Source organism: Enterococcus sp. FDAARGOS_375 (assembly GCF_002393265.1).
Lineage (GTDB): Bacteria > Bacillota > Bacilli > Lactobacillales > Enterococcaceae > Enterococcus_D > Enterococcus_D innesii.
The window spans coordinates 980,417-1,037,004 of record NZ_CP023515.1 but is presented as its reverse complement, the minus strand read 5'-3'; the positions used below and the strand labels follow the sequence as shown (position 1 = coordinate 1,037,004).

General features: G+C 43.2%; 63 protein-coding genes and 1 tRNA gene (2 of these 64 running past the window's edge). 44 read left to right on the top strand and 20 right to left on the bottom strand.

What is annotated here, in order from left to right; genetic code table 11:
* The 10 genes from CO692_RS05920 to CO692_RS05875 form a co-directional block, all read left to right on the top strand.
* Window positions 1–687, top strand: the 3' portion of a protein-coding gene (locus CO692_RS05920; RefSeq protein WP_096741822.1) for a PASTA domain-containing protein. Its footprint begins 624 nt before the window's first position; only the last 687 of its 1,311 coding nucleotides appear in the window; the start codon falls outside the window, past its left edge; its stop codon occupies window positions 685–687.
* 41 nt (window positions 688–728) lie between these two features.
* Entirely contained in the window at window positions 729–887 is a 159-nt protein-coding gene (locus CO692_RS17670; RefSeq protein ID WP_170920075.1) for a hypothetical protein, read from the top strand.
* A gap of 74 nt (window positions 888–961) precedes the next feature.
* A complete protein-coding gene (locus CO692_RS05915; protein ID WP_096741821.1) occupies window positions 962–1,648 on the top strand; it encodes a response regulator transcription factor in 687 nt (228 codons plus the stop codon).
* Window positions 1,642–2,973 (top strand): sensor histidine kinase, encoded by a 1,332-nt coding sequence (locus tag CO692_RS05910; RefSeq protein WP_096741820.1) that lies wholly within the window; start codon window positions 1,642–1,644, stop codon window positions 2,971–2,973. The genes CO692_RS05915 and CO692_RS05910 overlap by 7 nt, the downstream gene beginning before the upstream one ends.
* A gap of 228 nt (window positions 2,974–3,201) precedes the next feature.
* Window positions 3,202–4,188 carry a LacI family DNA-binding transcriptional regulator gene (locus tag CO692_RS05900; RefSeq protein ID WP_060792557.1) on the top strand — a complete coding sequence of 329 codons (987 nt, stop codon included), beginning with the start codon at window positions 3,202–3,204 and terminating at the stop codon, window positions 4,186–4,188.
* Window positions 4,181–5,086, top strand: a complete 906-nt coding sequence (gene rbsK, locus CO692_RS05895; protein WP_192940726.1) for a ribokinase — start codon at window positions 4,181–4,183, stop codon at window positions 5,084–5,086. Before CO692_RS05900 ends, rbsK begins: the two co-directional genes overlap by 8 nt.
* On the top strand, window positions 5,061–5,456 hold the full coding sequence (gene rbsD, locus CO692_RS05890) for a D-ribose pyranase (RefSeq protein ID WP_060792556.1): 396 nt from the start codon (window positions 5,061–5,063) through the stop codon (window positions 5,454–5,456). The genes rbsK and rbsD overlap by 26 nt, the downstream gene beginning before the upstream one ends.
* A gap of 19 nt (window positions 5,457–5,475) precedes the next feature.
* A complete protein-coding gene (locus CO692_RS05885; RefSeq protein ID WP_096741817.1) occupies window positions 5,476–6,960 on the top strand; it encodes a sugar ABC transporter ATP-binding protein in 1,485 nt (494 codons plus the stop codon).
* 1 nt (window position 6,961) lies between these two features.
* Window positions 6,962–7,915 (top strand): ABC transporter permease, encoded by a 954-nt coding sequence (locus CO692_RS05880; protein WP_096741816.1) that lies wholly within the window; start codon window positions 6,962–6,964, stop codon window positions 7,913–7,915.
* A gap of 18 nt (window positions 7,916–7,933) precedes the next feature.
* Entirely contained in the window at window positions 7,934–8,851 is a 918-nt protein-coding gene (locus CO692_RS05875; RefSeq protein ID WP_192940725.1) for a D-ribose ABC transporter substrate-binding protein, read from the top strand.
* 102 nt (window positions 8,852–8,953) lie between these two features.
* Here CO692_RS05875 and CO692_RS05870 read toward each other — a convergent pair whose 3' ends face one another.
* Together CO692_RS05870 and CO692_RS05865 are read right to left on the bottom strand one after the other, a co-directional pair.
* The gene (locus CO692_RS05870) at window positions 8,954–10,147 is read right to left on the bottom strand and encodes a toxic anion resistance protein (RefSeq protein ID WP_060792554.1); all 1,194 of its coding nucleotides are present in this window, start codon (window positions 10,145–10,147) and stop codon (window positions 8,954–8,956) included.
* Between the two features lie 98 nt (window positions 10,148–10,245).
* Complete coding sequence (locus CO692_RS05865) at window positions 10,246–10,887, bottom strand: 5-bromo-4-chloroindolyl phosphate hydrolysis family protein (protein WP_081117808.1); 642 nt, start codon at window positions 10,885–10,887, stop codon at window positions 10,246–10,248.
* 218 nt (window positions 10,888–11,105) lie between these two features.
* Here CO692_RS05865 and CO692_RS05860 point away from each other — a divergent pair, with 218 nt between their 5' ends.
* On the top strand, window positions 11,106–11,684 hold the full coding sequence (locus CO692_RS05860) for an NUDIX hydrolase (protein ID WP_081117807.1): 579 nt from the start codon (window positions 11,106–11,108) through the stop codon (window positions 11,682–11,684).
* Entirely contained in the window at window positions 11,677–11,973 is a 297-nt protein-coding gene (gene macP, locus CO692_RS05855; protein WP_005227820.1) for a cell wall synthase accessory phosphoprotein MacP, read from the top strand. The genes CO692_RS05860 and macP overlap by 8 nt, the downstream gene beginning before the upstream one ends.
* A gap of 57 nt (window positions 11,974–12,030) precedes the next feature.
* Here the strand turns inward: macP and CO692_RS05850 are convergent, their stop codons facing one another.
* A complete protein-coding gene (locus tag CO692_RS05850) occupies window positions 12,031–12,633 on the bottom strand; it encodes a class I SAM-dependent methyltransferase (protein WP_086291616.1) in 603 nt (200 codons plus the stop codon).
* A gap of 151 nt (window positions 12,634–12,784) precedes the next feature.
* On the opposite strand from CO692_RS05850, the gene CO692_RS05845 reads away from it, so the two are divergent.
* Genes CO692_RS05845 through CO692_RS05835 form a run of 3 tightly spaced genes read left to right on the top strand, consistent with a single transcriptional unit; the run spans window position 12,785 to window position 14,387 of the window.
* A complete protein-coding gene (locus tag CO692_RS05845) occupies window positions 12,785–13,480 on the top strand; it encodes a 5'-methylthioadenosine/adenosylhomocysteine nucleosidase (protein ID WP_096741814.1) in 696 nt (231 codons plus the stop codon).
* A 43-nt stretch (window positions 13,481–13,523) separates the two neighbouring features.
* Entirely contained in the window at window positions 13,524–14,087 is a 564-nt protein-coding gene (locus CO692_RS05840; RefSeq protein ID WP_005227824.1) for a cysteine hydrolase family protein, read from the top strand.
* Window positions 14,088–14,387: a hypothetical protein gene (locus CO692_RS05835; protein ID WP_005227832.1), complete on the top strand. Its 300-nt coding sequence runs from the start codon at window positions 14,088–14,090 to the stop codon at window positions 14,385–14,387.
* Window positions 14,388–14,437: 50 nt separating this feature from the next.
* Here CO692_RS05835 and CO692_RS05830 read toward each other — a convergent pair whose 3' ends face one another.
* Complete coding sequence (locus CO692_RS05830) at window positions 14,438–16,330, bottom strand: M13 family metallopeptidase (protein ID WP_096741813.1); 1,893 nt, start codon at window positions 16,328–16,330, stop codon at window positions 14,438–14,440.
* A 140-nt stretch (window positions 16,331–16,470) separates the two neighbouring features.
* Between CO692_RS05830 and CO692_RS05820 the strand changes: the two genes are divergently transcribed.
* The gene (locus tag CO692_RS05820; RefSeq protein WP_005233534.1) at window positions 16,471–17,010 is read left to right on the top strand and encodes a C39 family peptidase; all 540 of its coding nucleotides are present in this window, start codon (window positions 16,471–16,473) and stop codon (window positions 17,008–17,010) included.
* A gap of 71 nt (window positions 17,011–17,081) precedes the next feature.
* Window positions 17,082–18,047, top strand: coding sequence for a ribose-phosphate diphosphokinase (locus tag CO692_RS05815; RefSeq protein ID WP_005233536.1), 966 nt, complete (start codon window positions 17,082–17,084; stop codon window positions 18,045–18,047).
* Window positions 18,048–18,124: 77 nt separating this feature from the next.
* On the opposite strand, the gene CO692_RS05810 is transcribed toward CO692_RS05815, so the two are convergent.
* Both CO692_RS05810 and CO692_RS05805 read right to left on the bottom strand, forming a co-directional pair.
* Window positions 18,125–19,144 carry a LacI family DNA-binding transcriptional regulator gene (locus tag CO692_RS05810; protein ID WP_005227844.1) on the bottom strand — a complete coding sequence of 340 codons (1,020 nt, stop codon included), beginning with the start codon at window positions 19,142–19,144 and terminating at the stop codon, window positions 18,125–18,127.
* Between the two features lie 107 nt (window positions 19,145–19,251).
* Window positions 19,252–21,516 (bottom strand): glycoside hydrolase family 65 protein, encoded by a 2,265-nt coding sequence (locus CO692_RS05805; protein ID WP_096741812.1) that lies wholly within the window; start codon window positions 21,514–21,516, stop codon window positions 19,252–19,254.
* Window positions 21,517–21,767: 251 nt separating this feature from the next.
* Between CO692_RS05805 and CO692_RS05800 the strand changes: the two genes are divergently transcribed.
* Window positions 21,768–23,942 (top strand): PTS transporter subunit IIBC, encoded by a 2,175-nt coding sequence (locus tag CO692_RS05800; protein WP_096741811.1) that lies wholly within the window; start codon window positions 21,768–21,770, stop codon window positions 23,940–23,942.
* Between the two features lie 93 nt (window positions 23,943–24,035).
* On the top strand, window positions 24,036–24,866 hold the full coding sequence (locus tag CO692_RS05795) for an endonuclease/exonuclease/phosphatase family protein (RefSeq protein WP_096741810.1): 831 nt from the start codon (window positions 24,036–24,038) through the stop codon (window positions 24,864–24,866).
* Between the two features lie 55 nt (window positions 24,867–24,921).
* Here CO692_RS05795 and CO692_RS05790 read toward each other — a convergent pair whose 3' ends face one another.
* The 7 genes from CO692_RS05790 to CO692_RS05760 all read right to left on the bottom strand — a co-directional run bounded on the left by CO692_RS05790 (window position 24,922) and on the right by CO692_RS05760 (window position 32,935).
* The gene (locus CO692_RS05790) at window positions 24,922–25,362 is read right to left on the bottom strand and encodes a hypothetical protein (RefSeq protein ID WP_096741809.1); all 441 of its coding nucleotides are present in this window, start codon (window positions 25,360–25,362) and stop codon (window positions 24,922–24,924) included.
* Complete coding sequence (locus CO692_RS05785) at window positions 25,355–26,128, bottom strand: MurR/RpiR family transcriptional regulator (protein ID WP_077452306.1); 774 nt, start codon at window positions 26,126–26,128, stop codon at window positions 25,355–25,357. The genes CO692_RS05790 and CO692_RS05785 overlap by 8 nt, the downstream gene beginning before the upstream one ends.
* Before the next feature lie 63 nt (window positions 26,129–26,191).
* Complete coding sequence (locus CO692_RS05780; protein ID WP_008379332.1) at window positions 26,192–27,523, bottom strand: 6-phospho-alpha-glucosidase; 1,332 nt, start codon at window positions 27,521–27,523, stop codon at window positions 26,192–26,194.
* Window positions 27,524–27,536: 13 nt separating this feature from the next.
* Window positions 27,537–29,129 (bottom strand): alpha-glucoside-specific PTS transporter subunit IIBC, encoded by a 1,593-nt coding sequence (locus CO692_RS05775; RefSeq protein ID WP_016609922.1) that lies wholly within the window; start codon window positions 29,127–29,129, stop codon window positions 27,537–27,539.
* A 187-nt stretch (window positions 29,130–29,316) separates the two neighbouring features.
* Complete coding sequence (locus CO692_RS05770; protein ID WP_081117799.1) at window positions 29,317–29,988, bottom strand: type 1 glutamine amidotransferase; 672 nt, start codon at window positions 29,986–29,988, stop codon at window positions 29,317–29,319.
* On the bottom strand, window positions 29,981–31,330 hold the full coding sequence (locus CO692_RS05765) for a Mur ligase family protein (RefSeq protein ID WP_077452305.1): 1,350 nt from the start codon (window positions 31,328–31,330) through the stop codon (window positions 29,981–29,983). The genes CO692_RS05770 and CO692_RS05765 overlap by 8 nt, the downstream gene beginning before the upstream one ends.
* A 198-nt stretch (window positions 31,331–31,528) precedes the next feature.
* Window positions 31,529–32,935, bottom strand: a complete 1,407-nt coding sequence (locus tag CO692_RS05760; protein ID WP_008379338.1) for a TrkH family potassium uptake protein — start codon at window positions 32,933–32,935, stop codon at window positions 31,529–31,531.
* A 359-nt stretch (window positions 32,936–33,294) separates the two neighbouring features.
* Here CO692_RS05760 and CO692_RS05755 point away from each other — a divergent pair, with 359 nt between their 5' ends.
* On the top strand, window positions 33,295–34,089 hold the full coding sequence (locus CO692_RS05755) for an HAD family hydrolase (RefSeq protein WP_325811312.1): 795 nt from the start codon (window positions 33,295–33,297) through the stop codon (window positions 34,087–34,089).
* A 150-nt stretch (window positions 34,090–34,239) separates the two neighbouring features.
* Here CO692_RS05755 and CO692_RS05750 read toward each other — a convergent pair whose 3' ends face one another.
* Together CO692_RS05750 and msrA are read right to left on the bottom strand one after the other, a co-directional pair.
* Window positions 34,240–35,304, bottom strand: coding sequence for an iron-containing alcohol dehydrogenase family protein (locus tag CO692_RS05750; protein WP_096741808.1), 1,065 nt, complete (start codon window positions 35,302–35,304; stop codon window positions 34,240–34,242).
* Window positions 35,305–35,464: 160 nt separating this feature from the next.
* Entirely contained in the window at window positions 35,465–35,983 is a 519-nt protein-coding gene (msrA, locus tag CO692_RS05745) for a peptide-methionine (S)-S-oxide reductase MsrA (protein ID WP_096741807.1), read from the bottom strand.
* 92 nt (window positions 35,984–36,075) lie between these two features.
* Between msrA and CO692_RS05740 the strand changes: the two genes are divergently transcribed.
* From CO692_RS05740 to upp, 10 genes are all read left to right on the top strand, one after another.
* Window positions 36,076–36,426, top strand: coding sequence for an AAA family ATPase (locus CO692_RS05740; protein ID WP_226818250.1), 351 nt, complete (start codon window positions 36,076–36,078; stop codon window positions 36,424–36,426).
* A gap of 30 nt (window positions 36,427–36,456) precedes the next feature.
* The gene (locus tag CO692_RS17875) at window positions 36,457–36,597 is read left to right on the top strand and encodes a hypothetical protein (RefSeq protein WP_226818248.1); all 141 of its coding nucleotides are present in this window, start codon (window positions 36,457–36,459) and stop codon (window positions 36,595–36,597) included.
* Between the two features lie 2 nt (window positions 36,598–36,599).
* Complete coding sequence (locus tag CO692_RS05735) at window positions 36,600–37,025, top strand: GNAT family N-acetyltransferase (RefSeq protein ID WP_005233566.1); 426 nt, start codon at window positions 36,600–36,602, stop codon at window positions 37,023–37,025.
* A gap of 65 nt (window positions 37,026–37,090) precedes the next feature.
* Window positions 37,091–37,672 carry a GNAT family N-acetyltransferase gene (locus CO692_RS05730; RefSeq protein WP_096741806.1) on the top strand — a complete coding sequence of 194 codons (582 nt, stop codon included), beginning with the start codon at window positions 37,091–37,093 and terminating at the stop codon, window positions 37,670–37,672.
* A gap of 136 nt (window positions 37,673–37,808) precedes the next feature.
* On the top strand, window positions 37,809–38,393 hold the full coding sequence (locus CO692_RS05725) for a thymidine kinase (RefSeq protein WP_005227882.1): 585 nt from the start codon (window positions 37,809–37,811) through the stop codon (window positions 38,391–38,393).
* A 3-nt stretch (window positions 38,394–38,396) separates the two neighbouring features.
* Entirely contained in the window at window positions 38,397–39,470 is a 1,074-nt protein-coding gene (gene prfA, locus CO692_RS05720; protein ID WP_005227884.1) for a peptide chain release factor 1, read from the top strand.
* On the top strand, window positions 39,463–40,320 hold the full coding sequence (prmC, locus tag CO692_RS05715) for a peptide chain release factor N(5)-glutamine methyltransferase (protein ID WP_096741805.1): 858 nt from the start codon (window positions 39,463–39,465) through the stop codon (window positions 40,318–40,320). The genes prfA and prmC overlap by 8 nt, the downstream gene beginning before the upstream one ends.
* Window positions 40,321–40,496: 176 nt before the next feature.
* Window positions 40,497–41,525, top strand: coding sequence for an L-threonylcarbamoyladenylate synthase (locus CO692_RS05710; RefSeq protein ID WP_096741804.1), 1,029 nt, complete (start codon window positions 40,497–40,499; stop codon window positions 41,523–41,525).
* Between the two features lie 81 nt (window positions 41,526–41,606).
* Window positions 41,607–42,851 (top strand): serine hydroxymethyltransferase, encoded by a 1,245-nt coding sequence (glyA, locus tag CO692_RS05705; RefSeq protein ID WP_008379359.1) that lies wholly within the window; start codon window positions 41,607–41,609, stop codon window positions 42,849–42,851.
* 248 nt (window positions 42,852–43,099) lie between these two features.
* Complete coding sequence (gene upp / locus CO692_RS05695; RefSeq protein ID WP_005227894.1) at window positions 43,100–43,729, top strand: uracil phosphoribosyltransferase; 630 nt, start codon at window positions 43,100–43,102, stop codon at window positions 43,727–43,729.
* 179 nt (window positions 43,730–43,908) lie between these two features.
* On the opposite strand, the gene CO692_RS05690 is transcribed toward upp, so the two are convergent.
* Complete coding sequence (locus tag CO692_RS05690; protein WP_005227896.1) at window positions 43,909–44,145, bottom strand: hypothetical protein; 237 nt, start codon at window positions 44,143–44,145, stop codon at window positions 43,909–43,911.
* A 126-nt stretch (window positions 44,146–44,271) separates the two neighbouring features.
* Between CO692_RS05690 and CO692_RS05685 the strand changes: the two genes are divergently transcribed.
* Window positions 44,272–44,344: transfer RNA gene (locus CO692_RS05685), tRNA-Thr, on the top strand.
* A 124-nt stretch (window positions 44,345–44,468) separates the two neighbouring features.
* Here the strand turns inward: CO692_RS05685 and CO692_RS05680 are convergent.
* From CO692_RS05680 to CO692_RS05665, 4 genes are all read right to left on the bottom strand, one after another.
* Window positions 44,469–45,638, bottom strand: coding sequence for a tyrosine-type recombinase/integrase (locus tag CO692_RS05680; RefSeq protein ID WP_096741803.1), 1,170 nt, complete (start codon window positions 45,636–45,638; stop codon window positions 44,469–44,471).
* A gap of 167 nt (window positions 45,639–45,805) precedes the next feature.
* Window positions 45,806–46,210: a hypothetical protein gene (locus CO692_RS05675; RefSeq protein ID WP_096741802.1), complete on the bottom strand. Its 405-nt coding sequence runs from the start codon at window positions 46,208–46,210 to the stop codon at window positions 45,806–45,808.
* Between the two features lie 79 nt (window positions 46,211–46,289).
* Window positions 46,290–46,757, bottom strand: a complete 468-nt coding sequence (locus tag CO692_RS05670; protein WP_096741801.1) for an ImmA/IrrE family metallo-endopeptidase — start codon at window positions 46,755–46,757, stop codon at window positions 46,290–46,292.
* Between the two features lie 18 nt (window positions 46,758–46,775).
* Complete coding sequence (locus CO692_RS05665; RefSeq protein ID WP_096741800.1) at window positions 46,776–47,093, bottom strand: helix-turn-helix domain-containing protein; 318 nt, start codon at window positions 47,091–47,093, stop codon at window positions 46,776–46,778.
* Window positions 47,094–47,324: 231 nt separating this feature from the next.
* Between CO692_RS05665 and CO692_RS05660 the strand changes: the two genes are divergently transcribed.
* The 13 genes from CO692_RS05660 to CO692_RS05605 all read left to right on the top strand — a co-directional run.
* The gene (locus CO692_RS05660; protein ID WP_096741799.1) at window positions 47,325–47,564 is read left to right on the top strand and encodes a helix-turn-helix domain-containing protein; all 240 of its coding nucleotides are present in this window, start codon (window positions 47,325–47,327) and stop codon (window positions 47,562–47,564) included.
* Window positions 47,542–47,799 (top strand): helix-turn-helix domain-containing protein, encoded by a 258-nt coding sequence (locus tag CO692_RS05655; RefSeq protein WP_096741798.1) that lies wholly within the window; start codon window positions 47,542–47,544, stop codon window positions 47,797–47,799. The genes CO692_RS05660 and CO692_RS05655 overlap by 23 nt, the downstream gene beginning before the upstream one ends.
* Window positions 47,774–48,679, top strand: coding sequence for a hypothetical protein (locus CO692_RS17870; protein WP_226818246.1), 906 nt, complete (start codon window positions 47,774–47,776; stop codon window positions 48,677–48,679). Before CO692_RS05655 ends, CO692_RS17870 begins: the two co-directional genes overlap by 26 nt.
* The gene (locus CO692_RS05645; RefSeq protein WP_096741797.1) at window positions 48,664–49,179 is read left to right on the top strand and encodes an ORF6C domain-containing protein; all 516 of its coding nucleotides are present in this window, start codon (window positions 48,664–48,666) and stop codon (window positions 49,177–49,179) included. The genes CO692_RS17870 and CO692_RS05645 overlap by 16 nt, the downstream gene beginning before the upstream one ends.
* Window positions 49,179–49,334 (top strand): hypothetical protein, encoded by a 156-nt coding sequence (locus CO692_RS17665; RefSeq protein ID WP_192940724.1) that lies wholly within the window; start codon window positions 49,179–49,181, stop codon window positions 49,332–49,334. Before CO692_RS05645 ends, CO692_RS17665 begins: the two co-directional genes overlap by 1 nt.
* Before the next feature lie 121 nt (window positions 49,335–49,455).
* Window positions 49,456–49,767 carry a hypothetical protein gene (locus CO692_RS05640; RefSeq protein ID WP_226818244.1) on the top strand — a complete coding sequence of 104 codons (312 nt, stop codon included), beginning with the start codon at window positions 49,456–49,458 and terminating at the stop codon, window positions 49,765–49,767.
* Between the two features lie 280 nt (window positions 49,768–50,047).
* Complete coding sequence (locus CO692_RS05630) at window positions 50,048–52,018, top strand: metallophosphoesterase (RefSeq protein WP_096741794.1); 1,971 nt, start codon at window positions 50,048–50,050, stop codon at window positions 52,016–52,018.
* 11 nt (window positions 52,019–52,029) lie between these two features.
* Window positions 52,030–55,236 (top strand): collagen-like protein, encoded by a 3,207-nt coding sequence (locus tag CO692_RS05625; protein WP_096741793.1) that lies wholly within the window; start codon window positions 52,030–52,032, stop codon window positions 55,234–55,236.
* Between the two features lie 17 nt (window positions 55,237–55,253).
* Window positions 55,254–55,538, top strand: a complete 285-nt coding sequence (locus tag CO692_RS05620; protein WP_096741792.1) for a hypothetical protein — start codon at window positions 55,254–55,256, stop codon at window positions 55,536–55,538.
* A 13-nt stretch (window positions 55,539–55,551) separates the two neighbouring features.
* Window positions 55,552–55,692, top strand: a complete 141-nt coding sequence (locus tag CO692_RS17660; protein WP_192940723.1) for a CD1375 family protein — start codon at window positions 55,552–55,554, stop codon at window positions 55,690–55,692.
* 72 nt (window positions 55,693–55,764) lie between these two features.
* Window positions 55,765–56,058, top strand: coding sequence for a hypothetical protein (locus CO692_RS05615; protein ID WP_010749285.1), 294 nt, complete (start codon window positions 55,765–55,767; stop codon window positions 56,056–56,058).
* Window position 56,059: 1 nt separating this feature from the next.
* Window positions 56,060–56,305 (top strand): phage holin, encoded by a 246-nt coding sequence (locus CO692_RS05610; protein ID WP_096741791.1) that lies wholly within the window; start codon window positions 56,060–56,062, stop codon window positions 56,303–56,305.
* 39 nt (window positions 56,306–56,344) lie between these two features.
* Window positions 56,345–56,588, top strand: the start of a protein-coding gene (locus CO692_RS05605) for an N-acetylmuramoyl-L-alanine amidase (protein WP_096741790.1). 701 nt of this gene lie beyond the right edge of the window; the window shows 244 of its 945 coding nt (coding positions 1–244); its start codon is at window positions 56,345–56,347; the stop codon falls past the right edge of the window.

Genomic DNA, 56,588 nt, shown 5'->3' with positions numbered 1-56,588 from the left:
GTCGGACGAGTCTTTTATTCAAAAGGCGAAGAAACCTTTGAAAAAGATATTGAGGTACCTGACTTTAAGGATAAAACACGTTCAGAGGTAGAAACATGGGGGAAAGTCCATGAGCTGGACCTAGAAGTCAAAGAACAGGCTTCAGATACTGTGGAAGAAGGCAAAGTCATTGAACAAAGCGTGGCACCAAAAGAAAAAATCGCGAAACGGGATGCGTTTCAAGTAACGATTTCCCTAGGAAAAGGAGTCACCGTACCGGACTTTTCAACGATTTTACCAGATGATGCCCAAGACGCTGTTGAGGGCGTCAATGTACGGGTGCGGATGCAGTTTACTCAGAGTCTGGCTTACGGACAGCTGATCTCCCAAAGCGAGTCCGCCGGGACAGTCCTGACTAGCAAAGATGACCAAGGGATTGACGTCGTCTACTCCGCAGGTCAACCGTATATCAGAGATTATCGTCGAGGAGAATACCTTGAAGGAGATCTGCAAAAGCTTTTCTTTGATGAATTCCGTTCAAAAGGGGCGAACATCAGCTATCAAGTCCGTTACGTCAACTCAGCAGAACCCTACGGAACGATCGTGGGGATGAGCAAGTTCAATCAGTTTCTGCCGTTAGAAGATACGATCACCTTTGATATCAGTTTAGGCAATCAGACAGCCCCAGCGGCACCTGATCCTGAATAGTCGCTTTCTTTTTTTAGTCAACCTGCAAAAGGAGGAAACCCATGCGTCATCAAGAGAATTTTCAAGAACTTAGGAAAAAGCTGTTTGTCTTTTTACTAAGCGGTATGGTAGCATTGTTGCTACACATGTGGATTCATCAATCAAGTGTACACATGCGGATCGTTTCAACAGAACGTTTTATTGGAGAACAATTAGAATGATCCTACAGGAATGATTGTGCTTACCGAAAAGTGATTGAAAAAAGAAATGATGAGTGTAAAAGGGGGACTGACCGATGCGGATCTTATTCGTAGAAGATGAGCCATCGATCGCAGAAGCGGTTGCCAGCTTATTGAAGAAACACCATTATTCCGTTGATGTGGCCTTTGACGGCGAAACCGGATTAGATTATGCTACGAGTGGTGTATATGACATTCTTGTTTTGGATATCATGCTGCCTAAAATCGATGGAATCACATTGCTAAAGACGTTACGCAAGCAAAACATCCGGACGCCGATCATTATGTTGACGGCCAAAAGCGAAGTCGATGACAAGGTGCTTGGCTTAGATGCAGGAGCCGATGATTATTTGACGAAGCCTTTTCAAATGAAAGAGCTGCTGGCTCGGATCCGTTCGCTAGGCAGAAGAAAAGACTTGGATTACCAAGAAGACCAGTTAGCATTTGGCAATGTGGTCTTGGCGCGTAATGAGCTGCAGTTGGCTACGAAGACCAATCAAGTGGTGCTGTCACCAAAAGAAATGAAACTGATGGAGCTATTTTTAGCCAGACCTAAAGTGATTTTATCAAAAGGAACCATCATCAATAAGATTTGGGGCTTTGATCCCGATGTGGAAGAAAACCGTGTTGAGATCTATGTATCTTTGCTGCGAAAAAAACTGACGCTCCTAGAAGCGGATATCGGTATTCGCACGATCCGCAATGCCGGGTACATTTTGCAGAGCAAGGAGCCGCCATGTTAAAAAAATTGCGAAATAAAATGCTATGGTTCAATATGGCATTGACCTCGATTATTGTCTTAGGTGCCTTTACCTTTATCTATATTTTGAATGCCACGCAAATCGAAAATGAGATTCAATCACTAATCTCGCAAGAAGCAAACACCTTAGCTGCGGTACCTATGGATGAGGAGGAAGTACGGAAATCACTGACAGAACCTGAGTATCCAATGATGTTGACCATCACGAATAGTACCAGTGAGTTCAGAGAAATCGCTCTAGTCGACGTGGATCAAATGGATGTCGTGATTCAAAGTATTGATGAGAGCGTCGATCAAAACGAGCTTTATGAAGCATTGGTCGATGCAGCGACGAAACAAGGGGAGATCCCTAACGAAGTGAAGGTGAATGGCCGAAATTGGCGGTATGCGCTCTTTTTGGTGACTTCCTTTAATCATTATTCGATTAATCATGATTCGACGGGGGAATATTCCACCAGTATCAATAATTACGAGCCATTTTATCAAGTGCTGTTCTTTGACGTCACCGACTACAAAACCAGTCTAAGCAACTTAAGAAACACGCTTTTGCTCATCGGCGTTTTAGCTTTAGCCAGTATCTATATCGCTAGTTTTTACGTCGCCAATCGGGCATTGCGTCCAGTTGAGCTGGCTTGGCGCAAACAAAAAGAGTTTGTTTCTAACGCTTCCCATGAGTTGAAAACACCACTGGCAATCATTCAAGTTAATGCCGAAGTATTAGCTGGCAGTCCAGAAGAAACCTTGGAAAGCCAAATGAAATGGCTGGAAAACATTCAGTTAGGTTCCGAACGGATGGATGAGCTAGTGAATAGCTTACTGCTATTGACCAAATTCGAAAGTGCCGAGCAAGAAGTCGTGCGTTCGGTGATTGATGCCACTCAAGTCGTGCAAAGTGTTTATCAAAGCATGGAGGCCATTGCGCTGGAAAAAGGGATCCACTATCAGGAACAGATCGCTAAACAGGTTAGCCTTGAAAGCAATGAGCAAGCCTTGCGGCAATTGACCATGATATTGGTAGACAATGCCTTGAAATACACGCCCGCTGGAGAAACCGTCACAGTGGCACTCGTTGAACGCCAACGAAAAACGGTGCTGCAAGTCTCCAACAGTGGTTGTCCGATCCCAGAAGAAACAAATCCCTATGTCTTTGACCGCTTCTACCGCGGGGATCCTTCTCGCAACCATCAAGACGGTGGCTATGGGTTAGGTTTAGCCATCGCCAAAGCCATCACAGAAATGTTGCAGGCACAAATCAGTTTGACGGTAGACCAAGAAGGCGTCAATCACTTTGAAGTTTCATTTCATTGAAAAATTAGCTTTACCGGTAGGAAATAAAAGATATGTCGCTGCGCTCATCAAACCTTTTGCCGCATTTCGAGAAAGTTTCGCTTCCTCGAAATGCGGCTATTTATGCAGCAAAACGCATTTTTTAGGAGAAGGGGATACCAAGGGAAAAAAGTTTTTTTATTTCTCCTTGCAATTTTCACAAAGGTCGGCTATGATAGGTGTGTAATCGGTTACACAGGAGGGAGCAACATGCCAACAATTAAAGATGTCGCTAATTTAGCTGGACTTTCCGTAGCGACAGTTTCAAGAGCCATGAATGGGACTGGCTATGTGAGCGAAAAAGCCCGCGAGAAAATCCATCAGGCGATCAATGAACTGAATTATTCTCCCAATGAAGTCGCACGTTCGCTGTATCAGAAAAAGTCAAAATTGATTGGTTTGCTACTTCCTGATATATCCAACCCGTTTTTTCCGCTAGTAGCCAAAGGCGTTGAAGACTTTCTACAAAAAAAAGGCTATCAAGTCATCCTTGGCAACATTCAAGAAGACAATGAGAAAGCCAATGAATATTTACGTGCGTTTGAGCAAAACAATGTGGCGGGGATTCTTTCCGCTGTCGAAAATAAAAATCGTACCCAAAGCAATATTCCGACGGTCGTCTTGGATCGGATCGATCAAGATGTCGAATATGGGGTTTATTCGGATGACCTTCAAGGGGGCGAACTGGCTGCTGAAGCGATCTTAAAAGGTGACCCCAAAAAGGTAGTCGTGATTGCTGGGCCTGAATCTGTCACCCGTGCTCGGGATCGTTTATTAAGTGTTGAATACACATTGAAAAAAGCACAAGTTCCTTATGCACTAGTGAAATCCACATCCTTTCTCTTAGAGGATGCGACGTTGACAGCGAAGCAAGTTTTTTTAGAACATCCCACTGTCGATAGTGTGATTGCACCAAGTGATACCCATGCGATTGCCATCATGCAAGAGGCTTATCATCATGGTGTAAAGATCCCAGAACAACTTCAAGTGATCGGCTATGACGATATTCCCATCAGTAAATTGGTGGTACCACGCTTGACGACGATCCATCAGCCTGCTTATCAAGTAGGTTACAAAGGAGCCGAAATGCTCTTTGCATTGATCAACGATCAATTTATTGAACAGAAAAAAATCATCCTTCCTGTTCATTTAGAAGAAAGAGAAACAGTAAGAAATGGAGGAACGCCAATTGAATAAGATCATCGTGATTGGTAGTATGGCAACAGATTTTGTAGTCACTACGAAGGTGAAACCCAATCAAGGAGAAACGGTTTTTGGGGAAAAATTTGACACGAACTTTGGCGGCAAAGGAGCAAACCAAGCCATCGCCGCTAGCCGTTTAGGTGCAGAAGTAGCAATGCTAGGCCATGTAGGAACCGATCGTTTCGGAAATGAAATCGTCGAAAACTTAAACGTGAACGGCGTTTCTACGGAGAATGTGGAACCCGTTACACATTCTCCGTCTGGTGCCGCGCATATCATTTTGCATGAAAATGACAATAGCATCATTGTCATACCCGGTGCCAATAATGCGCTTGATTTAGCTCGCTTTTCCGAAATAAAAGGAAACATCACAGAGGCTGATTTAGTGATTTTGCAAAACGAGATTCCCCAAGAAGCCAATGAAGCCATCATCGACTGGTGTTGGGAAGCAAAAATCCCTGTTTTATATAATCCAGCACCTGCGAGAAAGCTCAATCCGCGTATGTTATCTAAGGTGGGGTATCTGACCCCTAATGAACATGAGTTTAAGTTACTTTTTCCCAATCAAAAGCTTGCTGACGTTTTAGCAGCCTACCCTAATCGATTGATCGTTACCCTAGGTGCCAAAGGAGCGATTTTTCACAACGGGAAGTCGGAGGTCTTAGTTCCTGCCTTTCCAGTTGCTGCGGTCGATACTACGGGAGCTGGGGATACCTTCAATGGTGCATTAGCAGTAGGGATTTTAGCAGGTGTTCCCTTAGAAAACGCCATTGCCTTTGCCAACTTAGCATCAGCGATCTCCGTCAAAGGATATGGTGCTCAAGGCGGAATGCCTACATTAAAGGAAATGAAGGAGAGTCCATTGTATGAAGAAGCATGGGGCATTAAATAGTGAAATCGATAAATTATTGGCGGATTTAGGCCACACCGATCAGCTTACGATCGGGGACTTGGGGTTGCCAGTACCCACAGGGGTGAAAAAAATCGATCTGGCATTAAAACTAGGTAGTCCGAGTTTTGAAGAGGTGTTATCGGTAATGCAACAAGAGATGGCAGTCGAGGCGATCGTTTTAGCAGAGGAAATAAAGACGGAGAATGCGGAGCAGTGGCAATTGATTCAAAAAACGTTCCCGAATGTTCCGATTCGTTTTGTTCCACATGAGGCATTCAAAGAAGAAACAAAGGAAAGCAAAGCCATTATTCGAACAGGGGAAGCGACACCCTATTCGAACATTATTTTACAAGCAGCCGTTATCTTCTAAAGAGACAGGAGGAAATCATGTGCAAGTCGAGATGAGCAATATTGAGAAATCCTTTGGGAAGAATCAAGTGTTAAGAGATGTCTCATTAACATTGTACCCTGGAGAAATCCATGCCCTAATGGGAGAAAATGGGGCAGGCAAGTCAACGTTGATGAACATTTTAACTGGGTTACATGCCAAAGATGCAGGGACGATTTTGATCGATGGCAAAGAAACGAACTACGCCGATCCGAAGGAAGCCGAACAAGCCGGTGTTAGCTTTATCCATCAAGAAATGAATAACTGGGAACAGATGACTGTATTGGATAACTTATTCTTGAATCGGGAATTGAAAACCACCTTTGGGCTACTAGATACGAAGAAAATGGCAAACAAGGCGCAGGCAGTCTTTGAACAGTTGGGGATTCAGATCCCCCTTCAAAAAGAAGTGGATGAACTTTCAGTCGGGCAACAGCAAATGATCGAGATCACGAAAGCGCTGATGACTGATGCCAAGGTGTTGATCATGGATGAACCGACTGCTGCCTTGTCGGATAAGGAAATCAATAATTTGTTTCAAATCATTCGTCGCTTGAAAGAAAACGGTGTAGCGATCGTTTATATCTCTCATCGAATGGAGGAGATTTTCAAAATAAGTGACAAGATCACTGTGATGCGGGATGGTCTATCGATCGATACGAAAAAGACGGAGGATACGACGATGGAAGAGGTCGTGAAGAAAATGGTCGGTAGAGAGTTAGCTGATTATTATCCAGAAAAGCAAGCGCAGATCGGTGAAGTCGTTTTTGAAGTGAAAAATTTAACAGCAGCTTCTAAAGTTTACCAAGGCATCAATTTTCAAGTAAGAGCAGGCGAGATCCTTGGGTTCTCAGGTTTAATGGGTGCTGGACGCACAGAAGTCATGCGAGGAATATTTGGTTTAGATGAAATTGAAAGCGGTACCTTAATCGTTGAAGGGCAAGAAGTGAAAAATTCTTCACCTTCAAAGGCGATCGCCAATGGCTTTGGCTTTCTAACAGAAAATCGGAAAACGGAAGGCTTGGTCTTAGACTTTTCCCTGACCGATAATATCAGTTTGCCCAGCATTGATAATTTTGTCAAAACAGGCATGGTCGATAGCAAGACTGAAGCCAGTTTCGTCGCGTTAATGATCGAGCGCTTACGCATCAAAACTATGAGTGCCCAGAATTTAGCCAGCGAGCTTTCTGGTGGAAATCAGCAAAAAGTGGTTTTGGCGAAGTGGATCGGTGTCGGACCAAAAGTATTGATTTTAGATGAACCGACACGCGGAGTAGACGTAGGTGCCAAACGAGAGATTTATCAGCTGATGAATGAGTTAGCGGAACGTGGTATTGCGATTTTGATGGTTTCTAGTGATCTACCAGAAGTGTTAGGTGTCAGCGATCGCATCATTGTTTTACACGAAGGAAAAATATCAGGGGAACTCTCTCGGCAAGAAGCCACACAAGAGAAGATCATGACGTATGCGACAGGAGGAAACTAATATGGAAAAAAGTGGTATGAAAACAAAACAACTCTCGGAATCAATTAGTAAATTGGGACCTTTACTCGCTTTGATTGCTCTAGTGGCTGCTGTCACTGCCTTAAATCCAAGCTTTTTATCACCCAGTAATTTGTTGAATCTTTTGCGGCAAGTCGCAGCGAATGGCTTTATTGCATTCGGAATGACCTTTGTCATTTTGACCGGGGGCATTGATTTGTCTGTAGGGTCCACCTTGGCACTTTCCAGTGCCTTGACAGCAGGAATGATGGCCAATGGGGTGGCACCTTTAGTCGCTATTTTGATTGGGTTACTAAGTGGAGCGATCCTTGGTGCGTTGAATGGACTACTGATCTCAAAAGGAAAAATGGCGCCGTTTATCGCAACCTTAGCAACGATGACGATCTATCGGGGTGCTACCTTAGTGTACACCAATGGAAATCCAATCACTGGACTAGGTGACAGCTTTCTATTCAGCTTTATTGGTCGTGGGTATCTTTTCGGGATTCCTTTTCCAGTCGTATTGATGTTTCTCGTGTTCTTTCTTTTGTTCTTGTTGCTTCATCGCATAGCCTTCGGACGAAAAACCTATGCCATCGGTGGCAATGAAAAGGCCGCTTTTATTGCCGGTGTGAAAATCGATAAGATAAAACTGATCATTTATTCGATCTCCGGATTGATGGCTTCAATCAGTGGCATGATCATCACTTCTAGGCTGAATTCTGCGCAACCAACAGCAGGCCAAGCCTATGAAATGGATGCGATTGCAGCAGTCGTTTTAGGTGGTACGAGCTTATCTGGTGGAAGAGGCAGAATTTTTGGTACGTTAATCGGGGCATTGATCATTGGTACGTTGAACAATGGTTTAAATCTATTGGGTGTCTCAAGTTTTTATCAACAAATCGTTAAAGGGATCGTGATCGTAATTGCAGTGTTACTGGATCGGAAAAGGAAATAAAAAATAGGAGGATCTATTATGAAAAAAATGTTTTTATTGGCAGCAGGCTTATTGGTACTTTCTGGATGTGGAGCGGCAACATTGGACAATGGTGGCAGTAGTGAGACACAAAGTGAGGAAAAAGCAGCTTCAGAATTGACAGTTGGTGTATCGATCTCCACCCTCAATAACCCGTTTTTTGTTTCCATGCAAGAGGGGATCAATCAATTGGCTGAGGAAAATGACACCGATGTACGCTTTGTTGATGCCCAAGATGATACTGCCAAGCAAAGCAATGATATTGATGATTTGATCCAACAAGGCGTGGATGTGCTTTTGATCAATCCCGTTGATTCTGCTGCTATCGTCCCAGCTGTTGAAGCCGCTAATAATGCCAACATCCCAGTTATTGCCATCGACCGTAGTAGCGATGGAGGAACGCTTTTGACGACTGTTGCCTCCAATAATGAAGAAGGCGGGAAAATGGCAGCAGAATTTATCCTCGAACAATTAGGGGAAAACGCAAAAGTGGTAGAACTTGAAGGCGTCCCTGGCGCTTCTGCAACCAGAGAGCGGGGAAAAGGCTTTGATGATTATGCCAAAGACAAACTGGATGTTGTTGAAAAGCAATCCGCAAACTTCAATCGAGCAGAAGGATTAACGGTTATGGAAAATATCCTCCAAGCCAACAATGACATTCAAGGCGTCTTTGCACAAAACGATGAAATGGCTTTAGGGGCAGCCGAAGCGATTGGAAACCGAGAAGGCGTAGTGATTGTCGGGTTTGACGGTACTGAAGACGGTCTCAAAGCCATCGAAGAAGGTAGAATGACGGCAACGATCGCTCAAAAACCAGAAGAAATGGGCCGCCTTGCTTTGCAGGCAGCGTTTGACCATTTCCAAGGGAAAACAGTCGCTGAACAAATCGATTCACCATTAGAGTTGGTGAAAAAATAATTTGGCGCTCAATGCATTTCCTACTTTTAACATCGAAAGCCCCTCTTTGGCTGACCATTCAGGTCACCAAAGAGGGGCTTTCTTTAATGCGTGATGTTTCGTTTACTTGTTGCTAGTTAAATCCAATAAGCGGTCTTTCAAGTCTTCTTCTAGATGACCCAATTCCACTTCGGCAGCCCGACGTTTTTCTTTTCCTTCTTTTTGGATCCGTAATGTTTCTTGGATCGTTTCCACAAGGTCGTTTTGTGTTTTTTGCAATGTTTCGATGTCGACGATGCCGCGTTCGTTTTCTTTCGCTGTTTCAATAGCAGAAACTTTCAACATTTCTGAGTTTTTCTTCAATAGATCATTGGTGGTCTCAGAAACTTGACGCTGTGCCGTAACTGCATCTTTTTGACGCAATAAAGTCAAGGCAATCACCACTTGATTTTTCCATAGTGGGATCGCTGTATTGACAGAAGCTTGGATTTTTTCTGCTAGCGCTTGGTTCGTGTTTTGGATCAGGCGAATTTGCGGTGCCTGTTGGATCGTGATTTGACGTGCCAAGCGCAAGTCATGAGTCCGTTTGTCTAAACGATCTAGGAATTGCGTGTAATCGTTGGCAATCTGTACGTCCATTTGATCATTCGTTTCTTCTGCTTTTTTCATAGCTTCAGGAATGATTTTGGTTTGCAATTCTTGCATCTTCAACTCGCCAGCGGCAATGTAGATGTTCAATGCATCAAAGTAATCTTTGTTCTTTTGATACAACTGTTCCAACATCATGTTGTCTTTTAGTAAACCGTCTTTTTCTTTATCCAATTTGACGGCGATCTTGTCGATTTGGGCACCGATTTTTTGGTATTTAGCGGTGATTTCAAAAATGGATTGTTTTACTTTACCAAACATCCGCTTGAATAAGTTGCCTTCACCTGCACGCAGTTCGTCTGGATTGGCTTCTTGCAAGCGATACATCAACTCAGTCAATGAGTCGCCCACAGGGCCGATATCAGCTGCTTGGACATGGTTCAACATGGATTGGGAAAACTCTCCAAGTTTGGTTTGGGCAGCTGCACCATAGGTGATGACCGCTTGTTGGTCAGTTGCATCGATCTTGCTGGCTAATTCTTGGGCCTGTGCTTGACGCTCTGGCGGTAATTTATCAATCAAACGCGGTGCCGTTTGCTGTTCTTTCAGCTGACTGATCTCCGCTTGTTGAGTGGTGGTCAAAGTGTCGACAGGGGTTGAAAATGGGTTGTTCAATAAATCGTCAAGCGTATCCGTTACGGGTTTTGCTTGATTTGGTGTTTCACTCATAATAACTCCTCCTAATAAGTGTCTGCTTTCGAAAAAAATCTAGCCTGGGCTAGATTTTTTTTTTAGATTCTTTTCTTGTTGCCAATCAGAATCTATCCCTATTCATTATCTCGTTTTATGCTTTGTTTGGCAATGGATAACTCAACATCCATGTCATCAAGATCGTCTGCTACAAATTGGGAGTAGTCTTTGGCGATCAAGGAAGCCATTTGCTCGATGATTTGGGTGCTTTCTTCGATTTTATCATAGGTCTCACGACTTTTGATCTCATGGCTATTGATTTCAATGAACTTATCGGTCAAATCGACCATATTGGGCAAGTGGGTATAAAGGAAATGACTTGCCAAAGGCAGCTTGGTTGGTTCTTTTACGAGTTCTTTGAAAAGAGCTTTTGAGGCACGCAAAGCATCGTGACGCAAGTCAATGGCTTTTAACTTGTTATTGCTAGTGATATTTTTTTGGTATTTATCGATTTGGTGTTTCGTCTGATTCATCGTTTCCCGGAACAATTCGATCTCACGAGTAGTCATCCCGCTTTTCAAGTAATGGGCTTCTCTTTCTCTCGTTAAAGAAGGCAAAACTTGTGGATCGGTTGCTGGAACTTTACGTCCTCTGATACCGACGTAGACTAAAATCGCACCGACGATTAATAATAGGCTCGCAAATGAATCGCCTACTACGTTAAAAATAATACTGATGAGGACGATCGCACCAACGATCAGCCAGATGTTTTTTTTCATTTTTCCTCCTCCTAAAAATCTCTTGGACAAGTAGATTGGGTTATTCGACATCTTTATTTTAGCATGTTCACTAAAAGAAAAATATCAGACTTGGGGTGGATTTTCCGATATTTAGTAAATTCATAAGCTTTCTTGCTATTTCTTAAGAAGATATTTTTTCTAAATTATGCTAAAGTGTTTGATAGATAAGACGTATGAGGAAAGTTAGGTGTCGATAGATGTTAGAATTTAAAGATTTTGAAGAAAAAACGATCCAACGAAATGAAATTTTCCATGGCAAAATCATTGATGTAGTGGTTGATGATGTCTCCTTGCCAAATGGCGGGACCAGCAAACGAGAACTCGTCTTTCACCCAGGCGGTGTGGCCGTGATCGCCTTGACGAGTGAGAACAAGATGCTGTTCGTTCGCCAATTCAGAAAACCATTAGAGCGAGTGATTTTAGAGATACCAGCAGGAAAAATCGATCCAGGAGAAGGTGCTCGTCCGGATTTGACTGGTGCCCGGGAATTAGAAGAAGAGACCGGCTATCGTGCAAAAACGCTGGAGCACGTTTCTTCTATGTACCTTTCACCAGGCTTTGCGAATGAAATCTTGCACGTCTATTATGCGAAAGAGCTGGAAAAAGTGACCAATCCATTACCGCAAGACGAAGACGAAGTGCTGGAAGTCTATGAATTGAACTTAGAGCAGGCACAAGCCGCTATCGCTGATGGAACGATCTGTGATGCGAAGACCGTGTTTGCGATCCAATTTTGGGAGTTGCTGGAATTGAAACGGAGGAACGGACTTGCCTAAAGAACCATTGATCACCCGCAGTGAGCTTCGACGCCGACGCGAAGAAGAACAAGCGGCAGCTGAACGCAATCAGCAAATCGTAGAAAAACAAAGCAAGAAAGAATGGAAACAAAAAGAAAAACAAATCGATAACCACTACCGAAAAGTCCGCAAGAAAAACAAAGAAATCACGAAGACCCGTGCGGGCGAGAACCAAAAATCTCGGGATCTGAATCGCTTTTTAATGAAAGCCATCGTGATCGTCACTTTATTGTTAGTCGTCGTCGGTTTAGCGATCTTTTTGTTGTGATTCATCTAGTACTAAGAAAAAGCCGTCTCTGCATCTTCTGCAAGTGCGGCTTTTTTGTTATTCGGTCGGCTTTTTCAAAATAGCTAAAAACATGGCAGCTGGCTGATTCATGAACAAATGATCCGCTTCATGAAAAACGGTAAAGGAAGTAACTGCAAAACCAGTCGTCTCAGCCAGTTGAGTCAATGCGGCAGGATCGAACCCATTATGAACCAGCGGGTGAGACACGGCGGGATTTTTGAGGAAATCCACTAGATAAAGGGTTCCTCCCAGCTGCAGCAAGGCGTATAGTTTTTCCATCATAGGGGCTGTGTCAGGAATATGCAGCAAGACGAGGGATAGCAGCACCGCGTCTGCTTTTGCTTGTAAGGATTCTTGCAGCAGATCGTGGACAGTTGCAGAAGCATTGGCCAGCTGCAGTTGGTTGATTTTTTTTTCAGAAACCTCGATCATGTTAGGGGCAGTATCCCAGATAGCTAAGTGCTGGACATAAGCTGCTAAGGGCAGACTTACTAGGCCGGTACCGCCGCCGATATCGATCAGAGTTTGGTGCTGGTTGTCTTTAAAATAAGGTTCAAGAGTTTGGGTGACCAAGTGTGCTAACGCGATCCGTTCAGGGGTATCGTATTTTGCTGCCATGGCGTTGAAAATTTCAGACATAAGTGCCTCCTTTTATAATGACAAAAAACTGTTCGTTTCGTCAAAACTAGTTTATCATGAAAGGAGAAAAACACGTCAGTAGATACGTGGGAATTTCTGTTGTTTTTCATTTTAAAGGGTGAAAAATAAACGAGAAGCAGGAGGCAAACACATGAAAATTGGTATTATTGGTGCAATGGAGGAAGAAATCAAGGCGTTGCGGGAACAGTTGATTTCACCGCTTTCTTGGGAACGCGGCGGCGCACTATTTATTTCAGGAAGTATCGGCAATCATGAAGTGATCGTCGTTCGTTCAGGTATCGGCAAAGTTCTGGCATCGATCACCACTAGTTTATTGATCCAACAATACGGGGTCAATATGGTGATCAATACTGGATCAGCTGGTGGGATCGGTGCCGGTTTACAAGTAGGGGATTTAGTGATCTCAGATAAAGTGGCCTATTTTGATGTCGATGTGACGGGCTTTGGTTATGAATATGGCCAGTTGCCTGGTGGGATGCCTTTGTATTATGAAGCCAGCCGCTATTTGATCAGTGAGATGACGAAAGCCGCAGAAGCGACCCATCATACCGTGAAAAAGGGACTGATCGTTACCGGTGACAGCTTCATTCATGACCCGCAAAAAGTACAGGAGATTTTAGGACATTTTCCAGATGCCTTGGCTTGTGAGATGGAAGGCGCCGCGATCGCACAGACCGCGAAGCAATTCAATATTCCTTTCTTGATCGTGCGCGCGATCAGCGACACCGCCGACCACGCAGCAACCGTCTCTTTTGATGAGTTTATCTTAGAAGCTGGCAAGCGTTCCGCTGAAATGGTCTTGGCATTCGTTGAAACATTAAAGTAACTTAAAAAACAGGAGAGCCGATCCGTACGAGGAGGAAGGAAGCATGAGAGCATTACTATCCATTGATTATACGTTTGATTTTGTTGCAGATGAGGGACGATTGACCACGGGTGCTGCTGGGCAAGCGATTGAAGCTGCCTTAGTAGCTCGGACGCAAGCCTTTATCGAAGCCGGTGAGTATGTCGTTTTTGCCATTGATCGTCATGAGGAAACGGACAACTATCATCCTGAAAACCGCTTGTTCCCACCCCACAATCTTGCGGGCAGTACGGGGCGACATCTCTACGGCCGTCTAGCACCGCTTTATGAAAACTATCAGGAAGCGCCAAATGTCTATTGGATCGACAAGCGTCATTACTCCGCGTTTAGCGGTACCGACTTAGACATCCGTCTGCGGGAAAGAGGGATTACGGAATTGTACCTGACCGGCGTTTGTACCGACATCTGTGTCTTGCATACAGCAGTGGATGCCTATAATTTAGGCTACCAACTGGTGATCGATGCAGATACCGTTGCCAGCTTTGACGCGGTCGGACATGAATGGGCACTACGCCATTTTGAAAATACCCTAGGCGCGAAAATCATTTCTGCGAAGGAGGAAGCATAAATGGGATGGATGGATCAATTAAAAGCAAATTTCAGTTTCAGTGAACTGACTAGCCTTTATCAAGCGTATCAAAAAGGGGATCTTGATGTGAAGGCGTTGTTGAACAATGACTTCTTACAAAAGTATACGGATTTTCAGAACTTGGATGAGTTTATGGCTAAATTAGGCATCCAGAATGAAAACCAAATCTTCGACTTTCTAAAAGACCGCCCCAATCGGCAAAAAGCCGATCAAGTCGTCAATGAGCATTCCCAATTCGATTCTGTGATCAGTATGATGAAAAAAGCTTTGCAGAAATAAACAATTGGCGAAGAAAAAGCGCAAGCAGAAAAATCTGCTTGCGCTTTTGTTTACCAAATCTGCACACGATCTTCTGGTGCACGATACATCGGGTCACCAGGTTTGATATCAAAGGTTGTATAGAATTCATCGATATTTTGAACTTGGATATTGGCCCGTAGTTTAGCTGGTCCGTGGACATCGATCGACAGTAAGAGCTGTTGGTATTGTTCTTTGGCTTTTGTACGCCAGATCTTTGCCCAATTGGTGAAGAAGTCTGCTAAAGAAACATCGCTTTCTTTTTGCGCTGCTTCTAGCGCACAGCTTAGTCCGCCTGCATCGGCGATGTTTTCAGAAACAGTCAACGTTCCATTTACGGTACCGCCGGCAAAGGGCAGGCCATCAAACTCGTCGATCATCGCTTGAGCTAAGCGTTCAAAGTGTGCCAAATCTTCCTCTGTCCACCAATTGTTTAAATTACCATATTCATCAAATTTTGCCCCGTTGTTGTCAAAGGCGTGGGAGATCTCATGAGCAATGACCGCGCCGATCCCCCCATAATTTGCGCTGGTGGATTGCTCCAAACTATAAAAGGGTGCTTGTAAGATTGCCGCTGGGAAAACGATCACGTTTTTAAATGGGTGATAGTAGGCATTCACGGTAGCGGCGGACATTTCCCATTCCTCGCGATCCACGGGCTGCTGCCATTTTTTGAAGGCATCTTCTCGGAACAAACGATTGAAATGCAAGGCATTTGCCAGCAGACTTTTCTCTTCATCGGTATGCAACTGGTCATAAATGACAGGAACTTGATCAGGGTACCCGACATGGATACCTAAACGATTCAATTTGATAATCGCTTTTTGGCGGGTTTCTTCACTTAACCACGTGTTGTTGCGCAAACGCTCTTGGTAGACAGCAATCATTGTTTCCACCATATGTTTGACGTCTTTTTTCGCTGTTTCCCCAAAGTACTTGCGTCCATAATAATCACCGATCACTTGACTGAAATGACCCATCGTTAAGTAATAAGCCGCTTTTTGTTGGGGAGCCGCTTCATCGATCCCTGATAAGTAGCGGCTGTAGGTTCCGCCTAACTGACGCAATTCTTCACTCAGATAGCTAGTATAGCGCAAGCTTTGGTTGACGATCATCCAGCCTTTCAAGAGTTCAAAATGGCTATCAGAAACAATAATGTCAAAGGCTTCAAAGTAAGCGGGTTCCGTTACGATCAGCTCTTCTGGTGTCCCTGGTAAAAGGGCCGTCAAGAGTTGTCTAAAATCGATCTTGCTGGCTTGCTTTGCAAATTCTTCCAAGGAGCGAGGATTGTAATTTTTGCTATAATCCGCACTTTCTTCCGCACTGCGGACGTGAGGGGCGATCAATTTATCAAATGCGATCGCTTGCTCTACCAACGATTCCGCTTCTGCTTGGTCTTTTCCGTAAGCAACTAAAACGTTGACAGCCATCTCAAAGTAGACTTGCAGCATTTCGCCTGCTTGGGGATTATCTGTGTAATAGGTTTTATCCGGCAAAATAGTAGCAGGCGGATAGACCGACAAAGTATTCATTTGCGCATTTTTCATGTCTGCATCGACATCTAGTTGGAAAGGCAAGGCAATGCCCTCTAAAACGAAACTTGCCAGTTGCTGATTCAATTCCTCGTAAGAAGGCAACGCTTCGATTTTTGCTAATAGTGCACTTGCTTCAGTAGCACCAGCTGCCTCTCGTTGGGCAAAATCGCTGGCTAAGCGGTAAAAAGCCACAGCATCCTTCATACGGCCTTTTGGCGTAGCATGGGGATCGTGTGCCATATTTCCAAATTCTGCGATCATTAAGGAATCGATTCCGTCAACGAGATCTTGGAATCCACCCGTAGCGGGTTTATCTGCTGGAATAACAGCGGTCTCCAGCCACTCGCCATTTACATAGTCATAAAAATCATCTTTTAACAAGGTTGTCATGTCTTTCGCTCCTCTCGCTTTCTACTATTATGAAACAAAATCTTTAAGGACGCAAAGAAAAGTTTTCTAGACGAAAAAGGGTTTTGATCCAAGTAGGAGGAGAATCTAAGGTATAATAAGAAAAAAGGCAGGTGAACGAGATGGAACAAGTAGAGTGGAAAGGGATCGCCGAAGAGCGGTTTCGTCCGTATAAGCAGTGGGTCACTCCTTCAGGGTATTTATGCGGCACCTATGCGGCCGCCGTCTTTTTGGCCTACTATCAAGATTACATCGATGAAACGATCATCCCGAAAGCGTTTCGCAGAAAAAAACAGCGGGATCTGACAGTAGTGACGGAAATGCTGCGTGTGCTGATTCAGCCTCATGGGTTGCCGACGATCGCTTGGCAAGTCAGTCATGGATTGACTCGGTTTTTCGATCAATTCCAATTGCCTTACCGCGGACGTGCGACCGTTGTTGGCGGTTGGCATCGAGCGTGCAAACGAATCGACGAAGGCAAACCGGTGATCATCGGTATTTTGAAGCCTTTAGGTAGCACATATGGCAATCATTGGGTCGTGGCTTACGCCTACGCTGAAACCGCCAGCGGAGAACGCTATTTTAAAGTTCATGACAACTGGGGCAACTACAAAAAAGTGATTCCCGCCAGTTGGGTAAACGGTACCGTCACACTTCCTTGAACGAGACGGTTAAAAAAACAGTCACTTTGTGCTAGAATAGAAGAAAACAACCACATTCATTGGAGGCAATCATGGGCGAAAGTTATAAAGATAGTTCGTTGAAAATTTTTAGTTTAAATGGAAATTTACCATTAGCAGAAAACATTGCGAAAGTTTTCGGTACAGAACTAGGGAAGTCAAAAGTGACACAGTTTAGTGATGGAGAGATTGCCATCAATATTGAAGAAAGTGTGCGGGGCGACCATATTTATATCATTCAATCGACGAATGAACCCGTCAATGATCATTATTTAGAGTTGCTGATCATGATCGATGCCATGAAACGGGCTAGTGCGAAGACCATCAATGTCGTTTTGCCTTATTACGCATATGCACGGCAAGACCGAACTGCCAACCCGCATGAGCCGATCACTGCAAAATTGATTGCCAATATGCTGGTGGAAGCAGGAGCTTCTCGGATCTTGACGCTTGATCTGCATGCCGTCCAAGTTCAAGGCTTTTTCGACATCCCAGTGGATAATCTCTTTACGATTCCATTGTTTGCCCATTATTATCGCGAACAAAAAATGACGGGTGACGACTATGTCGTGGTTTCACCAAAAAACAGCGGTGTTCAACGGACCCGTAGTTTGGCAGAATACCTAGATACAGCGATCGCGATCGTCGATCAAGATGAAGCCGATGGCGGCTATGTGATTGGTGATGTTGTTGGGAAAAAATGTATTTTGGTTGATGACATTTTAAATACCGGCCATACATTGGCAAAAGCGGCAGACTTGTTGAAGGAAGCTGGTGCCAGCGAAGTGTATGCTTGTGTCTCTCACGCCTTGCTTTCACCGCCAGCTAAAGAAATTTTGGATCAATCAGCGATTGAAAGGATTTGTGTCACCGATTCTTGCTGGACTAGCGAAGAACGCCATCCAGAAAAACTGCACTACATTTCTTGTGCTGAATTGATGGGGGAAGCCGTTCGCCGCATTCACGAAAATACACCAATGAGTCCATTGTTCCGCTTGGAAAGCAAAGAGTATAAATAAAAATATGAAAAGCACCCGCTATCCCTAGGGACAGCGGGTGCTTTTGCGTGTGGGGGAAGTGGACCAGACCCAGCGGATCAGTTCAACTGGTTGCGGTTCAAGACTGTTTCTCGTTTGATCAACTTATGTGGTACGACCAGCTGTACGCCGTTTGAATCTTCATGATTCAATTGCGCCATCAGCCGTTCGGTAGCGATTTTTCCTAAGGACAACACGTTGATATCGATACTAGTCAAATACGGATGGGTCAAAGTAGCAAAGATCGAATTGTTGAAACTGATGATGGATAAATCGTCGGGAACTTTGTAGCCATACATCGTCGCTAATTGAATAATCCGCACAGCAAACAGATCATCGATCACGACGATGGCCGTTGCTTGGGATTCTTTGATCGTTTCTTCAAACGTGACGTAATCTTCTGCTTTTTCAAAGGTCAATGCTGGATAAAAGGGAAGATTTGCCAGCATCATGGCTTTTTGGTAGCCGAAGAAACGCTCGAAATACAGATTTTCATGGGTCGTATTAGTAGCAAATAAAATCTTCGTATGCCCTTGGGCGATCAGATGCTCGGTTGCTTGCTTGCCTAACAACTGGTTGTCATTATCGACAAAAACGATTTTGTCTTCATTGCTGTATGGTTGACCAATCAAGGTAAAGGGGACTTCTTTTTCGACCAGATAATCGATGATGGGGTCTTTTTCATCGGAATAGACCAAAATAAAGCCATCTACTTGTTTTTGCAGGTGCATCCGTTCCACGTTTTTTAGTAATGTAGCAAAGTCACGGGCGGAGGCAACGGCAACCGTCATTTGATGATGGCGGGCCTCTTCATTGATGGCTTCGATCGTTTCTAAATAAAAGGGGTTTCCTAGTCGTTCTTTCGAATCAAGAGGCGGCAAGATCACGCCGATGGCACTGGATATCTGTTTGCCGAGATTTCGAGCTGCAAGATTGGGGACATAGCCCATTTCTGCCATTACTTTGCGCACTTTCTTCTTGGTATCTTCAGAAATGCTGGGATGATCGTTTACGACACGAGAAACCGTGGATGTAGCGACGCCAGCCTTTTTGGCGACATCTTTGACCGTAATGCTCACTGATTTCCCTCCTTTTTTAGCTTATAGTATCACAAAGTGTCGGCACAAGGGTAGAGCCAATCAAAAGAAAGAAGAAATGCAGACATTTCTTCTTTCAGAAGGCTTGTTTAGTTGATCGCTGTACTGATTTCGTCTTCTAAAACATAGTCTTTGCCATACACCTTGATTGGCAATGCCTCACCGCTGATTTTTTTCAAAGTCACCGTCGACTCATTGACGGAAACGAAGAGCAGACGTCCACGATAGTTGATGTGGAAGGCATAGCGGCTCCACGTTTTAGGTAAGAATGGCGCAAACCCTAAGTGGTCGTGATCGGTTTTCATTTGAGCAAAGCCTTGAACGATCGCTAACCAGCTGCCGGTCATAGAAGTGATGTGCAAGCCATCATCGGTATCATTGTTGTAATTGTCCAAATCAAGACGAGCAGTCCGCTCATACATTTCCAACGCTTTTTCTTCCATACCTAATTCCGCTGCCAAAATCGCATGAATACTTGGGGAAAGGGAAGATTCATGCACTGTCATCGGCTCATAGAAATCAAAGTTCCGTTGTTTTTCTTCTTTGCTGAATTGATCGCCGAAGAAGTAGATCCCTTGCAAAACATCGGCTTGCTTGATAAAGCAAGAGCGCAAGATATGATCCCACGACCAATTTTGGTTTAACGGCAAGTGTTTTGGATCAAGATCGGAAACGGGCATCAAGTCTTTGTCTAAGAAGGTATCATGCTGGACGAACACACCAAGCTCTTGGTCTTCTGGGAAGTACATATTGTCGATGATGTCTTGCCATTTAGCTTGTTCTTCGTCTGAGATCGTGACAGTCGCTTCGTCTTTGAAGGCTTCATAGCTGGCTAAGGTATAAGCTAAGACCCAAGTAGCCATTTTATTGGTGTACCAGTTGTTATTGATATTGTTTTCGTATTCGTTTGGTCCTGTAACGCCATGGATCATGTATTTTTGCTGGCGTTTTGAATAGTGGACACGATCTGCCCAGAAACGTGAGATCGCGCTTAACACTTCTAATCCTTCTTTTTTCAGGTAACTTGTATCGCCAGTATAATTCGTATAGTTGTAGATGGCATAAGCGATGGCACCATTTCGGTGGATTTCTTCGAAAGTGATCTCCCACTCATTGTGGCATTCGATCCCAGTGAAGGTCACCATTGGGTAAAGGGCACCTGCTAAGCCTTGTTTTTGCGCATTGATATGGGCTTGCGGCAATTGGTTGTGACGGTATTTCAACAAGTTGCGGGTCACTTCTGGTTTTGCTAATGCCAAATACAATGGGACTGCATAGGCTTCGGTATCCCAGTAAGTCGCACCGCCATATTTTTCACCAGTAAAGCCTTTCGGTCCAATGTTCAGACGCTCGTCTTCACCATAATAGGTTGAGAACAATTGGAACAGGTTGAAACGAATCCCTTGTTGCGCCGCAGCATCGCCTTCAATGATCACATCAGCTAAATCCCAGCGGGCTTTCCAAGCAGCGACTTGTTCTGCACGCAACGCATCATAATCTGCTTTGTATAAAGTGCCTAATTCGGTGACTTTTGCTGGATGATCATGAGCGGGAACATCACGACTCGTAACGATCAAGACTTCTTTGATCAATGAGAAGGTGTCACCGGCTGCCCCAGAAAAAGCAAAGGTATCAGCGACGCAAAGTTCGCTTTTCACGGAATCGATCGGTGTTTGGCTATGACGCATAGCAGAAGTGACAGTGAAGCGTTCAATGTCAAAATTATTTTCTACAGTCCGAGTGGTCAAGTAATGGAAGGTTTCGGTTTGGCCATGATCTAATTCTTCCCAGAAACGTTCGTCGTAGTTGCTGTCTTCGTTATGGACGTTGTTATCTAGTTTAGAAACGACTTTGATCTCAGCGTCGCCTTCAATGATCTCAGCATCCATCTTAATGAGGGCAAGTTCACGTTTTACGATGCTCAAGAAGCGTTCAAATGAGAATTTAACCGTTGCACCTGCCGAAGACACAGTGTAGTTACGGCGCAAAATCCCAGTTTCCATGTCTAGTTCTAAATAGAAATCACTTGGGCTGATTTTTGCTAAGTCGACTAACTGGTCGTTGACAAATAGGTCCATCGCAATAAAGTTGACCGCGTTGATCACTTTGCCAAAATAATCAGGATAGCCGTTTTTCCACCAGCCAACACGGGTTTTGTCTGGGTACCAGACACCTGCGATATAAGTACCTAAGTGATGGTCGCCGCTATATTGTTCCTCAAAGTTGCCGCGCATTCCCATGTAGCCATTCCCGATGCTTGTTAGCGACTCTTGCAGTCGACGATTTTCTTTATCTAAGGTAGATGTCGCGATTTTCCATGGATCGATCTCGAACAATCGTTGGATTTTTTTCATGAAAGTCCCTCCAGAATCTTTTTGATATCTCTATCATAAGCGCAAACGATTGCATCGTCAAGTGAAAGTTGTTGCGTTTGTAGATTTTCCTGTTGGGAAACATAAAGAAGGAGAGATTCAGTTAGATAAAGGCGAAAAAGCGAATAGAATACCTTTTGATATTTCTGGGTTTACAAAATCTTTTTTCTCCGTTAGAATGAAATCATTAAGAAACCGATTGCGTAAATCGATTCAGGGAAGGAAGAAGGAAGATGAAAAAATTATTGAGCTTCGAATTTTGGCAAAAATTCGGAAAAGCGCTAATGGTGGTTGTCGCTGTTATGCCAGCCGCTGGTTTGATGATCAGTATTGGGAAAACGATCCCAATGATCAATGCCGACTGGGCATTTTTGATCACTACAGGAGGCGTCATTGAAAACATTGGTTGGGCAATTATTGGTAACCTGCACTTATTATTTGCATTAGCTATTGGTGGTAGTTGGGCAAAAGAGCGAGCTGGTGGGGCATTTGCTGCTGGGATCGCCTTTATTTTGATCAACCGGATCACTGGTTCGATCTTTGGCGTGACAAGCGCGATGTTAACCGAAGAAGGCGCCTTCACCCATACGTTGTTTGGGACAAAGATCATGATCGACGGCTTCTTTACTAGTGTACTAGAAGCACCGGCTTTGAACATGGGCGTCTTTGTCGGGATCATCGCTGGTTTTGTGGGGGCAACAGCTTACAACAAATACTATAATTTCCGCAAATTACCGGATGCGCTTTCCTTCTTTAACGGCAAACGCTTCGTCCCTTTCGTGGTGATTGCCCGTTCAGTGGTCGTCGCATTAGTATTATCGATCGTTTGGCCTTACATTCAAGCCGGCATCAATAATTTCGGTTTATGGATCGCGCAATCACAAGAAAGTGCGCCCGTTTTAGCACCGTTCTTGTTTGGAACCTTGGAGCGGCTGCTCTTACCATTCGGGCTGCATCACATGTTGACGATCCCGATCAATTACACCGAATTAGGTGGAACCTACACGATTCTTTCTGGGGCACAAGCCGGCACACAAGTCTTTGGACAAGACCCCTTATGGCTTGCTTGGGCAACGGATCTAGTGAACATGCGCAATGCTGGCGATACGTCACAATACCAATTTTTATTGGACAACTTTGTTCCTGCCCGCTTTAAAGTTGGACAAATGATTGGTTCCTCTGGGATCTTGATGGGCTTGTCTTATGCCATGTATCGCAATGTCGATGCGGACAAACGGCACAAATATACCTCTATGTATTTATCAGCTGCTATCGCTGTCTTCTTGACAGGGGTAACGGAACCGTTGGAGTTCATGTTTATGTTTGCTGCCGTACCGCTTTACATCGTTTATGCAGTCGTACAAGGGGCGGCGTTTGCGATGGCGGATATCGTCAACTTACGGGTCCATTCTTTTGGGAATATCGAGTTGTTGACCCGTACCCCAATGGCGATCAATGCCGGTTTAGGACAAGATTTGATCAACTTTGTGTTAGTGACCATCGTCTTTGGTGTCGGGATGTATTTCTTGGCAAACTTCTTGATCAAAAAATTCAACTTTGCAACACCAGGTAGAAACGGCAACTATGAAACAGAAGGGGCCAGCGATGCGCCAGCAACTGCTTCGGCGGATGGCCATTTGAACCCAGATTCGCAAGTCGTGAAAATCATTCATTTATTAGGTGGACGTGAAAATATCGCCGACGTTGATGCATGTATGACTCGTTTACGGGTCTCTGTGAAAAATCGAGAAGCGGTCGGCGATGAAAAAGCGTGGAAAGCCGCAGGGGCGTTAGGCTTGATCGTAAAAGACAATGGCGTGCAAGCAGTCTATGGACCGAAAGCAGATGTCTTAAAATCAGACATTCAAGATATCTTAGATTCTGGTGTCACGATTCCCGAACCGACTGCTAGTCAAGCACCAGTAGAAACGACTACCCATCAAAGCCAAGGCGTGACCGCTGAACTAGCTGCTGTTGCCACTGGAGAAGTGATGCCGATCACCTCTGTCAAAGACCAAGTGTTTGCGGAAAAAATGATGGGTGACGGTTATGGTATACGTCCAGAGCAGACGCCAGTTGTCGCACCAATCAGCGGGAAAGTCACCAACATCTTCCCTACGAAACATGCGATCGGCTTGCTTTCTGATGAAGGCATCGAAGTATTGGTTCACATGGGATTAGATACCGTTGACTTAAACGGTGCACCCTTTACGGTAGCTGTCACTGAAGGACAACAAGTGGCGGTCGGTGACAAGTTAGCGGAGATGGATCTCGCTGCAGTAAGTGCTGCTGGCAAAGACACCACCATCGTTGTAGTGTTGACCAACAGCGATCAAATCGATTCCTTTGAATTGACCCAAATCGGCAAGCAACAAGCAGCCGCAGTTGTTGGAATCGTAAAACTATAATAAAATGACAAGCGGGTCGACTCTTTTGTTGACCCGCTCTCTTTTATTTTCAAATGGAATCGTACAAGCAAACCGAGAGAAGGAGCCTTATTCATGAAGGTATTAACATTGAACACCCATAGCTGGTTAGAAGAAAATCAGCTAGAAAAATGCAAAATGATCGCCAAAGAGATTGCAACAGGCGACTATGACATCATCGCCTTGCAAGAAGTCAACCAAACGATCGCTGCTCAAACCATCGTTCCCGATGGGCTTTATTGCCCAACAGATACGCTGGTGGAAATCAAGGAGGACAATTTTGCTTTACGCCTAGTGGAAGAACTGCAACTGTTAGACTGTGATTACTATTGGTCATGGACTTACAGTCATGTAGGCTATGACATTTACCACGAAGGCAATGCCTTATTGTCCAAACAGCCCATCATTGCCAAAGAATACCTTGCTTCACAAGCCACGGATGTCTGGGATCATACCACACGCAAAAACCTGAGCGGCGTGACTGAAGCCGATGGACAGATCGTACAAGTCATTAGCTGTCATTTTTCTTGGTGGCAAGACGGTAAATTTGCCTACGAGTGGCAACAGACAGAAGCATTTTTAGCAGAACGGGCTGATACCTTATTGATCCTAGGTGATTTCAACAACGATGCCGCCAGTTCTGGGCATCAACTGGTCCTTGACAGCTCTTTGCAGCTGCAAGACAGCTTTTTAACGGCTGCTGAAACGATCGGGGAAGCCTCTGTCGTTAAAGCCATTGATGGTTGGCAAGACAATCGAGAAGCGTTGCGAATCGATTATGTTTTTGCTTCAAATGACCTGCAAGCAACGGAATATGAAGTCGTTTTTGACGGAACGCGTACTCCGATCGTCAGCGATCACTTTGGAATCAAAGTGGTTTTTGCTTCAAAAACAGAGCCAAACTAGCAGAAACGACAGCAAAAAGCAGTGCCAACCGGCACTGCTTTTCTTTTTGGGGAAGTTAAATCGCTGATCGAACAAGGAGGAAAAATAATAAACTCAATAAAAGAATGAATGCTAATGCCCCATAGGTAAAACTCTTTTCGCCCCAAGTTGCGTTTTCCTCCTGACTCGAAAGACTTCTTCTTGTAAAAAAGACGAGTCCTGCGCCGATGACATTCGCTGTCAGTAACTGCTGGAAGAAGATCAGGAATAAATACTGTCCCAAAAGGCCTTTTTTACTCATGGAAAACCGTTGAATAAAGTACAGGCAAGCCCCTTGCAGCAAAAGGAGACTACTTAACAAGACCCCTAAAGCGGCTAACGGTTGCGAGTTGAGGTACTGGGCAAAGGTCATCCCATGGTTGAAGGCAGTCAAGGAAAGATAAAGATAGTAAGCACCGGCGATCAAAAGCCAATAACTCAGTAAAATCAATGGAAACGCCCATTTTCGTTTAGTCATGGTTGCCCTCCTGTAAAGTGAATAGTCCGTAGGAACGGATCAAATAATCAATTAAGCAGCTCAGTCCGATCAAAGACTGGCTAGGGATTTTCTTGCGACCGATTTGAAAAAAATCGCAATAATAGGTCAGGTGAAACGTTGAATGGCGAGCAAAATAATTATCTCCTGGCGCACTCAATGTCAAAACGGGAATCTGACGAATCGCAAAAGTCGTCAGATTCTCTTTGACGTTTTCTGTTTCGCCGCTGAGTGAGGCGATGATCACACAATCTTCGGCAGTGATCATCGGCATGACCATATCAAATTCCGTTTTGTTCGGCAATACGATCACTCGTTTTTCCATAGAAAGCATCATTTTGGAAAACTCCTCCAGTGCTTTCTTTTGGGAAAACCCAGTTGGGTAGCAGTAGATGGTTTTGCTGCGGTCAAACAAGCGGTTGAGGGCAGCTAAGTCTACCGTTTTTAAATAGTTGAGGGTGGCGAAAATATCCTCTTGTTGTTTTTCAAAAATCGTTTTTTGCTGCGAAATCGTTGTTATCTGTTCTTGCTGATGCCGTAAAAAATATTTGAACTCGGAATAGCCAGAAAAACCAAGTTTTTTCGTCAACCGTAAAATAGATGACTTTGAGACGTGAACCTGCTCGGATAGCTCGACGATCCCCATAGATAGAACGGTATCGCCGTTGGAAAGAATATAGTTCAGAATGCCACGATCAAGTTCACTTAACTCTGATTGGTGCTGTTGAATCAAATACTGTAATTTCACAAAAACCCCTCCTTATGGATTAAGTATAGCTGAAAAGCCAGGAGGGGAGGCGAAGAACGCTGGCTAGTGTAATTCTGGCCAAAAGGCTTGATTTGCTTCAATCAATTCATCGAGTAATTCTTTGGCTACACGGGCATTTGGTACCACTTTTGAAAGAATCAGTGCTTGCCATAGCTTCTGATAAGAACCCTCTGCCCAAGCTTCCACGACTAATTTTTCTACGGCTACTTGTTGTTCCATCAATCCTTTTTGGAAGCGAGGGATCTTGCCTTGTGTGATTGGTTCTGCTCCGTTACTGCCGACGATACAAGGCACTTCCACCATTGCCTGCTCATCAAAGTTGACGATCGCTCCTTCGTTAGGCACGATCAACAGCATTCGTTCTTGCGTGTTATAAGCAATAGCTCGTGCAAGGTCAACGATGTAGCTGGCGTGTTCATCCACTTCAAGCGTGGTGTCAGTCGCTGTTTGGTTTTCTACGATGCGTTGGCATTCACCAAAGACGTGTTTTTCGCGACCAGCCATGACTTCATTTGCCCGTGTAAAAGATGGGTTGGTGTGCGCCACTTCATCTTGAGGGAAAAAGTAATACTTCAAGTAGGTATTTGGCAAAGTGGATGGATCAACCTCGTACACTTCTTTTGCTTTGGCAAAGGTGTGCATCCAGCTAGCATCAGCATGTTGGCTCGCTTCGATCTCTTCTGGCAATGAATAGCCGTATTTTGCCACATGCGCCTGAATCTGCGGCAACAAATCATTGCCAGCTTTGTCTCGTATATCTGTCCACCAGCCAAAGTGATTCAAGCCATAATAGCGAACCACCAATTCTTTGCGAGAAGCTAAGCCGATCGCTTGCGCCATCCGTTCTTCGATTCCCACTGGCATATCACAAATATTAATGATCTTGGCATCAGGGCGTAATTTACGAGTCGCTTCTGCGACGATCGCTGCGGGATTGGAATAATTCAACATCCACGCATCAGGAGAATATTTTTCCATATAATCGACTAACTCCAATACACCGCCGATAGAACGCATCCCATAAGCGATCCCGCCAGGACCACAAGTTTCTTGGCCGACCACACCATATTTCAAAGGGATTTTTTCATCCTTTTCGCGCATCGCATACAAGCCAACTCGGATATGCGCCATCACAAAATCGACATCCTGAAATGCGGTTTCGGGATCAGTGGTTGCTAAAAAACTGATTTCGGGTGCGCGTTCTTTCAATAAAATCTCACAAGCTTGTGCCACCTTTTCTTGTCGTTCTTCCAAATTGTCGTAAAACTTGATTTGGCGAATCGGGAAACGATCCAAGTGTTCCAAAAGCATCAAGACGATTCCTGGGGTAAAAGTACTGCCGCCTCCGGCGATCACGATTGAAAATTTTTTCATTTTTGTTTCCTCCTTAGTCTGATACAGCTAATAATTTTTCGAATTGTTCTCTCACTTGTGGCACATCCAGGCCAACGATCACTTGGAAGGCGTTGCCGTTGCGAACGACACCATGGGCACCAGCGCCTTTAAAGATATCATCTGGCAGCACTTGGTCTTGATCTTTGACGGTGATTCTTAGGCGAGTGGCACAATTAGTGACTTTATCAATGTTGTCGCGACCGCCAAACCCTTCTAAGTAGACTGCGGCTTGTTCGGTATAGCGATTGGCACCAGCAATCACTGGCGTTCCAGTGTTGGCTTGTTTTTCTTTGTAATCTTTTTTGGTGTACAGTTTGACTTCGCTATTGTTTTCTTCCCGTCCTGGTGTGGCTAACTTAAATTTGAGGATCAAGAAGCGGAAAACAAGGAAATAAAGGGCAGTAAAGGCTAACCCGATCACCAGCTGCGTGAAGATCATACTGCGATGATTTTGAAATAGCGGAATCCAGACCTTCGCCAACAGATCGATCAAGCCGCCACCCATATCTCCAACGACCCCGAAGGCAAACATCGTTGCCGCCATGGTCGCTGCTAAAACAGCGTGCACCGCAAAGAGGGGTGGTGAGATAAAGAGGAAGGTGAATTCCAATGGCTCAGTGATACCAGCTAAAACGGCAGTTAAAGTGGCAGGGATCAAAATCGCTAGGACCTTCTTTTTGTTCTCAGGCTTGGCTGTGAAATAAAAAGCAGCAGCGATCCCTGGAGCAGCAAAGATCTTAGAATTGCCATGTAAAGCAAAGCCCCCTTCAGGGAAAAGCTCTTTCAATGGTCTGGTGGATTGGGCAAATTCTTGTAAATGTGCCATCCAGTATTTGGAGATTCCTTCTTCGACGACAGCGGGACCAAAAACAAAAGGGGTATACACGAAATGATGGAGACCTGTGGGAATCAATATTCGCTCTAAGAAAGTATAGAGCCAGACCCCAAAGACCCCAGCACTTGCTAGAAACCCTTGCATGGACCCAATGCCAGCTTGGACTTTCGGCCAAATCAATGCGATCAAGAAAGCAACTGGCAGCATTAAAAAGAAACCGAGGATCACGACAAAGGAAGAGCCTTGGAAGATTCCGAGAAAATCAGGCAGCTTCGTATCGAAAAACTTGTTGTGAAGATAGACGACGATCGCCGAAATAAAAATTGCTCCGATAATACCAGTATCTAATGTTTTGATGCCAGCGATCATTTTCAAGCCACTCTCACCGCCGGGATCAGCTGCAAAGTTGACACCGAAGAAGTTACCAAAGTACTCGATCATGCCAGAAATAAAATAATTACAAGTAATATAGACGACAAAGGCTTCCATTGCCGCTCGCGCATTGGCTTTTTTTGCGAGACCGATCGGTAATCCAATGACAAATAATAATTCCATTTGGTTGAAGACCGTCCACGCTCCGTTTTCAATGATCGTCCAAATGTTGTACCAAGTAGAGCCTTCAGTGGCGATGCTCCCCACAAGCATCGGATTTTTAAAGATAATACACAGCGCGACCATGATCCCTGAAAAGGAAAACAAGAGGACCGGGGTAAACATCGCACCGCCAAACCGCTGAACTTTTTCCATCATAATTTCTTAACATCTCCTTTCAATTTTTACTACAACCTCAGTATAGAAAAGAAAGATAGCGGTTACAATAAAACGAGGCAGCATAGGAACGTAGAAGCAAACAAAGAGAAAAGGTGGCAACTGTGGGGAAATTTCCCATAAAAAAACAAACCTGCGAAAAACAGGTTTGTTTGCTAAGTACGTGTATTTAAATTTCGACGTTGCCATAACGATTGGCAAGGGCGGTGCGGATCAAGCGCTCTGCCAAATGCTCATTTCTTGCGAGAAGCGGTCCGTGGAAGTAAGAGCCGAACACATTGCGGTAAACCACGCCTTCGGTTTGGTCTTCGCCATTGTTTCCTTGTCCTTGGATGACTTTCCCCAATGGTTTTTCCCCTTTACCTAAGAAAGTACGGCCATTATGGTTTTCAAAGCCATAATAGGTCTCATCGAATTCTTCATTGTGGATCACGATGTCACCGATGAACCGGTTGTTTTCTTGGCTCAAGGTGTAATGATCCAAGGCGCCGATCCCCTTGATTTTCTCGCCGTTGGCACCGATGTAGTAATGACCTAGCAATTGATAGCCGCCGCAGATCGCCAGCATGACGCCATCATTTTCGATATAGCTGGTCAAGGCTTCTTTTTTTGATTGGATATCTTGTGAAACAATCACTTGTTCAAAATCTTGTCCCCCACCGAAAAAGACGAGATCATATCTTTCAGGATCGAAGGGCTCGTGAATGCTGACGACCTCTGCGTTGAAGGTCACGCCTAGTTTTTCGGCCACGTAGCGCAGCATCAAGAGATTGCCGTTGTCGCCATAAGTATTCAAAAGATTTCCATACAAGTGGGCAACATTCAGTTGATACTTAGTCACGACTCATTCCTCCTTTGATATAGCCTTTTTCCGCAAGTTTTTTGCGTAGCTGCAAGACTGCAGTGTAAGTCGCTAAAATATAGACTTTTTCTGTAGGTAAGTCTGCGATTTGCTTGATGACGTCATCAAGTTCAGGGGTTTCAATGATTTTCTCTTCAGGGATCCCCGCAACTTTTAGCCGCAACGCCATATCTTTGTGACGATCACCACCAGCGATCACTTGAGGAATCCCCATATCGGCAAACGCTTCATGGTCGCCATCCCAAATCCAGCTGACGTCGATCCCATCTGCGTAGTTGGCATTCAACAAGCTGACTAGCGAGAAAGGATAGGGTGACAGGCCGATCATATCAATGACTTGGTTCAAACCAACAGGGTTTTTAACTAAGACTAACGTACATTCTTTGTCCCCGATGCGGATCACTTCTTGGCGACCAAAGACTTTTTCGTCATAGGCCAAACCAGCTTTGATTTTTGCAGGTGCTACGCCATAATATTCCGCAACCGCAGTTGCCGCCAGCGCATTGTAGACATTGTACATCCCACCGACTTCGATGCGATAGTCATTGCCATCGATCACAAAATCAGCAGAGGTGTTGTCCATTGCGGTCATTTCCGTCAGTTTATAATCCAATTCTGGTCGATGGAAGCCGCAATTTGGGCAGTAGTATTTTCCAAGATTGGCATAGGTGATCATTTTATAATGCAAAATGTGATGACACTCAGGACACAACACGCCATCCGTATTGTAATGGGCCATCTGCTCTTCATCTGGTAAATGATCAAATCCATAGTATTTCCGCGGATTGACAGTTGCTACCGAATTGAACAGTGGCGAATCCCCATTGCAGAGGATCGTTGCTTCCGGTGAGTTTGCGGCACCTTCAACGATCATTTTATAGGTCGTATAAATCTCGCCATAACGGTCCATTTGATCACGGAAAATATTGGTGAAAACGAACAATTCCGGTTTGATGTACTTCGTTACTTTGCTGAGACTGGCTTCATCAATTTCTAAAACCGCAAATTTTTTGCCTTTTTTAGGGCGTGCCGATAGAAAGGTTGAAACGATCCCTTGGACCATATTGGCGCCGGTGGGGTTCGTCAATACTTCATCAAATTCTTGGCGCAAAATATTGACAGTCAAGGCAGTTGTCAATGTTTTGCCGTTGGTGCCTGTGATCACGACGACTTGGTAATCTTTCGCCAAATGATCTAATATATGTGGATCAACTTTTAATGCTAATTTACCAGGCAGGCTTGAGCCGCCTTTGAAAAAGTTCTTTAATACCCATTGAGAGGTCTTACCGACTGAAACAGCCAGATGACTTCGTATTCCCATAATGTAACCCTCCATTAGAGCGAATGCTTTCATTGTGCAAATTCAATTTATCATACCATATACCAAGAAAAAGGTTAAATTGCTTTTGCGATTCTTTAAATTTCTGCAAAGACCATGTTGATAAACGGTTCTTTCACTTGCGCTGATCAAAGGCTTGAAAAGCAAAACAGCAAACCTTCTGTCAGGTTTGCTGCTGCTTTAACCGATAATGATTTTTTCCGTTGGGTACTCGTAACCTAAGTCACGTGTTTCTTTTGGTACGAATAACATCAAAGTGTACAGCATACCGACACGGCCAATAAACATCAAAAGAGCAATCACGAGTTTGCCAATAGTTGATAAATCGCCCGTGATTCCTAAAGAAAGCCCTGTGGTTCCAAAGGCCGAGGAAACCTCAACAATGATGGCAATCAAAGGGATATCCTCGATGGCGGTCAAGAATAAGACACAAAAGAAGCACATGCCCATCGAAAGCATGAAGACTACCACCGATTTGCGGACGTCATCTTGATCGATGCGGCGACCAAAGATATTGATATTATCCTCACTTTTTAAGAAGGCATAGAGGTACAGCCCAATGATGGCAATGGTCGTCGTCCGAATCCCGCCACCAACAGAGCTGGGACTACAACCAATAAACATCAGCAAGGAGAAAACGATCAACGTCGTGGTTTGGAAGTTGCCTAAGTCATGGATCTGCAAGCCAGCATTCCGCGTTGTCATAGAATAAAACATGCTGTTCATCCACATACCACTAAAGCTGTAATCTTTGAATAAATAATCTTTCTCAAGGAAAAAGATCGCTAATGTGCCGCCGACAAAGAGGATCACGAAAGCCAAAACAGCAATTTTTGTGAACAAAGAAAAGCGAAACGGCAAGCGGCGGCGTTGTTTTTTCATTTTAAAAAGGACCCATTCCCGAAAGTCCATGATCACTGGAAATCCGATCCCCCCGATAAAAATCAAAATCATGATACACGTCAGGAAGAAATAATCATGGGAAAACGGCAAGATGGAATTGCCCGTCACATCAAAGCCAGAGTTGGTCACAGCAGAGATCGCTTGATAAAACCCATAAAAGATCGCGTCTCGCCAATTGTCATAATACCCGTAAAGATGAAAATAAACAGCGAAGATCGTGCCTGCTACCAACTGACAAACTAAAATGATGGTAAACGTCGTTCGAATCATCCGAACGATCCCGCTAAGCTTCGGCTGGTTCATATCCGTCATGATCAACTGGCGCTGCTTTAAACTGATTTTGCGCCGTGAAACGATCGCAAAAAAAGTCGAGATCATCATGATCCCTAAACCACCGACTTGAAAGAGGACTTCCAATAAAATGACCCCGCGGTCGTTAAATACGTCATTGATCGGGAAGGTAGTCAACCCTGTGACACTGACCGTGCTGACCGCCATAAAGAACAGATCGATAAACGCGACATGAGAGCCGGGTTCCCGAAAGAAGGGGAGTGAAAAAAGCCCCAAAGAGACCACCGTCATCACGATATAATAAAAAACGATCACTTGGATCGAAGACACATTCTGGGAAATAAATGTTTTGCTCCTGCGCTGTGTCAAGCGAGCAAAGCGGGTAAAGTTCATTACAAAAAACCCCTCACTAAATAAACTATCCCCAGTATACCAAAGAACCAAGTAGATTTGAAAGAAAGCAGGATAGAATTTATGAGCAGCAGAAATTGTGCAAGGAAAAGCTTTTGGAAAGTGTCGTTGAGAAGAAATGATCAGGCTGTGGTTCTTGCGGCAGCTTGATTGTTTAAGAAACTTAAAAACTCGAAGTAAATCAGTAAGGATTTCGCGATTTCAGAAGAAATCGCTAGCAATTTATGAGAAGATAAAAGAAGTAAAAGATAACAGCGACGATCCGCACGGAACAATAGCGAGAAAGCGGACAAAAAAGCGTATCAAATTTTTTGAAAATCGAGACGGAAATGGGGAAGATCATGAAAGACGTAAAAATTATTTTTTTCGATGTTGATGGCACACTGATCGATATGAGCAAAAAGCAAATCTCTGAAAGAATGTTAGCCACATTAAAAGCCTTGAAGAAGCAAGGGATCCTGTTGTGCATTGCGACTGGCAGAAGTCCCATCGCGTTGCCGCAATTTGAAGGCGTGACCTTTGATGCGTTTTTGACCTTTAACGGATCGTATTGTTTTAATCAAGCCGAGGGGATCCACCAAAACCCCATTCCTAAAAAAGATGTTCAGCAAATCATAGAAAATGCCACGGCACTCAAGCGTCCAGTAGCGATCGCTACGAAGGACCGAACGGTTGCCAATGGCAAAGATGCTGATTTAGTTGAGTATTTTTCCTTTGCCCACCAAGAAGTGATCGTGGCAGAAGATTTTGATGAGGTGATCCAGCAGCAAGACATTTTCCAAGTGATGCTTGGCTCAGGAAAAGAAGACTACGCCAAAGTGATGGCAAATACCACAGAGGCGAAAATCACCGCTTGGTGGGATCGGGCAGTCGATATTATTCCAGCCAGCAGCGGAAAAGGAAGCGGCATTGCCAAAATGCTGGCTTACTATGGCTTGGATAAATCCGAAGCCATTGCCTTTGGGGATGGCAACAATGATATTGAGATGCTGGAGGCAGTCGGCTGGGGTCTAGCAATGGACAATGCTTCGGACGAGTTAAAAGCAATCGCCGACGAAGTGATCGGTCACGTAGCCGAGGAAGGCATTTATCAATACTGCTTAGAAAATGGGTTGCTGGGTGAAGCCGTGCAGTGATGGGCAATGCGCCAGTTGTGGTTGCCCACTAAGAACATGCGCCGCCAGGATCGCTACTGGGTGTCTGTTTCATCAAATAAAAAAACTGTTTCCGAAATGCATTAGGGAAACAGTTTTTTTGATATAAAGTTGTTTAGCAATGTGTACGGTTTACAGCGCCTCCACCGCTTCGATCGCCTGATAGACTTTTTCGGGTGTGATCGCAGGATCAATCAAAATAAAGGTTTCTTCTTCTTTGACAGCATAGGTCAGAACCGAGGCGAAGTAATCCCGATCAAGGCGCGTCACGTGGAGATCCTTCAGCTTCATTGGCAAGTGCAAAGCTTCGTAAAACGGCCGTAATTCTTCAATCACATCAAAATCATTGGTATAGGCAAGCTGGACCCAAATGCAGTAGGCGACTTTGTTGCCGTGCAAGACGCTATGGGTCTCACTCAAATAAGACAAGCCGTCATGCAGCGCATGCGCACCGGACGTGCGGCCAAATTCGACTGCAAAACCGCCAACTTCGCCTGCCAAAGCAATGATCGCGTCGGTGATGCGGGCAAAGGCGGGGGTCAGCTGCCCGGTTTCTAAGTCTTTGACGGCTTGGATCGCATCGGCAATCAGCAAGTTTTTGATCAAAAGAGCGCTTTGGAAACCTAGCCGTACTAAGGCAGTCTTGTCGTCTTCTGCCATGTTGCGGACGATGGCTTCCATTTCATAATATTTAGCTAACGTATCAGCGATCCCAGCGATAAAGTAATCAACGGGTGTGGCTAGTAAAAAACGGGTGTCGACGATCGTCATGTAGGCACCTTTTTTGGCATAGTCGATTTTACAAATTGTATGATCGGGGTAATAGGCGACGATCACCGGGGTGAAGGGTGCACAGTTAGAAACCAATGTAGGGATCACGATCAATTCTGCACCAAGGGTTTGGGCGGTGATTTTTGCTGTATCAGCGACCTTGCCGCCGCCGATTGCCACCACGGCATCTGCTTGCTGGATCGCTTCAGCTAAGGTTTGCGCATTTTCATAACTCGATGATCCATCGTAACGGTAGATCGGGTAGTCGAATGAATGAGGGTAATAGTTGGAAAACACATCGAATGACTGCTCCCCAGTAATTACTGCTACCTCTTGGAACTCTCGTAAATACTCCGGCAAATCAGCTAAGACCCCATCGCCCGTAATATACCGATTAGGACCTGGACGGACTTCATTGGCTAACATCAAACAAACACTCCTTTATAATCGTCAGAATTTTCTAATCAGTGTATCGCGAAAATGCCCTGACTGTCAATTTCCTTTTTGGGAAAAAACAGAAAACAGCCGATCTGCCTTGAGAGCAGATCGGCTGTTAGTGATGAATCGGGAGGCATGCTCCGAAATGTTAAGCCCAGTTTTGGCGAATAAAGCCAGCTCGACCGGAGCCTTCGCTATAAGCATTGTAATGGGCTGCATTTTTTTTGTAAAAATCTTGATGATAGTCTTCTGCAGGATAAAAAGGTTCTGCTGGTTCGATCTTGGTTACGATCGGACGGTCAAAGCGGCCACTAGCTTGCAACTGCGCCTTTGATTTTTCCGCAATCGCTTTTTGGTCTTCACTATTGTAAAAAATCACTGGACGATAGGAATCACCACGGTCGGCAAACTGACCAAACGCATCCGTGGGGTCTGTCTGCTGCCAATAGATGGCAACCAATTCTTCATAAGAGATGACTTCAGGATCAAAGGTGATCTCAACTGCTTCGGTGTGACCGGTGGTACCTGTCGTTACTTGTTGGTAGGTTGGGTTAGGCACATGGCCACCAGTAAAGCCAGAAACCACTTTGAGGATGCCTGGCAGCGAATCAAAAGGCTTCACCATGCACCAAAAACAACCGCCAGCAAAAATTGCCGTATCTTTCATAGGTATTCCTCCTTTGCTTCTATGGTATGCTTCTAGTAGAGAAAAACAAGAGATATGCTTAGAAAACAGGGCAATGAAGAAAGGAAGTTTGCATGGAAAGTTTTTTGATTTTACTTCGAGGTAATTCTGGCAGCGGCAAAACCACTATTGCCAAAGCTGTTCAGCACGTTTTTGGGGAAGAGGCAGTGCTGATTTCACAAGATGTTTTTCGGCGAGAAATTTTTTGTGTCAAAGATAGCCCCAATAATTTAGCAATCGGTTTGATGAAAGAAGCCGTCTTGTATGCGAAGGGGAAAGTGCCATTGGTACTTGTTGAAGGAATTTATTCTCGTGAAAAATACCAAGACTTTCTCGACTTTCTGATTCAACTCTTTCCCGAAAGTAATCTCGTTTATTATTTTGATCTTTCTTTTGAGGAAACGGTCAAAAGACATCAGACCTGAATGCAGCGAGACTATTTTTCCGAGGAAGCGATGCGTAAATGGTGGCTTGAGCGAGACTTGCTTTTCCCAAAAGGATCTTCAGAGGAAAGACTGATCAAAGAAGGCCTAACGATAGCAGAAACAGTCGATCAGATCATCGCAGATTATCAAGAAACAAGAAGGAGTGATTGAATATGGCGCGAATCATTGAACAAGGAACAGACCAAGAATTGGCTGCGTTAGAAACAGCATTAACAGCATACACAAAGCATCAAAAACCATTTACACAAACAGAGACCTATCAGAACTTTAGCAGTGTAATCAAAAAAGAGGGTGTGGTGATTGCTGGCGGTATTGCCTACGCCTCAATGTATCATATCGGCTATCTTGACACCCTGTGGGTCAAAGCATCCGAGCGGGGGAAAGGGTATGGCAAGCAGATTCTTACGGATCTTGAACAGCAGTTGAAAGCATTTGGCTGTGAAAATTGTCAGACGGCGACTTTTGATTTCCAAGCACCAGATTTTTATCAGCGAGTGGGCTATGAAGAAATCGGGAGAATCGCCCATACGCAAAATCAGCTAACAGAAATTTTTCTAGTAAAGAAATTACGTGATTGAATCCAAATTGATTCTCAAATAAACCTTTGAACAAGGAAAAAACCAATGAGAGAGAGGCACAACCAATGTTAGATAAATCAATTCCATATGCAGAAATCTGGATGAAACGAGCACACAAAAACACACCGATCCAGCCCCTTCAATCCGATAACTATTCGCTACGCAGCTACCAAGCAGGAGACGAAAGGCATTGGGCACGGATCGAAACATCCGTCGGAGAGTTTGACAATGAGGAAGAGGCATTGGCGTATTTTGAAAAGGAATTTATGCCCGAGCAAGCACAGCTAGGACAGCGAATGTTTTTTGCCCTTGATCAATCAGGTACACCGGTCGGTACGGCTACCGCTTGGAAAAAAGCCAAGCAAGACGGCACACCGGTTCCACTAGTCCATTGGGTAGCAGTAATGCCGCAAGCTCAACGTCAAGGGATCGCTCGCGGCTTGGTCACGCAAGTCGTTTCTGTCTTGGAGGCAGCCAACGAACCGATGTATCTTCATACGCAAACTTGGAGCCACGCAGCAATCAAGCTCTATCAGCAGCTTGGATTTGCGATCATTGCAACGGATATCAATGGGGCTGAAAATCCAGAATACCCACTGGCTTGTCAAGTATTGGCAGAAGTGGCCCGAAAAGTCAGAAACGAGTAAGAGATGCTGGCGGAAAAAAATCCGTTAACTTTTCGTAAAACTCTTGCGTAAAAGGCGGCATGTGTCGAATTTAAGTCTGTAAAAATTCTCCTTTTTCAAGTATAATACCAAAGGAGTATGAGGAAGGATGGGCGAGATGGCACAGCTTTTTTTTAAATATGGCGCAATGAATAGTGGGAAAACGATCGAGATACTGAAAGTTGCTCACAACTATGAAGAACAAGATAAACCAGTCGTGATCATGACAAGCGGATTGGACACGAGAAGTGGCGTGGGAAATGTTTCGAGTCGCATCGGCTTAGAACGAGACGCGATCCCGATTTTTGATGAAACGGATCTGTTCCATTTGATCAAAGACCTGGGTTATAAACCTTATTGTATTTTAATCGATGAAGCACAGTTCCTAAAGAAGCATCACGTGCTAGCTTTCACCAAAATCGTGGACGAGTTAGGTATCCCTGTGATGGCCTTTGGTTTGAAAAATGATTTCCGCAATGAATTATTTGAAGGCTCAAAATACTTGCTGCTTTACGCAGATAAAATCGAAGAGATGAAAACCATCTGCTGGTTCTGTCATAAAAAAGCAACCATGAACTTGCACTATATCGACGGAAAACCCGTTTACGAGGGCGATCAAGTACAAATCGGCGGCAATGAAGCGTATTATCCAGTTTGCCGCAAGCATTACTTTCACCCGGGAATGAAAAAAGAAGGAGAATAATCAATGTACGATCAGTTACAAGCAATCGAAGACCGTTACGAAGAATTAGGCGAATTACTAAGTGATCCAGCCGTGATCTCTGACACCAAACGCTTCATGCAGCTTTCAAAAGAAGAAGCCAATACACGGGAAACGGTGGAAGTCTACCGCCGTTACAAAGAAGTCGTTGAAGGAATCAAGGATACCGAAGAAATGCTTGGGGAAAACCTTGATGCGGAAATGGCAGAGATGGCCAAAGAAGAACTCTCTGATTTGAAAAAAGAAAAAGATGTTTTAGAAGAACGCATCAAAATTTTGTTATTGCCAAAAGATCCGAATGATGACAAAAACATCATCATGGAGATCCGTGGTGCAGCAGGCGGCGATGAAGCAGCCTTATTTGCTGGCGATCTTTTCAATATGTATCAAAAATATGCGGAAAACCAAGGTTGGAAAGTTGAAGTCATGGATGCCAACGTCACTGGAATCGGCGGCTACAAAGAAGTCATCATGATGATCACTGGCGACAACGTCTTTTCAAAATTGAAATATGAGAGCGGCGCCCACCGAGTGCAGCGGGTACCGTCTACCGAATCGCAAGGCCGAATCCATACGTCTACGGCAACGGTCGTGGTTATGCCTGAAGCTGAAGAAGTCGAAATCGATATCGCAGACAAAGATATTCGAACCGATATTTACCATGCCTCTGGTGCTGGTGGTCAGCACGTCAACAAAACAGCTTCTGCTGTTCGTTTGACGCACTTGCCAACAGGGATCGCTGTTGCGATGCAAGATGAGCGTTCACAGCTGAAAAACCGTGAGAAAGCGATGAAAGTCTTGCGGGCACGGGTCTATGACCAAATGCAGCAAGAAGCACAAAGCGAATACGATGCAAACCGTAAATCAGCAGTGGGTACCGGCGATCGTTCTGAACGGATTCGGACCTATAACTTCCCACAAAACCGCGTAACAGATCACCGTATCGGGTTGACTATTCAAAAATTGGATCAAATTTTAGCTGGAAAACTCGATGAAATTGTTGATGCACTGATCGTTTACGATCAAACATCAAAATTAGATGAGATGCAAAATGGCTAAAACCTATCGAGAAGTCCTTTCACGGGCTTCTTCTTTTTTAGAAACGAAAGGGCTGGACGGGTATGCGATCCAATACCTGTTTTTACAGCGAAAAAACTGGCAGCAACTCGATTGGCTGCTGCAGATGGACCAACCCATCCTAAAGGAAGATGAGGCACAGATCGCAGCAGATCTTGAACAGCTGCTACAGCATGAACCCCCGCAATATTTACTGGGGTATGAAGAATTTTATGGGCATCGCTTAAAAGTGACTCCTGCAACCTTGATCCCGCGTCCAGAAACCGAAGAGCTGGTGGAAAAGTGTTTGGCAAAATTACCAGCAGATCAGCCACTACGAGTCGTAGACATCGGCACAGGTACTGGAGCGATCGCCATTGCCTTGAAATTGGCACGTCCCCAGTGGGCCGTAAGTGCCGTGGATCTTTCAGCAGAGGCATTAGCCGTTGCTAAAGAAAATGCGGCAACCTTAGGCGCAGAGATCCGCTTTTTCCAAGGAAATACCTTAGAGCCTGTGGCAGATCAGCAATGGGATCTGATCGTTTCCAACCCGCCGTATATCAGCGCTGAAGAGTGGCCGCTGATGGATATCAGCGTACGGGAAAAAGAGCCTAAAATGGCGCTTTTTGCTCAAGAACAAGGGTTAGCGATCTATAAGCAATTAGCACAGCAAGCACCGAAGTGTTTGGCGCCAAGTGGGCAAATGGCGCTAGAAATCGGCTTTCAGCAAGGACCCGCCGTTCAACAACTGTTTGCAGCCGCTTTTCCCAACAAAGAAGTCACCGTAGTAAAAGATCTTGCGGGTCAAGACCGGATGGTGTTCGTCAGTCATCCACAAGATGTGGATAAATAATTTTTTTTTACACAGGAAAAATTGCAAAAACCTTATGAAATGAACGACTTCTAAATAAACCGAGTTATAAACAGGGTTATCCACACTTGACAAACGACTTATCCACAAAATGTGGAAAAGAAACCAGAAAATGTTGATAAGTGTGGAAACTTCTCAAAAAAGGATGTGGATAAATTGTGGAAACAAAAATTTTTGATCAATCACAGTTAAACGAAGCAGCAGCTATTTTAGCTGAAGGGGGATTAGTGGCGTTCCCGACGGAAACCGTCTATGGAATAGGGGCTAGCGCGCTTTTGCCCAATGCTGTTGCGCAAGTATATCAAGTCAAAGGACGACCTAGTGACAACCCTTTGATCGTTCATATTGCCGAGCCAGAGCAGTTGGAACCGTTTGTGGATAACAAGCATCCCTTCGCTGATAAATTGATGGAAACTTTCTGGCCGGGGCCCTTAACCTTGATCTTTTCGATCAAAAAAGACAGTTTACCTAGCATCGTTACTGGCGGCTTATCCACAGCGGCTTTTCGGATGCCCAACAACACCAAGACGTTAGCGTTGATCAAACAAGCCCAACAGCCATTGGTTGGTCCTAGCGCGAATACATCTGGTAAACCAAGCCCAACATCAGCTGCGCATGTTCAGCATGATCTGGCAGGCAAAATCGCTGGCATCTTGGATGATGGGGTGACGCAGATCGGTGTCGAATCAACAGTCTTAGATTTGAGTGACCCAAAGGCGCCGCCGATCATCTTACGTCCTGGTGCGATCTCTAAAGAACAGCTTGAAGCAGTCTTACAAACGAAAGTCCTCGTCGATCAGCATTTAGTAACAGAAAGTGAAGCACCCAAAGCGCCGGGCATGAAATACAAGCACTATGCACCGAATACCAACGTCATGATGGTCAATGACCAAGATTGGTCGGCAGCCATGGCTTGGGCAAAAGAACAGCAACTTAAGGTAGGTGTTTTAGCTGGACCGACGATCGCCGAGCAAGTCCGCTTTGAAGCGGCGGCCATTTATTTATTTTTTGATGACAGTGTGGAAGCCGCGACAAAAGGGCTGTTTGCGGGGTTACGGGCGTTAGATGAATCGATTGCTGAGCTAGATATCTTATTTGCACCCACGTTTCCAGAAAGCGGCTTAGGGGCTGCTTATATGAATCGATTGAAAAAAGCTGCAAATCAAAGTTTCTTTCAAGAAAATTAGCAAAAAACCAGAATTCATTATAGGTAGCTTATGAAGAAATGTGATACAATGCTACCATTAAGGTAAAGGGGTGTTGTAAGCATGGATTATCAAACGTTTGATCCCGAATTGTGGCAAGCGATCGAAAAAGAAACGAATCGTCAACAAAACAATTTGGAATTGATTGCGTCTGAAAATATCGTTTCAGAAGGTGTAATGGCTGCGCAAGGTAGTATTTTGACAAATAAATACGCTGAGGGTTATCCAGGTCGTCGTTACTATGGCGGTTGTGAATTTGTTGATGTGGTAGAAAACTTAGCAATTGAACGGGCGAAAAGTATTTTCGGTGCGGCATATGCCAATGTTCAACCGCATTCTGGTTCTCAAGCCAACACAGCAGCTTATTTAGCGTTGATCGAAACAGGCGATACAGTATTAGGGATGGATCTTTCCGCAGGCGGTCATTTGACCCATGGCTCACCAGTTAATTTCAGCGGCAAGACCTATAATTTTGTTAGTTATGGTGTTGATCCTGCAACAGAAGTCATTGACTACAATGTCGTTCGTATTTTGGCGCGCAAGCATCAACCGAAACTGATCGTTGCCGGTGCCAGTGCTTACTCACGTACGATCGATTTTGCGAAGTTCCGTGAAATCGCTGATGAAGTTGGCGCAAAATTGATGGTGGATATGGCGCATATCGCTGGTTTAGTAGCGGCTGGTCTTCATCCAAACCCAGTTCCTTATGCGGACATCACGACTTCTACGACCCATAAAACATTACGCGGCCCTCGAGGCGGTTTGATTTTAACAAATGATGAAGACTTAGCGAAAAAAATCAATAGTGCCGTTTTCCCTGGCATCCAAGGCGGACCATTAGAGCACGTGATCGCAGCGAAAGCTGTCGCTTTTAAAGAAGCACAAGATGCGTCGTTCAAAGAGTACTCTGAACAAGTCATCCGCAATGCGCAAGCAATGGCGAAAGTCTTCAACCAAGCACCACAAGCCCGCTTGGTCTCTGGTGCAACAGACAATCACCTATTATTGATCGATGTGCGTGGCTTTGATTTGAACGGCAAAGAAGCAGAAGCCTTGCTGGATCAAGTCAATATCACCGTCAATAAAAACTCGATTCCTTTCGAATCATTAAGTCCTTTCAAAACGAGTGGGATTCGCGTGGGGACACCAGCGATCACTAGTCGTGGCTTTAAAGAAGAAGATTGTGTCGAAGTGGCGAAATTGATCGTCAAAGTTTTAGAAAAACCAAATGATGAAGCCGTCTTGGCAGAAGTAGCGGCGCAAGTCAAAGAATTGACGGACAACTATCCACTTTACAAAAACAAATAAAATGGGACTGTGACAGAAGTTAAGGTCAGACAAGACGTCTCACGCGTTTTTCTTGCGCTCCAGCTCTTTGATCACCAAAAGTGAAAAAGGGGCTAGAATGAATGTAGAGGCGTGTTACATGCCGTCTTGTCTCCTTCCTTCTAACACAATCCTTTTTTTGAGGAAAAGCAGTATTGCCTAGGGCAGATGGTTGTAACAAGAGCCGATTTGCTTTAAAATAAGAGAAAAACCAAAGGAGATTTTTTTAAATGGGTAAATTTCAAGTAATCGATCACCCGCTGATCCAACACAAATTAACAATGATCCGCGACAAGAACTGTGGAACAAAGGTTTTCCGTGAAGTTGTTAATGAAATCGCAATGTTGATGGCGTATGAAGTGTCTCGCGACATGCCGCTTGAAGATCTAGTGATTGAAACACCAATTGAAGAATCAACACAAAAAACACTATCCGGTAAAAAGGTAGCGATCATTCCGATCCTGCGCGCAGGTCTAGGCATGGTTGATGGTATCCTTGAATTGATCCCAGCCGCAAAAGTTGGTCATATCGGGATGTACCGTGATGAAGAAACGCTAGAACCACACGAATACTTCGTAAAATTACCTGAAGATATCGATGAACGTCAATTATTTATCGTTGACCCAATGTTAGCTACGGGTGGTTCAGCGATCATGGCGATCGATGCACTGAAAAAACGTGGTGCTTCAAACATGAAATTCGTCTGCTTAGTTGCTGCACCAGAAGGCGTGAAAGCATTGCAAGATGCCCATCCAGATGTTGACATCTACACTGCAAATCTTGATGAACGCCTAAATGAACACGGCTATATCGTTCCTGGTTTGGGCGATGCCGGTGACCGTCTATTCGGTACAAAATAAATCAATACAAATACGACAACGGCAACTGCTTCAAGTTTTGCCTCGTCAATGACGCCATGGAAGAAGATCGACAGCCAAAACGGTTCGATCGGTTATCCATGGCTTTTTTTGCGTTTTTCAAAAAAACAAACAATGAAAAAAGGAGAAAATCAACTGATTTTCTCCTTGCATTAAACGAGTTATAGTTTGGTTAATTGTTTGTAATTGATGATCAATACACCATTACTTTGCGAAACTAATTTCTGGTTTTCTGGGGTTTCGTTCAGCTCGACCACCGCAGAGTTTTTCAACTGCTTTGTGATGGTACCAGTTTGTTTCTTCCCATGGAACGTGAACATGACAGGAGTAGCGACCTCAAACGTTGAACCTTCTTGTGACGGGACAATTGTTGTTTCGAATTTACCAAATGTTGCCATGTAAAAACCTCCTTGATACTTCTATTATATCACAATTTTCGGAAAATTTCAGTAAGTAGATTTTTTTCAGCAGACCTCTTTACAAAACAACCGTTTTTGCATATAATTTTCTTTGTGCCATACAACGCCAGCTTAGCTCAGTTGGTAGAGCAACGCACTCGTAACGCGTAGGTCACAGGTTCGAATCCTGCAGCTGGCATAACCGAAAAAAGTTATCACATCAAGGATTATCTGAGATGTTGATGACTTTTTTTATTCTAATTTTTTAGTTCGTGGGCAGAAACGTGGGCAGAGAATTGGATTGCCTAAAAATAAATAACGCTTTACTCTTTGAGCAATTCTGAAAATCTATCGCTTGCAGCACGCTTAGATTCTTCTAGAGCGTGGCCATATATATTCATTGTTGTCCTATAATCTTTATGTCCTAACATCTCCTGTACTGCTTTTATAGGTATGTTAGCATCGGCAAGTAAATACGAAGCAGACGTGTGGCGTATGTCATGGAAACGAATGTCCCGCAGTTTGGCACGTTTAATGAATCTTTTCCAATTTCGATAAAGAGAAGTAGGAAGTTCGAAGGTCCCTTCTGGTGAACCAAAAATATACTTATGCTCTGGATCTATATTTAGCTTTATACGAGCTTCTTTATTTTTCATCATAAATTGTTTCATATAATTCATGTAGCTTTCAGGAACAGGGATTGTCTTCGAATCAGAAGCCTTTAATCCGTCTCTCCTCTGATACTTCTTATTCTCATCTAACACAACTCGCTGATGGAAACACACAGTATTATTAGTAAAATCAAAGTCCTTTTCTTCGACAGCGGCAATTTCTCCTTCTCGGGCACCTGTGAAGAATGCGGTTAATACTAATGCTTTTGTTTTATCTGAGGCATGTTCCTCTAATGCTACTAGCATTTTGTTTACTTCATCGATAGAATAGGGCTTTGGAGTATCTGTATTTTTTACGTTATCTTTGGGCAGCCTGACATCTGAAACTGGGTTATGACTAATTATCCTATATTGATCCTTAGCGACATTAAAAACGCTGCTAAGAGCATTTAAAAAGCGCTTTTTTGTCTTTCTCGATATTGATTCTTTATCTTTGCGAAATGACTTGGCGGCAATAACTATTTCTTTTATTTGATAGGGTTTGATTTCTACCATCTTTTTTGCTTTTAGAGAAGGTAGAAACCTTTTCTCGATAATATCGGAGTATTCTCTTAAAGTTCTTGGTTCAAGCATAGAATGTGCTTCTTTTTTCCACATATTCTCATAAAAATTTTCAAAAGTTATCGTTGAGATATCTTCATATCCGTGTTCTTCTAATTGTTCTATCCAGGAATCAAGTTCAACATAAGCTTTACGTTGATTTTTCGATTCAATGGTTTTGCTTAATCTTATAGGATTTCCGTTTTCGTTGTAGCCAACAGTTACTCTAAGTCGGAATTTACCACTTGGCAGTTTTTCAACAGTACCTTTTTCAATCGCCATATTGTTACCACTCCTTGTTTTTGCTACAATAGGCATAGCAAATAAGCCTATAGTTTATTGCTTAGCACGCTCTCGCCGTCCAAAGTGAGGGGCGTGTTTTTTGGTTTAATATAGTATTCAGACATTCAACTACCCTGGAACATTTAGAAGCCTATGATATCAGACTATTAAGTCTCGTTTGTGTTTAAAGAATAAAAGAATGAAACTTTGTTGTTAATAAAATAAATATAGATCTTTTCTTCTTCAGTTTCGGTATCATAAACGTATAACTCTACGTTCTTTTTTTCATTAATAGCCTTGTAAGTTTCAGAGTACTCTGCATATCCTCGAAGATTATCTTCTTCATTTCGATCAAATTCAATTCGAGTGTTGTAAATTGTCGTTATACTATCGTATTTTCCAGTTAAATCATCTCTGTCTGTCGTTTTAAACGACGGTTTACCTAAAACTTCTTCAACTTTTTCTTGATCCATATCAATCGATATTTTGGAAATATCCTTTGAAGTAAGGTTTTTACCGCAACCAGAGAGAACAAAAATAAATATTAATACCAGTGCCAAACTTTTTTTCATTAATTTTCCTCATTTCTGTTATAATTTAATTGTTAAATTCTCAGAAATGAGTTAGTCCGTGTTCCCAGCACGGGCTTTTTTAATACAAACTTTTGAACACACTTACAGTGCCGTTTATGTTGAAAATTATGATGTATTTATCTTCCGTTTTAATACCGTCGTATTTACGAGCGTAGAACTTAATAGCTGCTTTAAAAGTTTTTTCAGGAATACTAAGATGATCAGCACATTCCCAAACACTAACGCACCCGCTTTCAAAACATTCTATTATATCACCGGGTGTCACGAGCAGAGCTGCTCCAGTATCCCTAGCTTTTTGTTCTTGTTTTCGTTTTTCAAGTGAGTCTTGCCTTATTATGTCGCCACTACCTGTTAAGTAATGTCCAATTTCCTCAGCTACCGTAGAATTTAGTTCCTCGTATTCTTGATCAGGGTTAAGATAAACAGTTGATCCATAAATCATTCCTTTTTGATTGAACGGCATAAGAGGATCAAACTTGTATTTTAATTCTGGGAAACTCGACATTAATTCTTCGTAAACCTGCATGAAATCACCTACCTCAATCTATAGTGGATTATTCTTTCTGTATTCGATATATCGCAATATATCTTCCATGTCTTCCTCAGACACATCGTCGTCTATATGGGCCGCTAATAATTCACCTCTTGCGCCCAATACCGAATGGTCTTTTGAGGATCTACCAAGTAAATAATCCACAGATACATCAAAAAAGTCAGCCAGCTTTTGCAACGTTTCTATAGAAGGGTTTTGTTTACCCCATTTACCTATAGTGCCGTTCGCAATCCCAACTCTTCTTTCTAATTCAGCAATTGTCAATTTTCTTTGTCTAGCCAATTCTTTAACTAATTCTTTTGTATTCATTTTTATGCTCCTTAAAAAAATGCACAAAATAGATAGTTAGCTATTGACAAATAGATTATAGGCTATTATACTAGGGGTGTACTTGTGAGAGGGTACAAACACATAACCTTGAACTATTATCATTGAGCTAAAACTTTGTGTATTTAGGTTTATTTCGTATGCATTAATAATAGCTAAATATCTAATAGTTGTCAAGAGTGATAGCTTATTTTCTATCGAGGAGGTGAAATAATGATTTATGAAGTTATTAAAGAAATTGCTGATCAGAAGGGCATTAGTATTTACCGAATCGAAAAGGATTGTGGTATGTCTAATGGAATCATTGCTAAATGGGGGAAAACAGCTCAGCAAAGCCCAAAAGTAAACAACCTGATCAAAGTTGCTGAATACCTAGAAACGCCGCTTGAAACTTTCTTAGAAAAAAAGAAAAAAGAGGAGAGTGAAGAAGATGACAAATCTAGCATTAGTTAACCTAGATGACTTAAAGGTTCTGTTATCAGAGCATTCCATACCAAATGAGGTTTGGAATTCAAAACAAGCAGCAGACTTTTTAACAGTCAGTGTTCCCACGCTGCATAAAGAAGCTGAAACAGGGAAAGTGCCAGGCGTTAGGATAGGTAAGGATTGGAAGTTTTCTTCAATAGCTTTATATCAATATGTTGCTAAGGAGGGTCATCAAGGTGAAAGAAGTTTCAACAAATTTTGACTATTCTATAGTAGATGATACCACTGCTCAATTTTTAAAACTAAAAGAACAGGAACTACAATCAATCGTTCTGAATAGTTCAATTCAATTGGGAGAGAAGTTAATTGAGGCGCAAGAAAAACTAGCCAGCTTCAAAACGGGAACATTCGAGAAATGGTTCAATTCAATCGGGTTGAAAAAACAAACTGTATATAACTACATCAACCAAGCTAAATTCGTCCATCAGATGGACGAATACAAACAAATCGAAATGTTCCAGGAACTACCAACCACACTCAAAACGGAAATATCTAAACCGTCAGCTAAACCAGAAGCGGTAGAAATGGTGCTCTCGGGTGATATAAAAACCACCAAAGAATACAGAGAGCTTGAAAAGCAGCTAAAAGCTAAGGATGAGCAAATCAAACTACAAGCACAGATGATTGATGATCTCAATGAGCAAGAAACGGAAGTAGTTGAAAAAGAAGTCATTGTCGAAAAGATTCCAGATGACTATCAGCAGCTTAAGCAATCTACGAAGATCGTTGATGAAATCACCAGAGAAAACCAAGCGCTTAAAGCTGAACAGGAAGCTTTGAAACAACGTATAGCAGATTCCGAAAAAGCATTGCAAGAAAAAGCGAAGATTGAAAATGATGAACTAGAACAAGCGCAACTAAAACGTTTGAAACGAGATGCTGATATCAGTGTTCATAAACTCATTATCAATATGAATCAATTTGTTAAAGAACAAGCGGTAACGGTATACGATTCGCAAGCAATCGCTGGTGCGAACGATGAGACAAAGCAAAAACTCACGGATTCAATTTCCAGAGTTGAAAAATTATTAAAACAAATCAAACAAGAAATTGGAGGAGAAGTAGCATGGGTAATCAATTAATGGAAAACAGCACGATCGCATTGATCCACACATTGGAAACGCAAGGCAAACAAAGTGAAGCGCTGGTAAGTTTGTTGCGTGAAATGGGAAATGTCAAAGAAGAAATGATTGAGCTGAAAGATGAAGTAAAAGAGCACGTCAGCGAAAGCCGCTCGTTATATGAAAAAATGTCTGAGCAAGTCACTATCACGTATGAAGAGCAAAAGGAATTGCGCTCAATCGTCAGCAAACTAGCCATTAGCTTAACCGAAGAACATCAAAAGCGCCAAGGTAAAACATACAGTGGCAATCTATTTAAAGCTTGGAAAGGCATGTTCATGAGTCGTATCCACTCTAAGCTAAAGAAACGCATGAACGTTGTCCGTTACACATCAATTAAACGAGTTGATTACGACGAAGCTTTAACCTATTTAAACGTACTAACTTATGAACATTTTAGCTTATCTGATTTGCAAGCAACGCCTGCAGTATTGAACGTTTTGGAATTGGAGGATAAATAATGGAGTACGAAAACGTAAAGGAAGCCTTAAAAGATGCAATAGAAATTGCTGAATCTAAGGAAGTGATTACTTGGGATATCGACACAAATTCCAGACCGGCGACAACTGAAGAAGTGCAAGAAATGATTCGTGAACGCCTGTATACTGGTGCGTGACGGAACGGCTTAGAACGCTATTTAAAGCGGTGTGCGTGAAGGTAATGAACAACGCGGCAATTGTGAGTTTTGGCAGTGAGCGGACGGTCGTTAGGCTTCGGGATATGAAGAAGGTGGAATGATGGCATTCAATCCAGATTTGTATAGATTGGAGCGTTTGGTTAATACACCAGGCGCTGACAAAACAGAGATTGCAACATTAAGGCACAAACTGTGGACAACAAGCATTGAAGCACCAGGGCGAAAACGGCAGTATGATGTAACGCCAGTGAGGTTCACTTTCCCGAATGGCGAAGTTAAAACATACGGTTCGCAGACAGATGCAGTTGAAGTGTCTGGATCACATAAGACGACTTTAGAGCGTGCCTCTAGGTTGGGGTTACCGCTGAAAAAAGGCAATTTTGCAGGTGCTATGGTGGAGATATTGAGTTAGTAATCGGAAGATATACACAACTGAGAAAAAAGGAGTCATTATATGTTAAAAAAAATATTTTGTAGGCACAATCACGGATTGAAAACTCTATACACTTTTAAAGATGAAGGGTGGAATAAAACTGTATATGTTAGGTCATGTAACAGATGTGAGCGTAGATGGTTTTTCCATAAAGAAAATAGCACATACTTTGTAACAAACGCTTATAAAATTTCACTTCTAAACGGAATTACAGAAGATTAGTCAGCAATCCGACGAAATAGCAGAAAGGAAAAAGATTATGGTATATCCGAATTTTGAGAAAGAAAGTTCCACCTGTGCTAATTGTGGCAACGCATTGTTCAATGATGGAGCATGGACTAATCAATCATATTTAACGGTTAGAGACAATTTTATGATAGCTAAGTTTTTCCAGTTTGAAGATGGAACTGACAATATGTTTTGTGATGCAAATTGTCTTGCTAGTTTTCTTTCAGCGGAAGAAGTGGAAATAGCAGAAAGCGAGGAATTACATGCAAGCACAGGATCTGCACCTATTGAAAACTATAATGAATTAAGAGCAATATTGGAAGCGCGCAGCCAGCCAACTTTTTCCGCTGAGGTCGATATGCTATTTAATGATGGAGACTTCGAAATTGGCGATTGGCTTACATTTATTGACGAGGAGTACAACCCAGCGTTAAGAGTCAAGGCTAGGGTATTAAACAAGGAAATTCATCGTAGTAACCCTGCTGAAAACAAAGCAACAATTGGTAATTATCAATTATTAGAAAGTCTTATCAGCAGCGATCTCACGGCAAGGCAGCAGCAAATGAACAAACCAAACAGTATGTATTTAATCAAGTTGATTCCGGATAATGGGGTTAGCTTTGTTGACGGAGAAGAAAAAACAACTAATATCACTGCAACGATCTATAAAGATGGCATGGATATTACATCCAGTGTTTCAGCTGATGATATTTTGTGGTTTAAAGTTGATAAGGATGGCAACCACGATACAGCGTGGGAAGACTTGTACAATCAGTCTGGAGCAACTGTGCAAGTAACGAGTGACGATTTTACCGAAGTATCCAGTATCCGTTGTGCGTTAACAATTTTTGATAATCACTTTGTTCAAGCTATTTACTTTTTAAACGGTTTGCGAGACGTGGCCCGCAAGGTTTTGCGTTTGCAAACCAAAGACACGATCACTAGCGTCCATATATCAGATACACATTATGCGACTGATTCCATAGGGCGTGGCGATCTAGAAAACTATGGACGTAGTAATAGCCATATTAAAAACGTAGCTGAATTTACCAATTTTGTAGATGTCGATTATGTCGTTCTAAACGGCGATACACATGATGGATCAACAGCCAATAAAAATATCGCACTATCTAATTATCGAGAAGCAGTCAGCACGTTGGGGATGTCAAACGCACCATACTTTGTGACTTGGGGAAACCATTGCAACAATTCATGGGGAGACAATGTTACGAATTCAATCACGAAAACCGTGAAGAATTACCAGCCTAAAACTGCAATGACCTCACTGCATGGCAAACTGCGCCAGGTGATCACACATGAAGAGATGTACCAAATTGCTACAAGACCAAGCACGATCTTCAATATAGTAGAAAACCCTCTCGATAAGAAGGGGTATTATTACTACGATGTGCCTGATAAGAAAAATAGAGTGATTATACTCAATGCACAGGATGTACCTATTAGTTTAGATGATGATGGCTTTGCAAAATATATTGATATCAATGTATCTGGCTATCGTCAAGCCCAAATAAAGTGGCTGTATGATGTGTTGAAAAATACCCCAACTGATACGACTGTATCCATATATCAACACTATCCGTTTGGCAAACGTTATAAAACAGATATGGATTATTACGCATATAACTACGAAATGATTGATGGAATCATTGATAGCTTTGTCACTGGTGGTACGTACAGTCGAACATATAATGCAAATACAGACTTCGCAGCAAGTATTTCTTGTGACTTTGAGGGTCATAAAGGAACGCTTGCTTTTTTAGCGCATGGACACATGCACAACGACCGAATCAGTAAAGATACTAACGGAACAGTGAATTACTCTATCGGCTGTTCTGTGAGCCGTCCGAAGAAAGACCAGGGGGACAGACCGCTTGGGGTTTTGGAAGAAGATCTATGGGATGTGGTTGTTTTGAACACGAAAACCCGACACGTTGATTTGATTCGCTTTGGCAAAGGCACCGATCGGTCATTTGATTATTAGGAGGTGGGAGAATGCCAGTAGTACAAGATGAAATTAGTTTAGTCAAAGTTGCAAACGGTGACGATGGCCGAGGGATACTTGGCACTCCGGTTGCAACGTATGCACAATCAACGAGTGGAACGATCCCACCAACCTCATGGTCAGCAACACGACCTAATGTACCGGCTGGTCAGTATCTTTGGACAAGGGTTGTCACAACATATACCGATAACACAACATCCGAAACACAAACTCCAACTCTGATGGGGGCTGAAGGTGAATCTGGATTAGGCATTAAGGATAAATCAATCAGCTATGCAGCAGGAACAAGCGGAAACACGCCGCCTACAAGTGGGTGGCAAGAAACGATTCCGACCGTATCATCAAATCAGTATCTTTGGACTAAAACAACACTGATTTATACAGATGAATCAAAGACTGAAGCGTATTCTGTAGGAAAGATGGGGGCAGATGGTGCGAATGCTAAGTTGCTCTATCTTACTGCTTCAGCTGAAAACATGGCTTTTAATGCCGATGACACGCCTAAGACGACACAGACGATAAACATATCGGCAAAGCTTCAAAACGTCACAGGAACTGCAACGTTCGCTGCTATTCCTTATATTGGTAACACTGCTCAAACCGCAATTACTCTCGGTGGAACTGGTAACACAAGAACTTTGACAAGTGCACAGTGGACCAATAAAGATTGGACACTGATCGCCATTACCGCAACTTTGGACAATCTAAGCGATACGTTAAGTATTGTAAAAGTAAAAGACGGGAAAGAAGGGGAAACCTATTTCCCTCATCCAGCATGGATGATGGTAGACGGTACATTTACGAAGGTTTATCCGAATGAGAATTTAATTGATGCTAGAGTTGTTATTCCAAGTTCTAACAATTCCAACCTATATCCTATTACAAATGAAACTAGATCGGACAACGGTAAGCAGTTTTCTCGTACACGCCGTACAAATCCAACACAATATCCCACAACATTTAGTATATTCACAAGTATAGATGTAAGGGCAATTGCTCCCGCTCTAACTGGCAAAAGAATAGGGTTGAGTAACTATGTTAGGGGAAGTACAGCTGTAAATATGTCACTGATGGCTAGATATGTAGGTACTAATGAATCGGGAACATTTCCTAATGAAAGTGTAGGCGTTAAAATCGGCACATCATGGCAAAAGGTGAGTTTCATAGTTGAATCTTTTCCGGCTGACGTATCAACAATAAGGTTTAATCCGCTTCAAATTGCTACACCAGTTCCTGATCTTTCTCAGTTTTTCTTGGACATGAGGGATTGGAAAATTGAAATTCTAGACAATGATCAGGAACCAACTTATTTCACAACGCCGCCTTCAGTAGACTACGAAAATGCCTATCCAAAATATGAAGGATTTTACTCCGACACAAATGAAGCTGGTTCTGACAATCCAGATGATTACAAACCTTGGACACCTTTCATGGGACCTCAGGGACCAGCAGGAGAAGATGGTAAGGATGGCTCTGACGGTAAGGACGGAGCAAACGGCCAAGATGCAAAAGAAGTCATCAGTGGGTATCTTTCAAATGATTCCATCATAGTACCTGCTAATGCATCTGGCACAGTAACTGACTTCACGAAAGCTCTTGGAGATTTTATTATCTACGAGGGACAAACTAAAGTTTCATCTGGTGTGACGTATTCGAAGGTTTCTGAAACTGGGATGACTAGCACAATCAATTCAGCAGGTCGTTATACAGTTACTGCTTTGTCGGCCGATGTTGGAACCGTAACATATCAAGCGGTGTACAAAGCTGTGACAATTCAAAAGATAATGATTGTCGTAAAGAACAAGCAAGGAGCCACAGGGCCAGCCGGATCAAACGGAACTGATGGAAAAGGAATCGTGTCTAGTGCTACTACCTATCAAGCTGGTACTTCTGGTACAACACCGCCTACAGGAACTTGGAGTACTTCAATACCTAGTGTTTCTGAGAACCAGTACCTTTGGACAAAAATTGTTCTTACTTACTCTGACAATACAAATTCAGCTGCATATTCTGTGGGGAAGATGGGAGCAAAGGGGGAAGCAGGTGCTACTGGATCGACAGGAGCAACGGGAGCAACAGGTAATGGGATTAAAAGTACAACTATCAATTTTGCTAGTTCTACTAGTGGGACAACAGCGCCTAGTAGTGGATGGAGCACATCAATTCCCACAGTAGCTGCAGGAAGTTTCTTGTGGACAAGGACAGTATTAACTTTCACAGATAATACAACAAACACTTCATATACTGTTGCCAAGCAAGGTGAAAAGGGCGATCCGACTGGTATCATTAGTCAATCCAAAGTGCCAACTAATCCTTATGTTGGTATGCTTTGGCAAAATACCGGAGCGAGTGGCTATATTATCGGTGCGACCTATCAATGGAATGGAAGCAAGTTTAATCTATATATTTTTACAGCGGATAATATAGTAGCTACTACTTTATCTGCAATCACTGCTAATCTAGGAAATATTACTGCCGGTAATATTTCAGGTGTGACAATCAGTGGTTCTAAGTTCATCAATGAATTTTCCTATCAACCTTATCCTACTAATTCAAGCATATTTGTTTTCGGTACTACCACAATTGAAAACGGAAGATGGAATACCGAATATCGACAAGAGGGAAATAAAGGTATAGGAATCGTTGATCATACTGGTACAGCAATTCTTGATCCAACAGGAGTACAATTTTCTCAAACTATGGTTGCTAGCAATGGTGAAAATAGCTTTGCAAAGTTTAATGCTCTTGAGCTAACTATGAATTATGGTGGGCGTGGCGGAACCTTGACATATAACGATTTGTACAGTCTGCCTAAAACGGGTATTCCTTCAGCAAGTGGTTGGTCACAATATAATACAAGTGAAAGCTCAGAAAACTTCCCCAGTGCTACAAGACAAGGAAGAATGGTCCAACTTTCAGGAGCGTTTAAAAATAATGCTGTTAAAGCAGCAGGTACAGAGAATGATGTGATGGGCACACTCCCACTAGGGTATAGACCAACAGCGGATTGTAACTTTATATGTCAAGGGACAGGATCAAATATTTATCTTTTAACTGTTAAATCAAATGGGCAACTCACATTTAGCAGATATAGAGGAGATACTGGAGCCTCTAATAATTATAGATTTGATTATAAAGAATGCGGAGCAAATTCTTGGTTAAATATTGCTTGTACATTTGCCGCCGCTGACGTTTGAAAAAAGGTGATGGAATAATGACAAATAAGGAGAGATACAAAGACCTATATGTTCAGCTTGTTATTAAAGAAAATGGAAGTACGACACCAGAAATGGATGATTTATTCGTTTTAATTCTAGGTGAATTTGATGACGATCCAGAAAAAATGAGTGAATTTATCCAGTCGATCATAGATGAAAACACCGAAAAAGAACCGTCTGAGTTAGATTTACTGAAACAAGAGAATAATGAAATGAAACAGCGGCAGGAAATGACAGAGGAAGCCTTGTTGGCTTTGTCTGATATGTTACTAAGCAGATAAGGAGGGGAATAAGATGAACTATTCAGCACTAGAAATGTTATATGCAACTCACATCATTGAAGGCAAACGAACAATCGAGAGCGTGCCTTCATCAATTCGTGAAGATGTTGCAGAAATTGTTACAAACGCAAAAAAGCAAGAAGGAACCAAGTAGTAGGATATGTAGTAGCAGGAGCAATCGGCTTAATAGTCGGTTGCTTTTTATTTGAAGGAAAGTAGGTGGCATATGTTAAACGTAGGAGAGTTAGCAACTTGGGCGGGTTGGATCATGACGATTGTCGGGATGCTGGCATTTGTAATCAAACCAGTTATGTCCAATTTTACAAAAATTGCAGATAATCTAACCAAACTAGCTCATAATCTTGATTTGTTAACCAGAGATTTAGAAGCAAGTAAATCTGATCGTGTTGCAATTCATGATGAATTAAAGAGACATGACGAGCGCTTGGATAAGCATAACGATCGATTGATTGAGCATGGAGAACAATTAAAATCTTTATGGAAAGAAAGAGGGAAATAACATGAAATTAACTAATAAACAGTATGATTTAGCAAAAAAAGTTTTAACCGTTGGAGTGCCAGGTGTCACGGCATTTATAGTAACTCTAGGAGGATTATATGGATTCTCAACAGAAATCATTGTTGGAACGATCACGGCTGCTGCAACTTTAGCTGGTGTGTTCTTGAATATCGCTAGCAGCCAGTATCAAGATGAACAAAAACCAGATTATGGTGACGGTCAAGAGTTCACAGAAAAGAAGGAGTAGCTAATCGGCTGCTCTTTTTTAAAAGAAAGGATGATATAAATGAGCTTTATCAAATACGAGTATATCAATATTAATGAGTACTCAAGACCAGGTATCAGGAACAACGGTATTGACGGTATCGTTATGCACTACACTGCCAACAAAGGTGGCACCGCACGTAATCACAAAAACTATTTTAATAATCTAAAAGGAAACTATGCTTCCGCTCAGTTGTTTGTAGATGATATTGAGGCACTTTGTATTATTCCCTTAAATGAAGTTGCGTATCACGCCAACGAAATTA

What these genes read in the sequence shown, in the direction of transcription:
- CO692_RS05860 (WP_081117807.1), top strand. Translation starts at nt 11,106, where the DNA reads ATGTTAGAATTTAAAGATTTTGAAGAAAAAACGATCCAACGAAATGAA.
- prmC (WP_096741805.1), top strand. Translation starts at nt 39,463, where the DNA reads ATGGCTAAAACCTATCGAGAAGTCCTTTCACGGGCTTCTTCTTTTTTA.
- upp (WP_005227894.1), top strand. Translation starts at nt 43,100, where the DNA reads ATGGGTAAATTTCAAGTAATCGATCACCCGCTGATCCAACACAAATTA.
- CO692_RS17665 (WP_192940724.1), top strand. Translation starts at nt 49,179, where the DNA reads ATGGAGTACGAAAACGTAAAGGAAGCCTTAAAAGATGCAATAGAAATT.
- CO692_RS05870 (WP_060792554.1), bottom strand. Translation starts at nt 10,147, where the DNA reads ATGAGTGAAACACCAAATCAAGCAAAACCCGTAACGGATACGCTTGAC.
- CO692_RS05620 (WP_096741792.1), top strand. Translation starts at nt 55,254, where the DNA reads ATGACAAATAAGGAGAGATACAAAGACCTATATGTTCAGCTTGTTATT.
- CO692_RS05640 (WP_226818244.1), top strand. Translation starts at nt 49,456, where the DNA reads ATGGCATTCAATCCAGATTTGTATAGATTGGAGCGTTTGGTTAATACA.
- CO692_RS05835 (WP_005227832.1), top strand. Translation starts at nt 14,088, where the DNA reads ATGGGATGGATGGATCAATTAAAAGCAAATTTCAGTTTCAGTGAACTG.
- CO692_RS05645 (WP_096741797.1), top strand. Translation starts at nt 48,664, where the DNA reads ATGGGTAATCAATTAATGGAAAACAGCACGATCGCATTGATCCACACA.
- CO692_RS05665 (WP_096741800.1), bottom strand. Translation starts at nt 47,093, where the DNA reads ATGAATACAAAAGAATTAGTTAAAGAATTGGCTAGACAAAGAAAATTG.
- CO692_RS05690 (WP_005227896.1), bottom strand. Translation starts at nt 44,145, where the DNA reads ATGGCAACATTTGGTAAATTCGAAACAACAATTGTCCCGTCACAAGAA.
- CO692_RS05875 (WP_192940725.1), top strand. Translation starts at nt 7,934, where the DNA reads ATGAAAAAAATGTTTTTATTGGCAGCAGGCTTATTGGTACTTTCTGGA.
- CO692_RS17670 (WP_170920075.1), top strand. Translation starts at nt 729, where the DNA reads ATGCGTCATCAAGAGAATTTTCAAGAACTTAGGAAAAAGCTGTTTGTC.
- CO692_RS05660 (WP_096741799.1), top strand. Translation starts at nt 47,325, where the DNA reads ATGATTTATGAAGTTATTAAAGAAATTGCTGATCAGAAGGGCATTAGT.
- CO692_RS05735 (WP_005233566.1), top strand. Translation starts at nt 36,600, where the DNA reads ATGGCGCGAATCATTGAACAAGGAACAGACCAAGAATTGGCTGCGTTA.
- prfA (WP_005227884.1), top strand. Translation starts at nt 38,397, where the DNA reads ATGTACGATCAGTTACAAGCAATCGAAGACCGTTACGAAGAATTAGGC.
- CO692_RS05910 (WP_096741820.1), top strand. Translation starts at nt 1,642, where the DNA reads ATGTTAAAAAAATTGCGAAATAAAATGCTATGGTTCAATATGGCATTG.
- CO692_RS05740 (WP_226818250.1), top strand. Translation starts at nt 36,076, where the DNA reads ATGGAAAGTTTTTTGATTTTACTTCGAGGTAATTCTGGCAGCGGCAAA.
- CO692_RS05630 (WP_096741794.1), top strand. Translation starts at nt 50,048, where the DNA reads ATGGTATATCCGAATTTTGAGAAAGAAAGTTCCACCTGTGCTAATTGT.
- CO692_RS05865 (WP_081117808.1), bottom strand. Translation starts at nt 10,887, where the DNA reads ATGAAAAAAAACATCTGGCTGATCGTTGGTGCGATCGTCCTCATCAGT.
- CO692_RS05755 (WP_325811312.1), top strand. Translation starts at nt 33,295, where the DNA reads ATGAAAGACGTAAAAATTATTTTTTTCGATGTTGATGGCACACTGATC.
- CO692_RS05610 (WP_096741791.1), top strand. Translation starts at nt 56,060, where the DNA reads ATGAAATTAACTAATAAACAGTATGATTTAGCAAAAAAAGTTTTAACC.
- CO692_RS05675 (WP_096741802.1), bottom strand. Translation starts at nt 46,210, where the DNA reads ATGAAAAAAAGTTTGGCACTGGTATTAATATTTATTTTTGTTCTCTCT.
- CO692_RS05655 (WP_096741798.1), top strand. Translation starts at nt 47,542, where the DNA reads ATGACAAATCTAGCATTAGTTAACCTAGATGACTTAAAGGTTCTGTTA.
- CO692_RS17875 (WP_226818248.1), top strand. Translation starts at nt 36,457, where the DNA reads ATGCGTAAATGGTGGCTTGAGCGAGACTTGCTTTTCCCAAAAGGATCT.
- CO692_RS05670 (WP_096741801.1), bottom strand. Translation starts at nt 46,757, where the DNA reads ATGCAGGTTTACGAAGAATTAATGTCGAGTTTCCCAGAATTAAAATAC.
- CO692_RS05760 (WP_008379338.1), bottom strand. Translation starts at nt 32,935, where the DNA reads ATGAACTTTACCCGCTTTGCTCGCTTGACACAGCGCAGGAGCAAAACA.
- CO692_RS05780 (WP_008379332.1), bottom strand. Translation starts at nt 27,523, where the DNA reads ATGAAAAAATTTTCAATCGTGATCGCCGGAGGCGGCAGTACTTTTACC.
- rbsD (WP_060792556.1), top strand. Translation starts at nt 5,061, where the DNA reads ATGAAGAAGCATGGGGCATTAAATAGTGAAATCGATAAATTATTGGCG.
- CO692_RS05730 (WP_096741806.1), top strand. Translation starts at nt 37,091, where the DNA reads ATGTTAGATAAATCAATTCCATATGCAGAAATCTGGATGAAACGAGCA.
- CO692_RS05680 (WP_096741803.1), bottom strand. Translation starts at nt 45,638, where the DNA reads ATGGCGATTGAAAAAGGTACTGTTGAAAAACTGCCAAGTGGTAAATTC.
- CO692_RS05795 (WP_096741810.1), top strand. Translation starts at nt 24,036, where the DNA reads ATGAAGGTATTAACATTGAACACCCATAGCTGGTTAGAAGAAAATCAG.
- glyA (WP_008379359.1), top strand. Translation starts at nt 41,607, where the DNA reads ATGGATTATCAAACGTTTGATCCCGAATTGTGGCAAGCGATCGAAAAA.
- CO692_RS05725 (WP_005227882.1), top strand. Translation starts at nt 37,809, where the DNA reads ATGGCACAGCTTTTTTTTAAATATGGCGCAATGAATAGTGGGAAAACG.
- CO692_RS05830 (WP_096741813.1), bottom strand. Translation starts at nt 16,330, where the DNA reads ATGACAACCTTGTTAAAAGATGATTTTTATGACTATGTAAATGGCGAG.
- CO692_RS05815 (WP_005233536.1), top strand. Translation starts at nt 17,082, where the DNA reads ATGGGCGAAAGTTATAAAGATAGTTCGTTGAAAATTTTTAGTTTAAAT.
- CO692_RS05800 (WP_096741811.1), top strand. Translation starts at nt 21,768, where the DNA reads ATGAAAAAATTATTGAGCTTCGAATTTTGGCAAAAATTCGGAAAAGCG.
- CO692_RS05820 (WP_005233534.1), top strand. Translation starts at nt 16,471, where the DNA reads ATGGAACAAGTAGAGTGGAAAGGGATCGCCGAAGAGCGGTTTCGTCCG.
- CO692_RS05880 (WP_096741816.1), top strand. Translation starts at nt 6,962, where the DNA reads ATGGAAAAAAGTGGTATGAAAACAAAACAACTCTCGGAATCAATTAGT.
- CO692_RS05915 (WP_096741821.1), top strand. Translation starts at nt 962, where the DNA reads ATGCGGATCTTATTCGTAGAAGATGAGCCATCGATCGCAGAAGCGGTT.
- msrA (WP_096741807.1), bottom strand. Translation starts at nt 35,983, where the DNA reads ATGAAAGATACGGCAATTTTTGCTGGCGGTTGTTTTTGGTGCATGGTG.
- CO692_RS05840 (WP_005227824.1), top strand. Translation starts at nt 13,524, where the DNA reads ATGAGAGCATTACTATCCATTGATTATACGTTTGATTTTGTTGCAGAT.
- CO692_RS05775 (WP_016609922.1), bottom strand. Translation starts at nt 29,129, where the DNA reads ATGATGGAAAAAGTTCAGCGGTTTGGCGGTGCGATGTTTACCCCGGTC.
- CO692_RS05625 (WP_096741793.1), top strand. Translation starts at nt 52,030, where the DNA reads ATGCCAGTAGTACAAGATGAAATTAGTTTAGTCAAAGTTGCAAACGGT.
- CO692_RS05765 (WP_077452305.1), bottom strand. Translation starts at nt 31,330, where the DNA reads ATGGGAATACGAAGTCATCTGGCTGTTTCAGTCGGTAAGACCTCTCAA.
- CO692_RS05845 (WP_096741814.1), top strand. Translation starts at nt 12,785, where the DNA reads ATGAAAATTGGTATTATTGGTGCAATGGAGGAAGAAATCAAGGCGTTG.
- CO692_RS05790 (WP_096741809.1), bottom strand. Translation starts at nt 25,362, where the DNA reads ATGACTAAACGAAAATGGGCGTTTCCATTGATTTTACTGAGTTATTGG.
- CO692_RS05750 (WP_096741808.1), bottom strand. Translation starts at nt 35,304, where the DNA reads ATGTTAGCCAATGAAGTCCGTCCAGGTCCTAATCGGTATATTACGGGC.
- CO692_RS17660 (WP_192940723.1), top strand. Translation starts at nt 55,552, where the DNA reads ATGAACTATTCAGCACTAGAAATGTTATATGCAACTCACATCATTGAA.
- CO692_RS05615 (WP_010749285.1), top strand. Translation starts at nt 55,765, where the DNA reads ATGTTAAACGTAGGAGAGTTAGCAACTTGGGCGGGTTGGATCATGACG.
- CO692_RS05850 (WP_086291616.1), bottom strand. Translation starts at nt 12,633, where the DNA reads ATGTCTGAAATTTTCAACGCCATGGCAGCAAAATACGATACCCCTGAA.
- CO692_RS05900 (WP_060792557.1), top strand. Translation starts at nt 3,202, where the DNA reads ATGCCAACAATTAAAGATGTCGCTAATTTAGCTGGACTTTCCGTAGCG.
- CO692_RS05805 (WP_096741812.1), bottom strand. Translation starts at nt 21,516, where the DNA reads ATGAAAAAAATCCAACGATTGTTCGAGATCGATCCATGGAAAATCGCG.